Origin of the sequence: Paenibacillus sp. J14 (assembly GCF_000518465.1) — a bacterium.
Taxonomy (GTDB): Bacteria; Bacillota; Bacilli; order Paenibacillales; family Paenibacillaceae; genus Fontibacillus; species Fontibacillus barengoltzii.
The window spans coordinates 1-57,671 of the sequence record NZ_JADQ01000012.1; the positions used below are offsets into that span (position 1 = coordinate 1).

General features: G+C 53.0%; 54 protein-coding genes, 2 pseudogenes and 1 riboswitch (1 of these 57 running past the window's edge). Of the genes and pseudogenes, 47 read left to right on the forward strand and 9 right to left on the reverse strand.

The genetic code is table 11. The annotated features are described in order from the left end of the window. The 3 genes and pseudogenes from M891_RS23410 to M891_RS0105990 all read left to right on the forward strand — a co-directional run. A pseudogene (locus tag M891_RS23410) lies at nt 1-284 on the forward strand (Crp/Fnr family transcriptional regulator); the annotation flags it as partial. A gap of 109 nt (nt 285-393) precedes the next feature. Next, nucleotides 394-1,305 (forward strand): helix-turn-helix transcriptional regulator, encoded by a 912-nt coding sequence (locus M891_RS0105985; protein ID WP_028538181.1) that lies wholly within the window; start codon nt 394-396, stop codon nt 1,303-1,305. Nucleotides 1,306-1,372: 67 nt separating this feature from the next. Beyond that, nucleotides 1,373-2,002, forward strand: coding sequence for a GyrI-like domain-containing protein (locus M891_RS0105990; RefSeq protein WP_028538182.1), 630 nt, complete (start codon nt 1,373-1,375; stop codon nt 2,000-2,002). Between the two features lie 15 nt (nt 2,003-2,017). On the opposite strand, the gene M891_RS0105995 is transcribed toward M891_RS0105990, so the two are convergent. Continuing rightward, entirely contained in the window at nt 2,018-2,221 is a 204-nt protein-coding gene (locus tag M891_RS0105995; RefSeq protein WP_016312967.1) for a YwbE family protein, read from the reverse strand. Between the two features lie 116 nt (nt 2,222-2,337). Between M891_RS0105995 and M891_RS0106000 the strand changes: the two genes are divergently transcribed. The 4 genes from M891_RS0106000 (at nt 2,338) to M891_RS0106015 (ending at nt 7,859) form a co-directional block, all read left to right on the forward strand. After that, a complete protein-coding gene (locus M891_RS0106000) occupies nt 2,338-2,559 on the forward strand; it encodes a hypothetical protein (protein ID WP_157268768.1) in 222 nt (73 codons plus the stop codon). 131 nt (nt 2,560-2,690) lie between these two features. Further along, on the forward strand, nt 2,691-3,725 hold the full coding sequence (gene pheS / locus M891_RS0106005) for a phenylalanine--tRNA ligase subunit alpha (protein WP_028538184.1): 1,035 nt from the start codon (nt 2,691-2,693) through the stop codon (nt 3,723-3,725). 29 nt (nt 3,726-3,754) lie between these two features. Beyond that, entirely contained in the window at nt 3,755-6,196 is a 2,442-nt protein-coding gene (gene pheT / locus M891_RS0106010) for a phenylalanine--tRNA ligase subunit beta (protein WP_028538185.1), read from the forward strand. A 115-nt stretch (nt 6,197-6,311) separates the two neighbouring features. Further along, nucleotides 6,312-7,859 (forward strand): hypothetical protein, encoded by a 1,548-nt coding sequence (locus M891_RS0106015; protein WP_028538186.1) that lies wholly within the window; start codon nt 6,312-6,314, stop codon nt 7,857-7,859. Between the two features lie 82 nt (nt 7,860-7,941). On the opposite strand, the gene M891_RS0106020 is transcribed toward M891_RS0106015, so the two are convergent. Together M891_RS0106020 and M891_RS0106025 are read right to left on the reverse strand one after the other, a co-directional pair. Continuing rightward, a complete protein-coding gene (locus M891_RS0106020) occupies nt 7,942-8,319 on the reverse strand; it encodes a cytochrome c oxidase subunit II (RefSeq protein ID WP_028538187.1) in 378 nt (125 codons plus the stop codon). A 184-nt stretch (nt 8,320-8,503) separates the two neighbouring features. Continuing rightward, nucleotides 8,504-8,866, reverse strand: a complete 363-nt coding sequence (locus tag M891_RS0106025) for a phage holin family protein (protein ID WP_016312961.1) — start codon at nt 8,864-8,866, stop codon at nt 8,504-8,506. A gap of 154 nt (nt 8,867-9,020) precedes the next feature. On the opposite strand from M891_RS0106025, the gene M891_RS0106030 reads away from it, so the two are divergent. The 4 genes from M891_RS0106030 (at nt 9,021) to M891_RS0106045 (ending at nt 13,916) form a co-directional block, all read left to right on the forward strand. After that, complete coding sequence (locus tag M891_RS0106030; protein WP_028538188.1) at nt 9,021-11,387, forward strand: endonuclease MutS2; 2,367 nt, start codon at nt 9,021-9,023, stop codon at nt 11,385-11,387. A gap of 37 nt (nt 11,388-11,424) precedes the next feature. Then, entirely contained in the window at nt 11,425-11,841 is a 417-nt protein-coding gene (locus M891_RS0106035) for a DUF350 domain-containing protein (RefSeq protein WP_028538189.1), read from the forward strand. A gap of 135 nt (nt 11,842-11,976) precedes the next feature. Then, complete coding sequence (locus M891_RS0106040) at nt 11,977-12,561, forward strand: hypothetical protein (RefSeq protein WP_028538190.1); 585 nt, start codon at nt 11,977-11,979, stop codon at nt 12,559-12,561. 149 nt (nt 12,562-12,710) lie between these two features. Continuing rightward, the gene (locus M891_RS0106045) at nt 12,711-13,916 is read left to right on the forward strand and encodes an MFS transporter (protein ID WP_028538191.1); all 1,206 of its coding nucleotides are present in this window, start codon (nt 12,711-12,713) and stop codon (nt 13,914-13,916) included. A gap of 5 nt (nt 13,917-13,921) precedes the next feature. On the opposite strand, the gene M891_RS0106050 is transcribed toward M891_RS0106045, so the two are convergent. Then, nucleotides 13,922-15,157, reverse strand: coding sequence for an NAD(P)/FAD-dependent oxidoreductase (locus tag M891_RS0106050; protein ID WP_028538192.1), 1,236 nt, complete (start codon nt 15,155-15,157; stop codon nt 13,922-13,924). Between the two features lie 200 nt (nt 15,158-15,357). On the opposite strand from M891_RS0106050, the gene M891_RS0106055 reads away from it, so the two are divergent. From M891_RS0106055 to M891_RS0106095, 9 genes are all read left to right on the forward strand, one after another. Beyond that, nucleotides 15,358-15,600: a hypothetical protein gene (locus tag M891_RS0106055; protein WP_371859545.1), complete on the forward strand. Its 243-nt coding sequence runs from the start codon at nt 15,358-15,360 to the stop codon at nt 15,598-15,600. 25 nt (nt 15,601-15,625) lie between these two features. Then, nucleotides 15,626-16,012: a spore coat protein gene (locus tag M891_RS0106060; RefSeq protein ID WP_016312955.1), complete on the forward strand. Its 387-nt coding sequence runs from the start codon at nt 15,626-15,628 to the stop codon at nt 16,010-16,012. A 143-nt stretch (nt 16,013-16,155) separates the two neighbouring features. After that, nucleotides 16,156-16,656 (forward strand): Lrp/AsnC family transcriptional regulator, encoded by a 501-nt coding sequence (locus M891_RS0106065; RefSeq protein ID WP_009226690.1) that lies wholly within the window; start codon nt 16,156-16,158, stop codon nt 16,654-16,656. Between the two features lie 13 nt (nt 16,657-16,669). After that, nucleotides 16,670-17,878 (forward strand): aminotransferase class I/II-fold pyridoxal phosphate-dependent enzyme, encoded by a 1,209-nt coding sequence (locus M891_RS0106070; protein ID WP_028538194.1) that lies wholly within the window; start codon nt 16,670-16,672, stop codon nt 17,876-17,878. A gap of 207 nt (nt 17,879-18,085) precedes the next feature. Further along, complete coding sequence (locus tag M891_RS0106075; protein ID WP_051134975.1) at nt 18,086-18,304, forward strand: aspartyl-phosphate phosphatase Spo0E family protein; 219 nt, start codon at nt 18,086-18,088, stop codon at nt 18,302-18,304. A 136-nt stretch (nt 18,305-18,440) separates the two neighbouring features. Then, a complete protein-coding gene (locus M891_RS0106080) occupies nt 18,441-19,007 on the forward strand; it encodes a cob(I)yrinic acid a,c-diamide adenosyltransferase (protein WP_016312952.1) in 567 nt (188 codons plus the stop codon). Further along, on the forward strand, nt 19,004-19,990 hold the full coding sequence (locus M891_RS0106085; protein WP_028538195.1) for an RluA family pseudouridine synthase: 987 nt from the start codon (nt 19,004-19,006) through the stop codon (nt 19,988-19,990). Before M891_RS0106080 ends, M891_RS0106085 begins: the two co-directional genes overlap by 4 nt. A 5-nt stretch (nt 19,991-19,995) precedes the next feature. Beyond that, nucleotides 19,996-20,364, forward strand: coding sequence for an arsenate reductase family protein (locus M891_RS0106090; protein ID WP_028538196.1), 369 nt, complete (start codon nt 19,996-19,998; stop codon nt 20,362-20,364). A 72-nt stretch (nt 20,365-20,436) separates the two neighbouring features. Next, entirely contained in the window at nt 20,437-21,276 is an 840-nt protein-coding gene (locus M891_RS0106095) for a 5'-3' exonuclease (RefSeq protein WP_051416860.1), read from the forward strand. A gap of 20 nt (nt 21,277-21,296) precedes the next feature. Here the strand turns inward: M891_RS0106095 and M891_RS0106100 are convergent, their stop codons facing one another. Then, complete coding sequence (locus tag M891_RS0106100) at nt 21,297-21,599, reverse strand: DUF3055 domain-containing protein (RefSeq protein ID WP_028538198.1); 303 nt, start codon at nt 21,597-21,599, stop codon at nt 21,297-21,299. 241 nt (nt 21,600-21,840) lie between these two features. Here M891_RS0106100 and M891_RS0106105 point away from each other — a divergent pair, with 241 nt between their 5' ends. After that, nucleotides 21,841-22,851: an HRDC domain-containing protein gene (locus M891_RS0106105; RefSeq protein WP_028538199.1), complete on the forward strand. Its 1,011-nt coding sequence runs from the start codon at nt 21,841-21,843 to the stop codon at nt 22,849-22,851. A gap of 865 nt (nt 22,852-23,716) precedes the next feature. Here M891_RS0106105 and corA read toward each other — a convergent pair. Next, nucleotides 23,717-24,652, reverse strand: a complete 936-nt coding sequence (gene corA / locus M891_RS0106110) for a magnesium/cobalt transporter CorA (RefSeq protein WP_028538200.1) — start codon at nt 24,650-24,652, stop codon at nt 23,717-23,719. A 489-nt stretch (nt 24,653-25,141) separates the two neighbouring features. Beyond that, nucleotides 25,142-25,271, forward strand: a riboswitch (SAM riboswitch). Between the two features lie 120 nt (nt 25,272-25,391). Here corA and metA point away from each other — a divergent pair. The 24 genes from metA to M891_RS0106230 all read left to right on the forward strand — a co-directional run bounded on the left by metA (nt 25,392) and on the right by M891_RS0106230 (nt 53,492). Then, nucleotides 25,392-26,327 (forward strand): homoserine O-acetyltransferase MetA, encoded by a 936-nt coding sequence (gene metA, locus M891_RS0106115; protein WP_016312945.1) that lies wholly within the window; start codon nt 25,392-25,394, stop codon nt 26,325-26,327. A 17-nt stretch (nt 26,328-26,344) separates the two neighbouring features. Beyond that, nucleotides 26,345-27,535 carry an aminotransferase class I/II-fold pyridoxal phosphate-dependent enzyme gene (locus M891_RS0106120; RefSeq protein ID WP_028538201.1) on the forward strand — a complete coding sequence of 397 codons (1,191 nt, stop codon included), beginning with the start codon at nt 26,345-26,347 and terminating at the stop codon, nt 27,533-27,535. Beyond that, nucleotides 27,532-28,695 (forward strand): trans-sulfuration enzyme family protein, encoded by a 1,164-nt coding sequence (locus M891_RS0106125; protein WP_028538202.1) that lies wholly within the window; start codon nt 27,532-27,534, stop codon nt 28,693-28,695. Before M891_RS0106120 ends, M891_RS0106125 begins: the two co-directional genes overlap by 4 nt. 197 nt (nt 28,696-28,892) lie before the next feature. Then, nucleotides 28,893-30,029: a cyclic dehypoxanthinyl futalosine synthase gene (mqnC, locus tag M891_RS0106130; protein WP_028538203.1), complete on the forward strand. Its 1,137-nt coding sequence runs from the start codon at nt 28,893-28,895 to the stop codon at nt 30,027-30,029. A gap of 118 nt (nt 30,030-30,147) precedes the next feature. Continuing rightward, nucleotides 30,148-31,059, forward strand: coding sequence for a putative sporulation protein YtxC (locus tag M891_RS0106135; RefSeq protein ID WP_028538204.1), 912 nt, complete (start codon nt 30,148-30,150; stop codon nt 31,057-31,059). A 392-nt stretch (nt 31,060-31,451) separates the two neighbouring features. Beyond that, the gene (gene thrS / locus M891_RS0106140) at nt 31,452-33,389 is read left to right on the forward strand and encodes a threonine--tRNA ligase (protein WP_016312940.1); all 1,938 of its coding nucleotides are present in this window, start codon (nt 31,452-31,454) and stop codon (nt 33,387-33,389) included. Between the two features lie 392 nt (nt 33,390-33,781). Further along, the gene (locus M891_RS23415; RefSeq protein ID WP_028538205.1) at nt 33,782-34,483 is read left to right on the forward strand and encodes a 3D domain-containing protein; all 702 of its coding nucleotides are present in this window, start codon (nt 33,782-33,784) and stop codon (nt 34,481-34,483) included. A gap of 139 nt (nt 34,484-34,622) precedes the next feature. Further along, nucleotides 34,623-34,772 (forward strand): hypothetical protein, encoded by a 150-nt coding sequence (locus M891_RS25520; RefSeq protein WP_016312938.1) that lies wholly within the window; start codon nt 34,623-34,625, stop codon nt 34,770-34,772. Nucleotides 34,773-34,940: 168 nt separating this feature from the next. Then, nucleotides 34,941-35,888: a cell wall-active antibiotics response protein LiaF gene (gene liaF / locus M891_RS0106155; RefSeq protein WP_028538206.1), complete on the forward strand. Its 948-nt coding sequence runs from the start codon at nt 34,941-34,943 to the stop codon at nt 35,886-35,888. 4 nt (nt 35,889-35,892) lie between these two features. Continuing rightward, entirely contained in the window at nt 35,893-36,960 is a 1,068-nt protein-coding gene (locus M891_RS0106160) for a sensor histidine kinase (protein ID WP_028538207.1), read from the forward strand. Then, entirely contained in the window at nt 36,932-37,588 is a 657-nt protein-coding gene (locus M891_RS0106165; protein ID WP_028538208.1) for a response regulator, read from the forward strand. The genes M891_RS0106160 and M891_RS0106165 overlap by 29 nt, the downstream gene beginning before the upstream one ends. A 185-nt stretch (nt 37,589-37,773) precedes the next feature. Continuing rightward, the gene (locus M891_RS0106170) at nt 37,774-39,396 is read left to right on the forward strand and encodes a S1C family serine protease (protein ID WP_028538209.1); all 1,623 of its coding nucleotides are present in this window, start codon (nt 37,774-37,776) and stop codon (nt 39,394-39,396) included. Nucleotides 39,397-39,545: 149 nt separating this feature from the next. After that, complete coding sequence (locus tag M891_RS0106175) at nt 39,546-40,235, forward strand: response regulator transcription factor (RefSeq protein WP_016312933.1); 690 nt, start codon at nt 39,546-39,548, stop codon at nt 40,233-40,235. Nucleotides 40,236-40,237: 2 nt separating this feature from the next. After that, a complete protein-coding gene (locus M891_RS0106180) occupies nt 40,238-41,695 on the forward strand; it encodes a sensor histidine kinase (protein WP_028538210.1) in 1,458 nt (485 codons plus the stop codon). A gap of 61 nt (nt 41,696-41,756) precedes the next feature. After that, nucleotides 41,757-42,716: a 4-hydroxy-3-methylbut-2-enyl diphosphate reductase gene (locus M891_RS0106185; protein WP_016312931.1), complete on the forward strand. Its 960-nt coding sequence runs from the start codon at nt 41,757-41,759 to the stop codon at nt 42,714-42,716. A 158-nt stretch (nt 42,717-42,874) separates the two neighbouring features. Then, complete coding sequence (locus M891_RS0106190) at nt 42,875-43,603, forward strand: CAP domain-containing protein (protein WP_028538211.1); 729 nt, start codon at nt 42,875-42,877, stop codon at nt 43,601-43,603. 317 nt (nt 43,604-43,920) lie between these two features. Continuing rightward, nucleotides 43,921-44,964: a 3-deoxy-7-phosphoheptulonate synthase gene (gene aroF, locus M891_RS0106195; RefSeq protein ID WP_028538212.1), complete on the forward strand. Its 1,044-nt coding sequence runs from the start codon at nt 43,921-43,923 to the stop codon at nt 44,962-44,964. A 260-nt stretch (nt 44,965-45,224) separates the two neighbouring features. Beyond that, the gene (glnA, locus tag M891_RS0106200) at nt 45,225-46,649 is read left to right on the forward strand and encodes a type I glutamate--ammonia ligase (protein ID WP_016312928.1); all 1,425 of its coding nucleotides are present in this window, start codon (nt 45,225-45,227) and stop codon (nt 46,647-46,649) included. A gap of 219 nt (nt 46,650-46,868) precedes the next feature. Then, nucleotides 46,869-49,598, forward strand: coding sequence for a GH36-type glycosyl hydrolase domain-containing protein (locus M891_RS0106205; RefSeq protein ID WP_028538213.1), 2,730 nt, complete (start codon nt 46,869-46,871; stop codon nt 49,596-49,598). An 18-nt stretch (nt 49,599-49,616) separates the two neighbouring features. Continuing rightward, complete coding sequence (locus tag M891_RS0106210; protein WP_028538214.1) at nt 49,617-50,501, forward strand: hypothetical protein; 885 nt, start codon at nt 49,617-49,619, stop codon at nt 50,499-50,501. A gap of 213 nt (nt 50,502-50,714) precedes the next feature. Then, nucleotides 50,715-51,803 carry a 3-phosphoserine/phosphohydroxythreonine transaminase gene (gene serC / locus M891_RS0106215; RefSeq protein ID WP_028538215.1) on the forward strand — a complete coding sequence of 363 codons (1,089 nt, stop codon included), beginning with the start codon at nt 50,715-50,717 and terminating at the stop codon, nt 51,801-51,803. A 168-nt stretch (nt 51,804-51,971) separates the two neighbouring features. Beyond that, nucleotides 51,972-52,436 (forward strand): tRNA (uridine(34)/cytosine(34)/5-carboxymethylaminomethyluridine(34)-2'-O)-methyltransferase TrmL, encoded by a 465-nt coding sequence (gene trmL, locus M891_RS0106220; protein WP_009227014.1) that lies wholly within the window; start codon nt 51,972-51,974, stop codon nt 52,434-52,436. Nucleotides 52,437-52,846: 410 nt separating this feature from the next. Next, nucleotides 52,847-53,092: an AbrB/MazE/SpoVT family DNA-binding domain-containing protein gene (locus tag M891_RS0106225; protein WP_016312924.1), complete on the forward strand. Its 246-nt coding sequence runs from the start codon at nt 52,847-52,849 to the stop codon at nt 53,090-53,092. A 181-nt stretch (nt 53,093-53,273) separates the two neighbouring features. Further along, the gene (locus M891_RS0106230; RefSeq protein ID WP_028538216.1) at nt 53,274-53,492 is read left to right on the forward strand and encodes a hypothetical protein; all 219 of its coding nucleotides are present in this window, start codon (nt 53,274-53,276) and stop codon (nt 53,490-53,492) included. 714 nt (nt 53,493-54,206) lie between these two features. Here the strand turns inward: M891_RS0106230 and M891_RS0106240 are convergent. After that, entirely contained in the window at nt 54,207-55,274 is a 1,068-nt protein-coding gene (locus M891_RS0106240; RefSeq protein WP_016312922.1) for a phosphodiester glycosidase family protein, read from the reverse strand. Beyond that, nucleotides 55,271-55,681 carry a hypothetical protein gene (locus M891_RS0106245; protein WP_016312921.1) on the reverse strand — a complete coding sequence of 137 codons (411 nt, stop codon included), beginning with the start codon at nt 55,679-55,681 and terminating at the stop codon, nt 55,271-55,273. Before M891_RS0106245 ends, M891_RS0106240 begins: the two co-directional genes overlap by 4 nt. A gap of 217 nt (nt 55,682-55,898) precedes the next feature. Between M891_RS0106245 and M891_RS26130 the strand changes: the two are divergent. Both M891_RS26130 and M891_RS25260 read left to right on the forward strand, forming a co-directional pair. Next, a pseudogene (locus M891_RS26130) lies at nt 55,899-56,468 on the forward strand (aminotransferase class I/II-fold pyridoxal phosphate-dependent enzyme); the annotation flags it as partial. Between the two features lie 51 nt (nt 56,469-56,519). Beyond that, nucleotides 56,520-57,629, forward strand: a complete 1,110-nt coding sequence (locus M891_RS25260; RefSeq protein ID WP_157268770.1) for a hypothetical protein — start codon at nt 56,520-56,522, stop codon at nt 57,627-57,629. 26 nt (nt 57,630-57,655) lie between these two features. Here M891_RS25260 and M891_RS23420 read toward each other — a convergent pair whose 3' ends face one another. Continuing rightward, nucleotides 57,656-57,671: the 3' end of a DUF2161 family putative PD-(D/E)XK-type phosphodiesterase gene (locus M891_RS23420; RefSeq protein ID WP_036699519.1), read on the reverse strand. Its footprint extends 737 nt past the window's final position; only the last 16 of its 753 coding nucleotides appear in the window; its start codon lies off the right edge, out of view; it ends in the stop codon at nt 57,656-57,658.

Below are 57,671 nucleotides of genomic sequence, written 5' to 3' on the forward strand. Positions count from 1 at the left end.
AGTTCCTGGTTGGTCTGGGGCTGATCCTCGGTACCTTCACCACCTTCGCCGCACTGATGGGCTTCGTGATGAACGCCGCGTTCCTCTTCTCGGGTACGGTAAGCACCAACGCACAAATGTTAATCCTTGAAGTGCTGGTTCTCGTGGCAGCCGCAAACGCTGGTAAAATNGGTCTNGACTACTACGTAATGCCTTACCTCCGCAAGCTGTTCCACAAAAATGGCGATGCCGGAACGCAAGCCCCAACGCCTAAGCAACCGCTGAACATGAAACGCACGGCGTAACTAACAGCCATCAAGCAGAAGAGCTCTCATTGAGGGCTCTTCTTTTTTAATATGACATTGCGATGTCTTATTTGTAGGGTATACTTGTCTTCAGAAGGAGAGGGTGCGAATGCAGATGAACCGCCTGTTTGAAATTGTCTATCTGCTGCTGGAGCGTAAAACGATCACTGCCGCCGAGCTGGCGCAGCGATTTGAGGTGTCTACTCGCACGATCTACCGTGACATCGATACGTTAAGCAGCGCAGGGATCCCCGTATATGCCAGCAAGGGAAAGGGCGGCGGCATCGGCCTGTTGCCGGACTTCGTACTCAACAAATCACTGTTGTCTGAAGACGAGCAGAAGGAAATTTTGTTTGGGCTGCAAAGCCTGGAAGCGACAAATGCCCTGCAAACGAGACAAATTTTAGCGAAGCTGAGCACTCTTTTTCACAAAGAAGAGGTTCACTGGATTGATGTCGATTTCTCTGGCTGGAACAGCGGGGAAGCAGAGCGCAGCAAATTTGGACAGCTGAAAACGGCTATACTGGAGCAAAGGGTCGTAAAATTCGTTTACTATAGCTCGTATGGGCAAAGAACCGAGCGTCAAGTCGAGCCGATGAAGCTGCAGTTTAAGAACCGCTCTTGGTATTTGCAGTGTTTTTGCCTGAAGAGTCGGGAGTTGCGCATATTTAAAATCAGCCGGATCGAAGAGCTGGAAGTCACGGAGACCCGGTTCAATCGTCGGAAGCTGGAGATCGTGCCTCTGGATGCCCCAATGCCAGACGAGCGGCTCAACTATGTGGAGCTGGCGCTTTTATTTCCTCCGCATATGGCGTATCGGGTGTTCGATGAGTTCGAGCGGCCCCGCATTCACAAGCGGGAAGACGGCGATTACCTTGTGACGGCCAGCTACCCGGAAGATGATTGGGTGTATGGCTATCTGCTGTCGTTCGGCGAGAATGTCACCGTACTTTCACCACCGCATATTCGGAATATTTTGCGGAACAAAGCCAAGAAAATTGCCGAGTTGTACCCGTCTTAATATGACAGATAGGTGTCAAATTCACCTTGCTACAATGAGGGCAACCTAAGAGGAGGGTGAAATATACATGGTGACAAAAGTAGATTTTAAGAAGCGGGATAAGGAGCTGTATCTGCCAAAAACAGAGCCGGTACTTGTTGAAGTGCCGCCGATGCTGTTCCTCATGGTGGATGGCAAGGGGGACCCAAACGGAGAAGCTTACCAGTTAGCGGTCCAGAAGCTGTACGCATTGTCCTATGGCATTAAAATGAGCAAAATGGGTGACGATAAGCCGGACGGGTACTACGATTTTGTGGTACCTCCGCTTGAGGGGTTATGGGACTCCATAAACGTCGGATATGATCCCAACCGGAACAACTGGTTGTGGACGTCGATGATCCGGCAGCCGGAATTCGTCACAGAGGACTTCCTGAATCGGGTGAAGGAACGGACGGTCAAAAAGAATCCCGGGCTCGATTTGAGTGATGTGAGATTAGCCGTGTTTGAGGAAGGATTATGCGTCCAAATATTGCATATCGGCCCTTATCAGACGGAACCGGAATCGGTGGCCAAGATGAAGGCGTTCCTCAAGGCGAATGGATTAACCGAGAATTTCGATGATACGCGCAAGCATCATGAAATCTATTTGTCAGACCCGCGCAAAACCGGGCCAGAGAAGATGAAAACCGTGCTGCGGCATCCGGTGAGGCGGATCTAAGTCTTTGATATCAAGTTATGCGTTGTCCGGGTGAATCACTTTCACTCGGCCTACCTGTCCGTCCTGCAACCGCACCTTAATGCCGTGCGGATGGGTTGCGGAATTCGTCAGAATGTCCTTGACTACGCCGCGCGTGAGTTTGCCGGTGGGCTGATCTTTTTTTAAGACGATATCCACGGTGAGGCCAGGTCTGATGTTCTTGCGTTCGTTGCCGTTCATTGGGCGAGTCACTCCTTGACGTGTTTGCATGGCATTTGGTATAACCTCTTTAAGATACCATAATTCACCGCTGACTTGCCAACGGATGTCCGTTTAGCATATAATAGCAGGTAATTATGACAAGAAATGCGTGGATGGAGAAGAGTAAGCAGGAACCGACCAACAGGGAAGGGGCGCCGGAGATTGAGAGCGCCGCTAGGGAATCGGAACTGCCGAAGTTCGCTCCGGAGCAGTTCCTTGAACTGCCGCTGCTGTCATATCTAGCGTCGCAAGGCGATGGATTGCAGTCCGGCACATTAGGGGATACCGGTTACGAGCCGTTATTTTCGTTGGAGTGAGAGCAATGTGCACCTTCCAAGCCATGTGGCTGGCAGGTTTATGCCGTGCTCTAACAAGGGTGGTACCACGGTCTTTTCGTCCCTTACGGGAGAGAAGGCCTTTTTATTTTGCCTTTAGGAGGAAGCTATTCATGAAAGAACGTCTTGAAGCACTAAAAGCGGAGGCGCTCAAAGAGCTGGCAGAAACCGTTGATGCCGGGCATTTGAACGATCTTCGGGTCAAATATTTGGGTAAAAAGGGCGCTTTAACTGAGATTTTGCGCGGGATGGGTTCCTTAAGCGCTGAGGAGCGTCCGGTGATCGGTCAGATCGGCAATGAGGTCAGAGCCGCGATCGAAGCGGTGATCGAAGAGAAGCAAGCGATGTTCCAACGTCAAGAAACTGAAGCACGGCTGGCTGCGGAGAAAGTGGACGTTACGCTGCCGGGTCGTCCGCTGAAGCAAGGAAGCGTTCACCCGCTGAACCAGGTGATTCAGGAAATCGAAGAGATTTTCATCGGTATGGGGTACCGGATTGCGGAAGGACCTGAAGTGGAAACGGACTACCACAATTTCGAAGCGCTGAATCTGCCGAAGGACCATCCGGCCCGTGATATGCAGGATTCCTTCTACCTGACGGAAGATCTGCTTATGCGGACGCAAACGTCGCCGGTTCAGGTACGGACGATGGAAGCGATGCAGGGGGAAGTACCGGTTAAAATTATTTGCCCGGGACGCGTGTTCCGCCGGGATGACGACGATGCCACCCATTCGTTCCAGTTCCATCAAATTGAAGGGCTGGTTGTGGGCAAACGCATCCGGATGAGCGATCTGAAAGGCACTCTGCTGGAATTCACCCGCAAAATGTTTGGGCCCAACACGCAAATTCGTCTGCGCCCCAGCTTCTTCCCATTCACGGAGCCAAGCGTTGAGGTTGACGTAACGTGCATGAAGTGCGGCGGCCATGGTTGCCGGGTGTGCAAACAGTCCGGCTGGCTGGAAATTTTGGGCAGTGGCATGGTGCATCCACGCGTGCTGGAGATGAGTGGATACGATCCTGAGGAGTACAGCGGCTTCGCGTTTGGAATGGGCGTCGAACGGATTGCGATGCTGAAGTACGGCGTTGATGACATCCGCTACTTCTTCAACAACGATCTGCGTTTCCTGCAGCAGTTTGCCAGAGTTTAATTTCACGTAAAGAGGGAAGGGAAGTAACAATGAAAGTATCAACCGAATGGTTGTCTGACTATATTTCGCTGGATGGGGTTAACGTTGAAGAGTTAGCGGAGCAAATCACCCGGTCCGGGATCGAGATCGATTCGATTGAAAACCGCAATCAAGGCGTTTCGAACGTGGTGGTTGGCTTTGTCAAAAGCAAAGAGAAGCATCCTGACGCAGACAAGCTGAACATTTGTGTCGTGGACGCGGGGCAGGGAGAAGAACTGCAAATCGTATGCGGCGCGAAAAACGTGGCAGCGGGCCAGAAGGTACCGGTTGCGCTCGTCGGCGCCAAGCTGCCGGGCGGGCTGGAGATCAAAAAAGCCAAGCTGCGCGGCGTCTTGTCGCAAGGGATGATCTGTTCGGCCAAGGAGCTGGGTCTGAATGACAAGCTGCTGCCAAAAGAACAGCAGGAAGGCATTCTCGTGTTGCCGGAGGACGTGGAGATCGGCACGCCGATTACTGAACTGCTGGGGCTGAACGATCAAGTGCTGGACTTCGACCTTACGCCTAACCGGTCGGATTGCTTGAGCATGATCGGGGCTGCTTATGAAGTAGGCGCGATTTTGAGCCGCGAAGTGAAGCTGCCGCAGCCTGAGCTTGCTTCCACTGGGGTACTGGCGAAGGAGCGGATTCAAGTTAAGATCGATGCGCCTGACCTGTGCAGCCGGTACGCGGTACGCTACATCGCCGACGTCAAGATTGGCCCATCCCCGCTGTGGATGCAAAACCGGCTGATGGCGGCGGGAATTCGCCCGATCAGCAACATTGTCGACATCACGAACTACGTCATGCTGGAGTACGGCCAGCCGCTGCATGCGTTTGATGCTGACAAGATCGCCGGCGGTATGCTGGGCGTGCGTCAGGCCAAGGCTGGCGAGAAGCTGGTGACGCTGGATGGCCAAGAGCGTGAACTGGAAGCCGGTGCACTCTTGATCGTGGACGGTGAAGATCGTCCGGTGGCTCTGGCCGGCGTGATGGGCGGACTCGATACGGAAGTCACCGATCAAACGGTGAACATTGTCCTGGAGTCGGCGAAATTTGCCGGCAGTAGTGTCCGCCGCACGTCCCGGACGCTGGGGCTTCGTTCGGAAGCTTCGCAACGGTTCGAGAAAGAGGTGGATCCGGCCTCCGTCATCCCGGCGCTGAATCGCGCAGCTGCGCTGATGGCTGCGTATGCCGGAGGCCACGTTGCGGAAGGGATCGTGGAGATCGTTCATCAAGAGCCGGAAGAGAAGGTCGTCAGCCTGTCGCTTCAGAAACTGAACGATTACTTGGGCACGAACATTTCCTCGCTGGAGGCGAAAGCCATTCTGGGACGCCTCCGCTTCGAATGTGCCGGCTCTGAGGAAGTCATCGAAGTTCGCGTGCCGACGCGCCGCGGCGACATTACGCGCGACGTCGATTTGATCGAAGAGGTAGCGCGGCTGTACGGTTATGACAACATCGAGGCGACGATGATCGAAGGGGTAACGACAGTCGGCGGTTATACGAAACCGCAGGCGTTGCGCCGCACGATCCGCCAATTGCTCACCCATGGCGGATGGCAGGAAGTGATGGGCTATTCCTTCATCCGTGAAGGAGCAAGCGCCAAGTTCCCGCAGCTGGCCGAAGGCGATCGGGAGATTCGTCTGGCGATGCCGATGAGCGAGGACCGCAGCGTGCTGCGCGGCAGTTTGCTGCCAGGGATGATCGACATCGCTGTATACAACCGCAATCGCAAGCAAGACAATTTGGCATTGTTTGAAATCGGCAGCATCTTCCGTACCAACGAGGAGAAGCTGACCAAGCAGCCAAACGAGCTGCCGGTGCTGTCCTTGTTGCTGACGGGTGACCGGGCGGAGAAACGCTGGAATGCTCCGGCGGAGAAGGTGGATTTCTTCGATCTCAAAGGAGCGCTGGAGAGCCTGTTCGAATACCTGGGAGTTGCCGATAAGATGACATATGAAGCGGATGGGCCGCAGGGCTTCCATCCTGGACGTTCGGCCTCGATCTTCTTGAACGGAACTACCGGCAAAGAACGGATCGGTACGCTGGGTCAGCTTCATCCGGAGCTGCAGCGGGAGCTGGATCTGGATGATACGTATGTCGCTGAGCTGCTGCTTGAACCGTTGTACCGCAACGCTGGCGAAGCTTACGTGTACCAAGAACTGCCGCGTTATCCGGCGATGCAGCGCGATATCGCTGTTGTCGTAAACTCCGATGTGGAAGCGGGCGCGCTGATCGACGTAATCCGCGAAAAGGCGGGCGAGCTGCTGGAATCGGTGGAGGTATTCGACGTATTCACGGGCGCCAAGCTGGGTGAAGGCAAGAAGAGCGTCGCTTTATCGCTGGTATATCGCCATATGGAACGGACTCTGACGGACGAGGAAGTTGCTGCGGTCCACGACCAGGTGGTCGAAGGGTTGTCGCAAACTTTTGCTGCGGAGCTTAGAAAATAGCAGGAATTGGACGAAGTCACATCGAATCATTTGTAGAACGACCGATTCGATGTGACTTTCGTGCAATTATCCGCATCTAAGAGACGACTTACAGGACCGAAGGAGGCACATAACGTTGAGTAACCAAGGCCGAATTAGCGTAAACGTAGAAATTTACGGGACTTCTTATAAAATTGTTGGAAGCAGCGCGGAATATATGAAGCAGGTCGCGCGCCGCGTGGATGAACATATGCGCAGCATCGCCCAGGCCTATCCCCATCTGGACACGCCGCGGTTGGCCGTGCTGGCAGCCGTGCGCATGGCAGAGGAAGCGATCCGGGTAGATCAACTGCAGAATGAACTGCAGAACGCCAAGCAGGAGAAAACAGTCCTGCTGCAGGAGAACTCGGTGCTGCAGGATTTGCATGCCAAACAGGAGAGCATGTATAAGGCGCTGCAAGAGGAACAGCAGCAGCTGAAGAATGAGAAGCGTCAGCTAGCCGGACAAGCGGAGAAGCTGGAGGCCTCCCTGCTGGGGCAGGAGGAGGAGGCGCGCAAGCTTCGCAGCCGGGTACAGGAGCTGGAGCGTCAGCTTAGCGAACAGCGCGGCAGCAACACGCAGCTGCAATCCAAGCTTCGCCAAGTCGAACAGCAGACGGCGCGGGAGAAAGAGGAAGCCGCGAAGCTGCAGAAGCAGGTGAGCGAGCTGCAGCGGCGGGAGCAAGAAGCCAAAGCGGCCGAGCAACGGGCACAGCAGCATAGCGGGAAGCTGCAGGAGCAGACGAAGCAGCTCCAGAGCACGCTTCAAGCCGCGCAGGCAGAGGCCAAGCAGCTGCAACAGCAACTGCAGGAACGCAAGCAGCGGGAGGACAAGCTGCGAGCCGAAGTATCAGCGGCGCAGCAAAGCGAGAAGTCGTGGCAGAAGCTGGCCGAGAAGCGCAGCGAGGAAATCAGTCGCTTAGAGATCAGCTTGCTCGAAGCTTCGGACAAGAGCGAACAGCTGAACGAGCAGCTGGCCGCCGAAGTGAGCCGGCTGGAGCAAGCAAACAACGAGCTGCAGGCCGAGCGGGACAAGGCGTCGGCCCTGGCAGCCGAGCTGGATTCTCTTCGCTCCCGGTTGGAGCAGGCTGCCGAGGAGCGGGAGCAGGCACTTCTGGCGGCGCAGGCGGCCGGAGAAGAGAAGCGGCAGCTGGAGCAAGAGCGGGACGAGTTGGCTCGGCGGTTGCAGGAGCTTGAGGACAGTCGCAAGTTGGCAGCAGAGTTGGCAGCCGAGCTGGCGAGCTACCGTGAGGCTGCGGAGCAGCGGGAGCAGGAGTGGCGCAAGCAATGGGCTTCGGCAGAACGCGAGCTGAGCTCTTGGCGTGAGAAGGAAGCTGAGCTGCAGCGGCAACTGGAGGAATGGCAGCAGGAAAGCGCAGCTGGCAGCGAACGGGTCATCACCATGGCCAGCGACTTCGAGGCCTTGGAGGAAGAGAAGCGCAAGCTGGCGGAGCAGCTGCAGGAGGTTACGGACAGTTACGAGGTTATTTCCCATCAGTTCCGGCTGTTGCAGCTGGAGCGGGAGAAGGAGCAGGAGCGGCAGGCTGCGCGGGATGAAGAGTACCAGCGGCTGAAAGATGACTACGCCAAGCTTCAATCGGAATTTAACGAATGGATTGAATTGCTGGAGCAGGATCAAGGTTAGTGGCGAGAGGATCGCTTTGATGCAACAAGAGCAAGAGCCCGCGGCGGTGCGCTGCGGGCTCTTGCTGCATGGGATGACACGTTTATTCAACGATAATTTTGGAGATCATGGCGCTGTGGCCGGATCCGCACATAACCGAGCACGCCATTTCGAACTCGCCGGCTTCCGTTGGCACGATCACCGCGGAGTCGTTCTTGCGGTCCAATTGCAGTTTCAGACCGGGCACAAGAATGCCGTGATTACCAGAGGCGTTTTTGAAGACGATTTTGACTGGAACATCTTTCTTCAAATGGTACTCGGCTTGATCGAATTGATAGTTGCTGGCTTCGATCACCAGCTCGGCTTCCGGTTGGATATTACTCTCGGCGTTGCCGTTGGTTTCAGCCGCTTTGCTGCCGCTGCAAGCGGTAACAAGCAACAAGAGCACAGATGTTGCGACGATGGCTATGCTTTTCTTCACAATAATCCCTCGCGATACAGTAGATTTGTGACAATTTTAAGAATATCATACCGTATTTTGCAGAGGGTGGATGGCTAAAGGTTTGAAGAATTGTTGAACTTCTTTACCCATAAGTCAAGAGGCCGTTCCTTCCGCAGTGAACGGATCACTTGCGGAGGATGGCCTCTTAGCCCTGACACAGCCATTAACGATCGTTTTTGTCTTTGGCAGCGTCAAAGGGAGTTGCGACAGGGATGAACAGGTCGATAATCCCGATGACCAATGCTGCAAGTAATGCACCGATCACAGAGACGGAAACGCCGGAAATGATGAACTGGGCAAGCCAGATCACGAGCGCGCTCGTAAGAAAACCGACGATTCCTCGCCCGAACGGGGTAACCTTCGTTCCAAAAATGCCTTCAATGGCCCAGCCCAACAGGGCGATGACCAAGGCGAGCAGCAAGGCGCTGCCGAATCCCCCGATGCTGAATTGCGGTACCAGCCACCCCACAACCAGCAGAACTAGGGCGGAGACGATGAATCGCACGACGTGTCCCAGAAAATGCATGTTACATAGCCTCCTTTTGAGAGTAAGTACGTTTGGCTATACGCATTTATCATGTTCCGCAAATCGCATTCTTATGTGTGTAAGGGGGCAAATGGCGAAAAATGAACGGTTTCGTTATAATGGGATCATAGCCCGAGGGGAGTTGTGAACGTACTTGGACGAGAAAATTTTGAAAACCATGGAATATCAAAAAATTATAGATCAGCTGTCCTCTTTTTCCCAAACGGCACTTGGAAAAAGAACAGCCGAAGCGCTGCGGCCCGTCACCGATCTGGAGGACGTCAAGCGGTTGCTTCAAGCCACCGACGAAGCGTATAAGGTGGACCGGCTTAAGGGGGCGCCCGGATTCGGTGGAATCGTGGACATCACCCCGGCGGTCAAGCGGGCTCGGATCGGCGGAACGTTGAACCCGCATGAGCTGCTGGGCATTGCAACGACGCTGGAAGGCTCACGCCGGATTAAGCGGTATATTGCCACGATGCACGAAGATCACGAAGTTCCGCTGTTGCATCACTTAAGCGATACCTTAAGCGATCAGAAGCCACTGGAGGATGCGATTAAACGCTGCATCGACGAAAGTGCAGAGGTGCTCGACACGGCTAGTCCGGAGCTGGCCAGCATCCGACGCGAACTGCGGAGCGGGGAGGTGCGGATTCGGGAGAAGCTGGATGCGATGATCCGCTCTGCTTCAGTATCGAAGATGCTGCAGGATCAGCTGATCACGATCCGCGGCGACCGCTTCGTCATCCCGGTTAAAGCGGAATACCGCGCGCATTTTGGCGGGATCGTCCACGATCAGTCGGGATCCGGAGCTACGCTGTTCATTGAGCCGGAATCGATTGTGGCCATGAACAACAAGCTGCGCGAGACACGGCTGCGGGAGGAACGGGAAATCGAGGTCATTTTGCAGAAGCTGACCGCCCTGGTTGGAGAGCAAGCCGAGTTGCTGCTGTACGATGGAGATGTACTGGGGCAAATGGATTTCATCTTCGCTAAGGCCCGGTTGGCGCGGGAGTTAAAAGGGACGCTGCCTCGCATGAACGACCGCGGGTTCATCAAGCTGAAGAAGGGGCGCCATCCGCTTATTCCGGCTGACCAGGTCGTGCCGATTGATGTGGAGCTGGGGAACCAGTACACGACGATCATTGTTACGGGGCCGAACACCGGGGGGAAAACCGTCACGCTGAAGACGATTGGTCTGCTCAGCTTGATGGCGATGTCCGGGTTGTTCGTCCCAGCGGAAGACGGGAGCCAGCTTTGCGTATTTGATGCTATTTACGCCGATATCGGCGATGAACAGAGCATCGAGCAGAGCTTAAGTACCTTCTCCAGCCATATGACGAACATTATCTCGATTTTGCGCCAAATGACGCCGAAGAGTTTGGTCTTGCTGGATGAGTTGGGTGCGGGAACTGACCCGGCGGAAGGCTCGGCGCTGGCTATCGCGATTTTGGAGCATATTCATTCGTTGGGCTGCCGGATGGTGGCGACGACCCACTTCAGCGAGTTGAAAGCCTATGCTTATGAACGCAAAGGCGTCATTAACGCCAGCATGGAGTTCGACGTTGCGACGTTAAGCCCGACTTACCGTCTGTTGGTTGGTGTTCCGGGCCGAAGCAACGCGTTTGCCATCGCTGAACGGCTGGGGCTGCCGGAGCGAATTCTGGAGTATGCTCGCGGTGAAGTGACTGAAGAGGACATGCGTGTGGAAAACATGATCGCTTCGCTGGAGCAGAACCGCTTGGGGGCCGAGCAGGAGCGGGAAACGGCTGAGCAACTGCGGCGCGAGATGGAAGAGCTGCGCAGACGCCATGCCGCCGAGCTGGAGAAGCTGGAGCAGCAGCGGGATAAGCGCCTGGAGAAGGCGGAGGAAGAAGCGGCCGCGATCATTGCCAAGGCAAGACAGGAGGCCGAGCGGATTATCAGCGACCTGCGCCGCCTCGCGATGGAAGAAGGCGCGGCCGTGAAGGAGCATAAGCTGATTGCAGCCCGCAAGCAGCTGGATGAAGCCGAGCCGCAGCGCCGCAAGAAGAGTGCAGTGGCCCGCAAGGGAGCCAAACCGCCGCGGCAGATCGAACCGGGCGACGAAGTGATGGTTTACAGCTTGAACCAGAAGGGGCATGTCGTTGAGCTCTCCGGCAACAAGGAAGCAATCGTGCAGCTCGGCATCATGAAAATGAAGGTGAGCTTGGACGACATGGAGCTGATCGCGGCGCCTCCGGCCAGCAAGCCGGTTCAACGGACGACCGCGAATGTCAAGCGGACGCGCGATGAGAACGTCCGTACCGAGCTGGATTTGCGTGGAGCGAATTTGGAAGAGGCCTTAATCGAGGTTGATCGATTTATCGACGAAGCCTATTTAAGCAATTTAGGCCAGATCTATATTATTCACGGGAAAGGGACCGGGATATTGCGGTCCGGGATCTCAGAATATCTTCGCAAGCATAAGCATATCAAGAGCTTCCGCCTGGGGAACTACGGGGAAGGCGGAACTGGCGTAACAGTTGCTGAGCTGAAGTAAGAACGAATCGCCTCAAGGTATAAGGGGAGAGGGCGCTATGAAGGAAAGCATTGATCCGATCTTGGAGCAACCGCTGGGGCTGATGATCGGGTATTTTTCCGTGGCGGTATTAGAATTGATTGTGTTTCTTTCTTGCTTCGAACTGTTTGCAAGATATCGCTGCTGGCAGGAGATCAAGCGCGGCAACGTGGCCGCGTCTCTGGCGACCGGCGGCAAAATCTTCGGACTGGCGAACATTATCCGTTATGCAGCGGCACATCCCTCGATTTACGACTTCATGATATGGTCGTCGGTTGGAGCCTTGCTGCTGTTCGCTGCTTATTTGCTGTTTGAATTTTTAACGCCGGTGTTTCGCATCGACGACGAGATTGCAGCGGGCAACACCAGCGTTGGTTTTATCGCAATGGCCGTATCGGTGTCGGTGTCTTTTTTGATCGGCGCTTGTATCGGTTAGGGATCTCAGTTGAAGGAGTAGAACGACGTGAAAAACCTGGTCAGGGTGCTATTTATCGCCTCTATTCTGTTTTTGGCCGCGGGCATTATTTATTTGTGGAATGCTTAATTTGGTAACGAAAGGACGTAGTTGGGAATGGATACAACGATTTGCCCATGGTGCCAAACGGAGATCGTTTGGGATGAAGAGATAGGGCCGGAGGAGGTATGTCCTCACTGCCAAAATGAACTAAAGGGCTACCGGACGATCAATATAACGCTGGGCTCGGAGGAAGAGTTCGAAGACGAGGAGAACGATCATCCCTTCCATGATCGGAAGCATTCCCATGATGAGGAAGATGAGGATGCGGATGACGATCTTTACTGGGATGAGGATGAAGGCGACTCGCATCTCGGAGGCGTCCGCCGGGTTGAGGCGTTTACGGCATCGGGCGGCGATTTGCTGAAGTACGAGACTAGTGTGGAGAAACTGCTTGACGCGCAAGACGAAGTACCGGAATGTCCGCATTGCCGGGAATATATGGTGTATGCCGGGAAGCAGAAGCTGGTTCCGGATCACAGCGGATTTGTACCTGCCAATGGAGACCATCCGCTTCTGTCGGGGGATGCGGAGCTGAACGTGTATGTCTGCACCGCGTGCTTCCATGTCAGCCGGTTCTTGGGCGAAGACGCCCGGATCGCCATGATTCGGACGATTGCTGGTGAAGAAGACAATAAGTAAAAAATTTGGCAGCACTTAGCCCTGTCCTTGATGGACGGGGCTTTTTCGCGTTTGGGAGATTGCTGGCAAGCTTGCGGTTGTCTCATGCTTCGGTCATTTTTGGGTATCTTACAGGGGGAACTCGAAGTTTGGCCGGGAGGAGCGTATCTATGAAAAAACAGCTGAACAGCCAATCCATCCTGCTGCTGGCGGTGAACGGTCTGTTCGTGCTTGCCGGCGCCTTGTCGGGCACGTTCCTGAACGTCTATATCTGGAAAGTCAAAGCGGATTTTAACCTGATTGCCTGGTTTACGTTCAGCCAGCAGCTGGCCTTGGGACTTGTCTTTTGGATCGCCGGGAAATGGGTGAAGGAACGCGATAAAATGATCTTTTTACGGCTCGGCATTATCGTCTCGGGCATCTTCTATTTGCTGGTGCTGTGGACGGGCAAACATACGGTGGACTACATATGGCCGCTTGGGCTGTTGTTTGGAACCGGTTCGGGGTTGTTCTGGCTCGCCTTCAACGTCGTGTATTTCGAGGTGACGGATGTTGAGACGCGAGACCGATTTAACGGCTGGGTTGGGATCCTCGGTTCAGTGATCGGGATTTTTGGCCCGTGGATCTCCGGCTGGATCATCTCCATGAAACAAGGGGAGGCCGGATACCGGTTGATTTTTACCATCTCGTTAATTGTTTATGGGGTGGGGATCTTACTCAGCTTCTGGCTGAAAAAAAGAAAAACGGGAGGTCCTTATCACTGGCTGGCTCCCGTACACATGCTGAAGAAGGGAAGTCCGTGGCGCCAGGCGGCGCCCGCTTCGGCTGCGCATGGACTGCGTGAAGGCGTCTTTTCGTTCCTGATCAATCTGCTGATCTTCATCAGCACATCGGCGGAGTGGCGGATCGGACAGTTTTCGCTGATCACGTCCCTTGTCTCCCTCGTCAGCTTCTGGGCGGTGGGGAAATGGCTGAAAATCCCAGCACGCTACTACGGGATGCTGGTTGGAGCTTTGCTGATCACGGCGGTGATCCTTCCGTTGCTCTGGAAGGTCAATTACGTCACCCTGATGGTGATGGGGGTGGGGACGTCCTTGTTTTTGCCGCTTTACTTGATACCTGTCATCTCTTCGGTTTTCGACTTGATTGGCAACAGTCCGGAAAGCGTGGAGCAGCGGGTGGAGCTGATTGTCCTTCGCGAGCTTAGCATTACCGTAGGGCGATTGGGCGGAACGCTGTTGTTCATCGCGGTCTATTCCATCATTCCGCGCATGCCCACGATCACCTGGCTGATGTTCGCCTTGGGGGGGGCTCCGGTGCTGAGCTGGTTGGCCCTGCGCCGGCTGTTGAAGCGAGGGGCGGCCAAAGCCGCCTGATAGCTCTATTTCGGTGGTGTAGGCACGGGCTTGGTAGTCCGCGTGAGCGAAAAAATGGCCATGTCCTCCCGACGCGTACCGGTCAGGTGATCCACGATCATCTCCGCCCCGATCATGCTGCACACGGTCCCGTTTCCGCCGTACCCCTCCAGGAAATAAAACCCGGGAAAGTAGGGATGCGGCCCGATAAAGGGAAGGCCGTCCCGGGATTCTCCAAATACGGCTCCCCAAGCATAGCTGACGGACAGGTGGTCCTGATCCGGAAACCGTTTATGAATTTCTTCCAGCAACCGCTCGCTTTGCCGGATCTCTCGGCCCGCAGGCAGCTCTCCGCCGGAAAGCACCTCATCCAGCCCGCCGGCGATAATCCGTCCATCCGGCGTTGTTCTCATATATAGATAAGGCCTTGCTGTCTCCCAGATGAGGCTTTTTTCGTACCAGCTGTTCAAGGAGGCAACCGGCTCGGTGACGATGACGTAGGAGGCTCGGAAATGAGCACCGCTCTCCTTCTTGAACTGCTGTGCTTCGTAGCCGGTGGCCCAGATCACATGCTGGGCGGTTACTGTCCCGTCGCCGCAGCGACAGCGAATCCGTCCGCCTTCGTCGCGCTGGCTGCCATGCATCGGGCTATGCTCAAAGATGCGTACGCCTTGTCGCGCCGCCTCCCGCAATATACCGTGCACGAAGGTGTACGGGTTCATCTCCGCATCGCCCTTCGTGTAGATCGCCCCTGGGGCTTGGAAAGGAAAGCGGTCTGCGATATCGCCAGCGGACCACCAGACCGCAGGGAACCCCAAACGCTGAAGTCGTCCGCATTCCTCCTGCAGCGCGTCCACGTCTTGTTCGGAGCTGGCCAAGTATATCGTGCTGCGCTCCGTAAATCGTGCCGAACCGTCCAGTTTAGAGGCGATTTGCTTTAACCGTTCCAACGCATTGCGGCTAAGGCGATAGAAATGAACGGCAGGTTCCTCGCCGAAGGTATGGATCATCGAGGTGAGGGGTTTGTCGCTGGCATATTGCAGCAGCCCGGTGCTGGCCAGTGTGCTTCCGCCGGCGATTTGATCCCGTTCCACCAATACCGTATCGACTCCCCGCTCCGCCAGCAGGTAGGCGCATAGCACTCCGCCCAAGCCCCCGCCCACAACCAAGACTTCGCACTGAAGTTCCTGACTTAACGCAGGATAGGTGGGGGCATCCGGCAATGTTGAAGGCCAATAAAGCTTGCCGGTATGTAGTTTCATGAAGACCAGTTCATCCTTTCGAACATGGGAATTATATAGGATAAGGGGATTCCATCATTATATCCAACTGCGGAGAACTAAAAACGGCGAAAACCTGTACGGCGAACATATCGTACCTAGAGCGGGGCATACTACCGTAAGAAGGATCAAAAGAATAAGAAGGGATCAGCAGGATTTGAAGGATCATCCATCAGGAGGGAATGTTGATGTTTTACTCACAAATGCAGCCATTGTCGTTGAAAGAACTGGATTATATCGCCGACTCCATTTCCAACGAGGAGATGCTCACGAAGCTTTGCGCCGCGGCGGCCGCCGTCTCGCAAAACTTTGAAATCGAACAGGCGATGCTGGAGCACATCCGTGCCCATGAGCATCATCTGCATCTGTTAACGGATGCGTTGCGCCAACATCAAATGGCGGCTCCTTCTTCAGCCCCGAATTAATTTGCTTTCAAGGAGGAATATCCCGATGAATCATACGGACATCCAGGGTCTCTTACCCCAGAACGATTTGTTAAAATCGATTTTAGCTGATTTGCGCCGCACCGTACGAGAATATACGACCGCAACGACGGAGTCGTCCTGCCCAGCTGTTCGGCAGATGTTTACGGAGTTGACCAACAGCACCTTGCGATTGCAGGGAACACTGTATGAGCTGATGAAGCACCAAGGCATCTACTCCGCGCCGGCACCGGCACCGCGTCAATTGTTGGACAAGAAGCTGCAAGATGCGGAGAAAACCAAGCAGGAGCTGCGACAGTTCACAGAACAGCGGACTTCTCGGTGGACACCTCATGCCCATCAGGCGAACGTGGAAGCGCATCAACCGAATGTACTTCCGCCGTATTCGATCTAAAAGCCTAACCGTCCAATCCAAAACCTTACTTGGAGTGGACGGTTTTTCTATGCAGACGCCCAAAATTCATGTAATATAAGTATTAAATTTGTTCTGCAGACCGCTCAATTGAAGGGCTGCGGGGCATCGCTGGAGGATGAGGGATGAAACAACTAAGCGAATTGAAGCTCAAACTGCTGGACCTCCTCAAAGAGGACGCCCGCCGGGATGCAAACTTACTGGCGACGCTCGTCGGCTCAACGGCGGAGGAAGTGGCGCAAGCGATCCGTGAATTGGAAGAAGACCACGTCATCGTCAAATACGCAACCGTGGTAAATTCCAGTGCACTGGAAGACGAGAAGGTGACGGCGTTAATCGAAGTGCAAATTACACCTGAACGGGGACGCGGCTTCGATACCATCGCGGAGCGGGTATACCTGTTTCCCCAAGTCAAATCGGTATTTTTGATGTCCGGCGCATATGACCTGCTGGTGGAAGTTGAAGGCCGCAACTTGAAGGAAGTGGCGAGCTTTGTCTCTGACAAATTGTCCACCTTGGAGTCGGTGTTGTCGACGAAGACCCATTTTATTCTGAAAAAATACAAGCAAGACGGCATCATCTTCGAAGATCCCGAAGAAGACCGCCGTTTGTTGATATCTCCGTAAAGGAAGTAATGTTATGAGTATTCAATCACAGCGTGCTGAGCAATCGAGTAAAACGATGACATCGTATTTGGCTCCGCGGGTCCGCGAGATTCAACCCTCCGGTATTCGCCGCTTCTTCGATCTGGCCAGCGGGAGCAAGGATATTATCACGTTAGGCGTAGGCGAACCGGATTTTATCACCCCATGGCATGTCCGGGAAGCTTGTGTTTACTCTCTGGAGCGCGGGTATACGAGCTACACGTCCAATGCGGGAACGCCTGAGCTTCGGGAAGCGATCGCTGAGTATTTGTACACGGGTTATCAGGTGAAATACGACCCGAAAGACGAAATCCTCGTGACGGTGGGCGGCAGCGAGGCGATCGATTTGGCGCTGCGGGCCCTGGTGGAACCGGGTGATGAGATTCTTATTCCGGTGCCTTGCTATATCTCCTACTCGCCGATTACGATGATCGGGGGAGGGGTGCCGGTCGAAATTGAGACTTACGCCCAGTACGATTTTAAGCTCCAGGCTGAAGACTTGAAGGCGAAGATCACACCTAAATCCAAAGTTCTGATCTTAAATTATCCGAGCAATCCGACAGGCGGCATCATGACGTACGAAGATTGGCTGCCGATCGCAAAAATCGTTGAGGAGAACGATCTTATCGTTATTTCCGACGAGATTTATGCGGAGCTCACCTATGGGCAGAAGCACGTTAGCTTTGCTTCAATCCCGGGAATGAAGGACCGGACGATTCTGGTGAACGGGTTTTCTAAAGCATTTGCGATGACCGGCTGGCGGATGGGTTATGCATGCGGACACCCGGACTTGATCTATGCCATGCTGAAAATTCACCAATATACGGTGATGTGCGCTCCGGTGATGGGCCAAGTGGCTGCACTTGAGGCGCTGAAGAACGGGCTGGAGGAGAAAGACCAGATGGTCGAATCCTACAATCAGCGCCGCCGCCTGATCGTTCAGGGGTTGCGCGACATCGGGCTGGAATGTCACGAGCCGCAAGGGGCGTTCTATGCGTTCCCTAGCATCGCGTCCACTGGACTTAGCTCCGAGGAATTTGCTCAACGCCTTCTGCTCGAGGCGAAGGTGGCGGCAGTTCCGGGCAATGTTTTTGGCGCAGGCGGGGAAGGGTTCTTGCGTTGCTCCTATGCGACAGGAGTAAATCAACTCAACGAAGCGTTAAATCGAATGGAGCAGTTCGTCCGTAAATTGAAGCAAGGCTGATTTTACGAATCCCATCAGGCCCCTGCCTGAGAAGTTGGAGTTAATGGGGTTAATTAACAATTCTTTCATTTTCTAATTGCTTTAATTTTAATGGACATGGTATAATTCGATTTTGGAAGAAGGTTTTAATTTCTCAGGGAGGGATTTCTTTTGCGCGGTGAGTACAACATGCCTTACAATAATGCTTTATGTGCTGATGGCCGCGTCATGAGCCCGTGGATGGATCAAGAGGAACGGCCGCATTCACCGCAAGCCGTAACGCTGGAGGATGAAATTCACTTGCTTCGCAGCAAGATGGAACGGCTATTTCTGCAAGAAAAATCCTTTACTTCGGACATCGTGATTGAAATCAGCAGCTTATTGGACCTGAAAATTAATGAATTTATGAAAACAATGAGAACGACTCCGAAATCTATTCGACGTTAACGAACTTTGAACTTTTGAAGTGTGAAGGAGATCCGCTTTGCGGGTCTCCTTTTTGCGGTTCCAGCAGTTGCATGACCAGCCGAGCTGGGATTTATGGTAAGATGATACGAGAGTATGTCACGGGGAGGAAATGCAAATGTCGATCTATACGCGTTCCGGCGACCAAGGGCAAACCACGGTCATCGGCGGCAGAGTAACAAAAGATGATGCCCAGGTTGAAGCCTACGGTTCGATCGATGAACTGAACAGTTTTGTGGGACAAGCGGTCAGTTTATCGGATGAGGTGACGTTTAGCGATCTTCGTAAGCAACTGCTGGAGATTCAGCAGGAGCTGTTTGATTGCGGTTCCGATCTTGCTTACGTCAAGCTGTCGGAGAGCCGCTACAAGGTGACGCCAAAGCTCGCACAGCGGCTTGAAACCTGGATTGATCGTTATGAAGCGGACAATCCGCCGCTGGAGAAATTTATTTTGCCTGGGGGAACCCCGTTGGCTTCGGCCCTGCATGTCTGCCGGACCGTATGCCGGCGCGCCGAACGCCGCGTCGTTACGTTGAGCCAGGTTAAAGAGATTAATGCCGAAGTGCTGATCTATCTGAACCGATTGTCGGATTATTTCTTCGCAGCGGCTCGTATGGTAAATCATCGCCAGCAGGTGGCAGATATTGAATACGTGCGAAGTGGGAAGGTGTTTGGCAAGAAGTGAGTTCTGAATATTATGATCCGATTGAATATCAAGTACCGGCAACGGAGGACGGCTGGACGGTCAAAAGCGTGCTCCAGCGCCGAATGGGCATCTCCCGCAAGCTGCTGTCGCGGATTAAGCTGACCGAGCGCGGGGTGATGCTGAACGGGGAGCGGGTCTATATCAGCGTCCCGGTGAAGGCCGGAGATACGGTGAGCGTCTCGCTGGAGAAGGAAACCTCCACCGATATTCTGCCAGAGCCAATCCCGTTTGAGATCGTCTACGAGGATGAAGCGCTGCTGATTGTGAATAAGGCGGCGGGATTGATCGTGCATCCGACGCACGGTCACTACACAGGGACGCTGGCTAACGGCGTTGTGTATTATTGGCAGGAGAAGGGGGAGAAGTTCCGCTTCCGTCCTGTGCACCGGCTGGACCAGGAGACGAGCGGCCTCATCGCCATCGCTAAAAATGCCTACGTGCACCAGCATATTTCCGAGCAGCTGATTGCCGGTGAGGTGACCAAGAAGTATACGGCGCTGGTGCATGGTTGCCCGGCGGTGCCGGAAGGAACGATCACCGGTCCGATCGACCGTGACCCTGCCGAACCCCACCGCCGGATCATCACCCCGTCGGGCTATCCCGCGCTGACCGATTATAAGGTCACGGAAGCCTATGGCGACGGGGCTCGGGTTGAGCTGCGTCTCGGTACAGGACGAACGCATCAGATCCGCGTGCACATGACGTCGATCGGCCACCCGCTGATCGGCGACAAGTTCTACGGTATGCCGGGACTGGAACAGTTGCCGGCACCTGCGCGCGAACGAATCGCCCGCTTGGATGCGGCGATCGGGCGGCAGGCGCTCCATGCCTCCGAGCTGGGCTTCCGCCATCCGCTCACCGGCGAAGCACTGACTTTTAGATCAGAGCTTCCGGAGGATATGCGCAAGCTGGAGGAGTTGCTGCGTGGGGCGAGTTTTCGTGAAAGTGGTAAGGAGGAATAGAGAACATGAGCAAACTGAAGGTTTATCATTATCCGCAATGCGGGACATGCCGCAATGCAATTAAATCGTTGCAGGCCAAAGGGCATGAATTAGAGCTGCATCATATCAAGGAAACGCCGCCGAGTGCTGCTGAACTGGATAAGCTGGTAGAACTCAGCGGGCTGGAACTGAAGAAGTTTTTTAATACGAGCGGTGAGGTTTATAAATCAATGGGCTTAAAGGATAAGCTGGCAGAGATGTCCCGGGAGGAGCAGCTTCAATTGCTGTCCTCGAACGGTATGCTGATCAAGCGCCCGATCGTGACGGATGGCAAAACGGTAACTGTCGGTTACAAGGAAGAAGCCTACGAGCAGGCTTGGGGTAAATCAAATTAACGAGAAGGGTGGCTTGGGTGAATCGTGGATTTAGTGCAAAGGAGTGAAAAAACCATTCTGCTGGTGGACGGCATGGCGTTAATGTTCCGCGCCTATTACGCGTCAGCGGCAACCGGGTATATCCGGCGGACGAAAGCGGGTGTTCCGACCAATGCGGTGTACGGGTTTATGCGTTATTTTTGGGACGCGGTGCAGAAGTTTGGTCCGACGCATATCGCCTGTTGTTGGGATTTAGGCAGCAAGACGTTCCGGACGGAACAGTTTGCCGAGTACAAAGGCAATCGTGCGGACGCGCCGGAGGATCTGATCCCGCAATTCTCCATGATCCGCGAGGTGATGGACAGCTTAGGGATTCCGAACATCAGCTCACCAGGGTATGAGGCGGACGATTGCATCGGAACGTTGGCAGCGCGTTTTGGACAAGAGATGGATGTGCTGGTGCTGACGGGGGATCACGATATGCTGCAGCTGGTTAGCGAGCGAACGAGCGTGATCATTATGAAAAAAGGGCACGGTAACTACATGGTGTATACGCCGGAGACCTTGATGGAAGAGAAGCAACTAAAACCCGAACAGATCGTTGATCTGAAGGGATTGATGGGGGATACGAGCGATAACTATCCGGGCGTGCGCGGTATTGGCGAGAAAACGGCTCTGAAGCTCGTGCGAGAACACGGCTCCGTGGAGGGGATCCTGGCCAATCTGGACCAGTTGTCCAAATCGGTCCGTGCCAAAATTGAAGCGGACCTCGACATGCTGCATCTCTCGCGGCAACTGGCCAAGATCCGCTGTGACATTGAGCTGGAATGCGATGCGGAGACTTGTCGGTTCGAGCTGAACCCGGCGCAGGTAGTCTCCAAGTTTGAAGAGCTGGAGATGGCCAGCATCAGTGCCATGTTGGGTGTCGTTTGACGGTCCGCTAGCGAACCCTATTAATCCGTGAAGTACGGTTCACCTAATACCTGATAGAGAAAAGTGCGTAGTTCGATGCCCTCCTCCTCGCTCAGGTTATAAATATGTTCGAGGTACCCTTCCTCCTCCAGGTCGTCGGTGCCAAGAATGGCTGTGCGCCCGTTATGCAGGTCGGTGACCAGCTTCTTCCCATAGAAACGATTGGTTGTGGTGACCGCCAGGTCATAGCGCTTCAGCGATCCGCCGATGAACGTGACGAACCGGGTCGAAGTATTTTCGGTGCTGTCGGACAGGAAATCAAGCTCTTGATGCGGGTCGCTCATTCAGTAATGCCTCCCTTTTTTCGGATTGTCTCTAGTTATTATACTGGAAAACGGAAGACAATGGGAAAATGAATCCGATGCATTGACAGCTTGTCCTGTTATGGTATTATTAGGGATAACAGGTTACGTTTGGAGGAAGCACCTCTTTTGCGATATTCGCAGAAGAGGTGCTTTTTTGTTTTGCGTCCAAAATGAGGAATGGCCTCCTTCGTAGCTTAAAAATTATAGGAGGGACAGGTTGATGCGGATTGTATTTTTGAACAGTCTGGAGAAGAAGGACGGCGGGGCCATAATTCAAGGGGCCCAGGTGTGGATTGGAGAAGAGGACGGGATTTGGCGGATGGGCTGGAATGAGGTGACCGCGGATGACGAGCAGGAGGACCTTTGGTATGAAGGGGCTTCATGGTCGGAGATGCTACATGTTTACCGCCATCGATTGGCCGCCAAGCTCGGCGAAGGGTTTCGCCCCATCATGGAAGGCATCTGGGACGAGAAGGAAACGTTAACCGGACGGGGGATGGCGGCGCAGAAGCTGTTCTGTTATAGCGAGTTAAACAGCAATGAACCGGTATACAACGAGTTGACGGCTTGGCGTCGGAGAAAGGCTTCGTCTGAGCGCAAGGCGCCTTATTTAATCGCCAGCAATCGGTTGCTGCGTATGATCAGCGTATTCCTGCCGCAGACGGTGGAGGAACTGTTGCAACTGCCAGGTGTTGGGGAGAACAAGGCTGGCGAATACGGCGCTGAGTTGTTGGAAATCACCCGGACGGCCGAGCGGAAGCGCGGGTTCCCGCTGGATTGGGTCGACCAAGAAATCGATGACGAGGTGTTCCGTTCCTGGTTGTATAAGCAGAAGGAAGTAAAATATCGGGCGGAAATGGAGAAATTTAACGTCCGTCGCGCAGCGCTTGAAGCCTTGGCTGCAGGGGAGAAGGTCGAAGATATTTGCACCCGAGCGGGCATTGAGCGGCGAGATGCGGTGGAGCTGCTGGAGAGCTTGGAGAAGGAGGGCTACAACACCGATGACTTGGTGAGCGCTGAACTCGAGGCCATGCCCGAAGAAGAACAGCAGGCCGTATGGCAAGCTTACGAAGAACTGGGGGACACGCTCCTGAAGCCGGTGCTGCAAAAGGTGTACGGTCCCGAAGCCAGTGAAGGCGGCAATGGCAACCTGGATACGCTGTACGAGCGACTGCGCCTGATCCGCATCCGGTACCGCCGCCAGCGCGAGAGCGCCCGGCATGCGGGGTGAAGCGCAAAAGTTGCTTGACCTGCTAGAGTGGTAATGACGAATGATAGAGTGGTGTGGGGAGTATGAGTGATAAGTAGGCTTAGGGAGTATTAGACGAGTGGAAGTGTAATCAGTAGTTAGTGATAAGTGAATTAAGGCCAGTGTGGTAAAGTGTCGCAAGTGCGGTGACTGAGTTAGGTTAGCTAGTGAGATGTGATGGAAGTAAAGTTAGGCAAGTAAGAGTAAGTAAGTGTGAGTAAGTGTGAGTAAGTGTGAGTAAGTAGAGTATGTGAGATCAGTGAATCTAGTGAGGGTGATATGGTAAAGTGCCAAAGGTGTGGTGGTTGATGTGGTGACTGATATGGTTGAGTTAAGTTAGACTAACTATAGTAAGTGCAGCAGTTGAACTGCGGTTGGCGTTACTTGAATTGTGGACAGTCGAAGGACTATTCCCTACCGGCCGTGTGAACTGCAATAGTGCAGTTCATTTCGGGGAATTTTGGGAAAAGTAGCCCATTTATCGAAAATAGACTGCACTTTTGCAGTTAAGAGCTGAATTTTGGGCGTTTTACAGCAAAATAACTGCACTTTTGCAGTTCGCGCACAACACAACTCACTTAGCACTCGCTGAATTCGATCAGCTTCGCAGACTCGTACGCACGTCCATCGCATACTCTGGCGCAAGTCCGTCACAGACCCAGGCGCACCGCAAGACGAGAGTCATGCCCCCATCTCACCCCAGGCCGGACGGGCTTCCTAACATTCGTCCCGCGAATCTAATCCCCTTCCATGGCTGAAGATGATTTCGCCCGCTTCGCGAGATCAACTGGCTAACGTCCCAACCCAAAAGGCCAACGCGGACGCTAGCCCGTGTTGGCCTTACTGTTTATATCCAATCTCTCTTCCGGAAGATGAAGTACATCCCTAAACCAAGCACGCCCATAATGCCAAGGACGATAAAATAGCCGTATCGCGAATGCAGCTCCGGCATATTGTCGAAGTTCATCCCGTAGATCCCGGTGATCAGTGTCAGCGGGATGAAAATCGTCGTAATCGCGGTGAACACGCGCATGATTTCGTTGGCGCGGTTGGCGATGGCGGCCTGGTAGGCCTCGCGTAAGTTGCCGACGAGCTCGCGGAACGTGTCGAAGTTCTCGGAGATCTTCACGGCGTTTTCGTAGATGTCGCTGAAGTATTTTTGCAGCTGGTCGTCGATTAGACGAAGGTCTTTCTTGTTCAAAATATTGATGACTTCCTTCTGCGGCCCCAGCACTTTCTTCAGCCACAAAATTTCACTTCGCAGCCCGATGATTTCGTTCAGGTGCGAACGTTTGGTATGCATCAGAATGTCTTCTTCCAGCTTCTCGATCTTCACTTCGATCCGGTCGCCGACGGTGAAGTAGTTATCAACCACCAGGTCGACCAGCAGGTACAGGAATCGGTCGGGCTCGCTGACCTCCTGCTCCCACAGGATCGGCTTCACCGCACGAAGTTCGTTGATCTTCTGTTTAGTAACTGTAATGATATAATGCCGTCCCAAGAAAATGTTCAATGCACGCAGGAAAATTTCCTCGTCATCATACCGAATGCTATTTACAACGATGAAATAGTGGTTGTCGTAGGTTTCAATCTTTGGCCGTTGCTCTTCTTCGCTTAAGCAGTCCTCCACAGCCAGATCGTGCAGCGAAAATAAAGGCTGCAGCAGGGCAAGGTCATCCACCCCCGCGTCGATCCAATAGAAGCCTTCTTCCGGAGGGGTGGTTGTTAATTCCACGTCCTCAACGGGGGTAAATACGCCGGCTAGAACATGACGGATTTTCATAAGCTCTCACTCCCTTTCCCCGGGCCTGAAGGCCTGGGATGCTCTTGTTGCAGCATAGGAAAGGGACCAACCGCGGGTTCGCCCGGCAACGATCAAAAAGGCGTTTATGCAAACACCGGGAAACGAAAGTGCCCTCTACGTTCCGCAGGCACCCAGCGGGTCGGTATCCTATGCAATTGTTTGACCTGGGTATTCCTCTGCGGACTCGGGTCGCCTTCCATTCTCGGTTTCACCTCGCTATAATCAGGTTACATGTTGATGCGTCAAACCCTAGGCCCGTCTGGGCCCAAAGGCACTTGTCTAGTATAACGCCAGCGAATGAAATGTTTCAACCCAAAAGTATACTATGTGCACGGGAGCCAAGCGGTCCATGAATACCGTGTGATTTTTCTCGCAGAGTTCTTGACGGAATGCCATCCGATACTTTAAAGTGAATGTCAGGGAGTACGGGCAACGGCCCAGACCCCGATCCTAACTAAATACAGCGAAATCTTATCAAGAGCAGGTGGAGGGACTAGCCCGATGATACCCGGCAACCGGCGATGACAACCATCGCAGCGGTGCTAATTCTTGCAGAACCGTCCGTATCGAATACGGGGCGGCTTCTGAGAGATGAGAGAGGCGCATACCGAATACGTAATGACCTTTCTCCCCGTGAGAGAGGTCATTTTTGTATACACGGCCCCTCGAAACGGATGTTGAGTTGAGAATGACGCTACGATTAAAGGAGTGAAACCACATGCCGATTAAAGTCCCGGATCATTTACCGGCCAAGGACGTGTTGACCAACGAGAATATTTTTGTCATGGATGAAAGCCGTGCCTATCATCAGGACATCCGCCCGCTGCGGATCGCGATTCTGAACCTGATGCCTACCAAGGAAACGACGGAGACCCAAATCCTGCGTTTGCTGGGGAACACGCCGCTTCAGGTGGAGATCGTTCTGCTTCATCCGAGCACGCATACCTCAAAAAATACGTCCGCAGAGCATCTGGAGATGTTCTACAAAACGTTTGGCGATATTCGCAATCGCCGCTTTGACGGCATGATCGTGACAGGGGCACCGGTCGAGCAATTGGATTTTGAAGAAGTGAACTACTGGGAAGAGTTGAAGGAAATCTTCGAGTGGTCCAAAACCCATGTCACTTCGACCATGCACATCTGTTGGGCCTCTCAGGCCGGATTGTATTACCACTATGGCGTTCGTAAGGTTCCCCTGGCGAAAAAATGCTTTGGGGTCTTCTCCCACACAGTCAACGATCCGAAGGTGAAGCTGCTGCGCGGATTTGATGAAGTATTCCAAGTCCCGCACTCCCGTCATACGGACGTGGAACGTTCGGACATTGAGCGGGTGCCGGAGCTGCAGATTCTAGCGGAATCGGAGGAAGCCGGCATTTACTTGGTCGCCACCCGTGACGGGAAGCAGATCTTCGTAACCGGGCATTCCGAATACGATCCGGATTCGTTGAAATGGGAGTATGACCGGGATATCGCGAAAGGCATGGACATCGATCTGCCGGTGAACTATTTCCCGAATAACGATCCGACACGCGCCCCGCGTTCTTCGTGGCGGGCCCATGCAAACTTATTATTTTCCAATTGGTTAAACTACTATGTGTATCAAGAAACGCCGTACGATATCGATCAAACGGCCGACTTTGTATATGAGATCTAAAAGTGGAGGGATTGCAGGTGGGGGAGAGAAACAAGGAATGGCGCATCGAGAGTAGATTGGCACAAATCGGATCGGTCGAAGAGCCGGTCACAGGCGCGGTGAATTATCCGATATATCAAGCCACGGCGTTTCGGCATCCGCGCCTGGGGCAAAGCACGGGCTTCGATTATATCCGTACGAAAAGCCCTACCCGCAAAGTGCTGGAAGATGCAGCGGCGGCTCTGGAATCCGGCGATGCCGGGTTTGCCTGTAGCTCCGGGATGGCCGCGTTGCAGACGGTATTTACGTTATTTTCGCAAGGCGACCATCTCATCGTATCGCTGGACCTTTACGGAGGCACGTATCGCTTGCTAGAGCGGATTATGTCCAAATTTGGCGTAACCGCATCTTATGTGGATACCAACGATTTGGATGCCCTTGAACGTGTACGTCAAGAGAACACGAAGGCCGTTATTATTGAAACGCCAACCAATCCGCTGATGATGATTACTGATCTTGAAGCGGTATCGACATGGGCGCGGTCCCACGGCCTGCTCACGATCGTGGACAATACGCTCATGACGCCGTATTTCCAGCGGCCGATTGAGCTTGGTGCTGACATTGTAGTTCACAGTGCAACCAAATATTTAGGCGGCCATAACGATGTCTTGGCCGGCCTGATCATTACCAAAGGCGAAGAGCTGTCCCAGGAGATGGCGATTCTGCACAACTCGATAGGCGCGGTGCTCAGCCCGTCCGATTCGTATCAGCTGATGCGCGGCATGAAGACGCTGGCGCTGCGGATGGAGCGGCACGAGAGCAACGCGCTGGCAATCGCCAAATTCCTACAGACCCATCCTCAAGTAGCCGAGGTGTTCCACCCGGGCTTGGAGGATCACCCAGGGTATGCGACGCAACGGAAGCAGTCGAGCGGCAACACGGGGATCTTCTCCTTCAAAGTCACGGATGCTCGGTACGTTGAACCGGTGTTACGCAATCTCAATCTGATTGCATTTGCCGAAAGCCTTGGCGGCGTCGAATCGCTGATGACCTATCCTGCGGTGCAGACCCATGCCGACATTCCGGAGGAAATCCGCAATGCGGTAGGCGTGGATGATCGGTTGCTGCGGTTCTCCGTGGGCATCGAGCATGTCGAGGATTTGATTGCGGACCTGAGTCATGCACTGGAAGCGGCACGGCAGGAAGTTGAAGGGGGACAAGGCGTATGAGCGGGCAGGAGAAACGGGACAACAAATTTGAAACGAAACTGATTCACTTCGGCAGTGAGGTGGACGAGGCTACCGGCGCATCCAGCGTACCGATTTATCAGGCGTCCACGTTCCATCATCACGATATTTTTAATCCGCCGCAGCACGACTACAGTCGTTCCGGGAATCCGACTCGGCAGGCGCTGGAGGATTACATTGCCGTATTGGAAGGCGGGGTCCAGGGCTTCGCGTTTGCCAGCGGGATGGCCGCGATTTCCACCACGCTGATGCTGCTCTCGGCTGGCGATCATCTTATCGTGACCGAAGATGTGTACGGGGGGACATATCGGCTGCTGTCCAATATTTTGACCCGGATGAACATTGAAACGACCTTCGTAGATATGACCCAGCCGGAACTGGTGAAGGCGGCTCTGAAACCTAACACGAAAGCTGTCTATATGGAAACGCCGTCCAATCCTACGTTAAAAATCACCGATATCGCGAAAATCTCCGCGTGGGCGCGGGAACATGGGTTGCTTAGCATCGTGGATAATACGTTTATGACGCCGTACTACCAGCGTCCGATTGAGCTGGGGACCGATATCGTGCTGCACAGCGCAACGAAATTCCTCGGCGGACACAGTGACGTGTTGGCCGGTCTGGCGGTAGCTCGGACGGAAGAAATAGCCCGTCAGCTGAAATATGTGCAGAACGGGCTTGGTACCGTCCTCGGCGCGCAGGATTCCTGGCTGCTGATGCGTGGCATGAAGACGTTGGGAGCGCGGATGGCGCACAGCGAAGTGAGCGCGCGTAAGCTGGCCGACTGGCTGAGTCGGCGGAGCGACATCGAAGCCGTGTACTATCCAGGCCTGCCGAATCACCCCGGCCGCGAGGTTCAGGAGAAGCAATCCACCGGGTATGGTGCGGTGGTCTCCTTCGACGTTGGGTCGGGCGAGCGGGCCAAGAAGCTGCTGAATCAAGTGAAGCTGCCGCTCGTTGCGGTCAGCCTGGGTGCCGTCGAGAGTATTCTCTCCTACCCGGCGATGATGTCGCATGCTTCGATGCCGCCGGAGGTTCGCGCCGAGCGGGGCATTACCGACGGGCTGCTGCGTTTCTCCGTCGGACTGGAGGACATCGACGATTTGCTCGCCGATTTGGATCAGGCGCTTGCCAACAGCTGAATAGGCTCGTGAACGAATTAAAAGGCCGCATTATGCGGCCTTTCTCGCTTTTTTCTATGAAGTGCCCTTGCTCCTTTGGCGTCTGTGCCGTGATTGGGTGCTGTTTTTCCTGGGCGGACTGTGTTACGATTGAATTAACATTTTAAATTTTCAGGTATCGCCTGGGATTCATTTATTTGTTCTAAGGAGGCAGTGAAATGACTGCAATCGACGATATATTAAACAAAGCGCTGCAGGGCGGACGCCTGGATTTGGAGGATACGATCCAATTGTTCGAATCCGACGAAGTGGAGAAGATCGGACATACCGCCAACATTTTGATGGAGCGCAAGCATCCTGAACCGATCACCACGTTTGTGATTGGGCGGAACATTAACTATACGAACATTTGTGACGTATATTGCCGGTTCTGCGCTTTTTACCGTCGGCCGGGCTCTGAGGAAGGGTATGTGCTTCCGGACGAAGTGATTTTTCAGAAAATCCAGGAAACGGTAGACGTCGGCGGCACTGAGATTCTGATGCAGGGCGGAACTAACCCGAATTTACCTTTTAGCTATTATACAAACTTATTGAAGGCGATTAAGGAGCGGTTCCCGAACATCACCATGCACTCGTTCTCTCCTGCGGAAATCATGAAGATGAAGGAAGTTTCCGACGGGCTTTCGCTGGAAGAGGTTTTGCGCGAGATTCATGCAGCAGGTCTGGATTCCTTGCCGGGCGGCGGAGCTGAAATTTTGGACGACCGCACACGTCGTAAAATCAGCCGCTTGAAAGGCTCTTGGAGAGACTGGATGGACGTGATGCAAACGGCCCATAAAATCGGCATGAACACAACCGCCACGATGGTGATCGGGTTCGGCGAGTCGATGGAAGAACGGGCGCTGCATCTGCTGCGTGTGCGGGAAGCACAGGATGAGTGCATCCAGAACGGGTATCCGTCCGAAGGATTCCTGGCCTTTATCCCATGGACGTTCCAGCCGGACAACACGAACCTGAAAGCGGAACGGCAAACGCCGGAATCCTATCTGAAGACAGTCGCGATCAGCCGGATTGTGTTGGATAACATCAAAAACCTGCAGTCCTCTTGGGTAACGATGGGTCCGGAAGTCGGCAAATTGTCGCTGCAATACGGATGTAACGACTTCGGCAGCACGATGATTGAGGAGAACGTTGTATCGTCCGCCGGTGCGACCCATAAAGTAAATATCGAATCGATCCTGTCGATCATTCGTTCCGCAGGCAAAGTTCCGGCGCAACGGAATACAAAATATGAGATTTTGCGCGTGTTTGATGAAGAAACGACGGTCGAACGCGATTTCATTATGCAAAACTAACTTGATCCGATTCTAAAATATTGCTGGCAGAACTGCCTTTCATTCCATGAACGGTTCCCGTATATCCGCTACCTTCCCACCATATACTTGGAGAAGGAAGCGGAAGGGGGCCAGATTCATGGATTTTTTTACTGTACGCGTCAATTGCGGTTCCGCCGAATCGGAGGAACGGTTCAAAGCTTGGTTACAGGAGGCCGTCAGCAGCTTACATAACCGTGAGGTACGGCTTCGCTTTCAAGCGGCCGCAGGCGGGATGCTGGAGGCGGTGCTCATGGGATGCCCGGAAGCCAGCAGCGGGGAGCAAGCTGCTGGCGATCTACAACTGATTGACTGTTTGTCGCAAGGTATCGCAGAGTACATCCTCCGCGAGAAGGAAGCAGAGATCGCCGCCAGAGTCATGCGACGGGATTACAGCTTCGAATCCCGCGAGGAAGCGGAGCAGGTGCATGACATGGTGAACCGGCTTCTGGCCGAAGATGCGGTTACCGGCTGTGCCCGTGATCAACGCAAAACGTTGGTACAAGAAGCACTGCGTGAGTATTTGCAGTCTTCTTCCCAGCTCCATCTAGAAGGGTTCGTCTGGTTTCGCCTCAAGGCTTATGAGGACAAGCTGCGTGAAATTGTAGACTATGCCGTAGACGAGTTTTTGCTCGACAAGCAATATGAGGAATTTATTGGGCTGCTGCAGTATTTTGTGTATTTCCAGGAGCCTTTGACCCCTTTAGTCCATTTGATGCATAAGCAGGAATCTGAATTTGCGATTCTGAACGAGCAATTTACGCCGATTCGTGTGCCGGCATCCGGCGGGGTTATCGCGCGGATTGCCGATCAGGAGATGCAGATGGAGGACGTGATCGTCAGCACCTTGATCTCCCTCTCCCCGGACCGGATCTTGATTCATACTCAGGAACCTGATGCCCAGGTGATTACGACGATCTCGCGGATATTTGGCGAGCGGGTGGAGATCTGCTTGTTATGTCCGCATTGCCAGCTATTCCATCAGGAGACGCGGCGCCTAGATCAAGGATAATGATGAAGACGTTTCTTGACGAACGGGGAAGTTCGCATTATAATTACTTGCATTAAGTGAACTACCTTAAATAGCGTGGACAAAGACATGAGCCAGAAGGCTTGAACGGTGCAGAGAGAGGGAACTTGGCTGGAATTCCCTTCGGATTCGCTTTTGGTTTACCCCTTTGTAGCTGTATTCCCGAACCTTCGTGAAGTAAGGAATACCGGTTCATTCCCGTTAACGAATGCCGAATTAAGGGCCATATCCGAGTGTGATGCACGGGTGAGTGTTGTGGATTGGCCGAATGAGGGTGGAACCACGGGTATATAACGCTCGTCCCTTTCCGGGACGGGCGTTTTTTAATTTGTCCGCTTCCGGTAACCAATTCTATTTTTAGGGAGGAAATCAAGGTGGCAGTATCAGTTGTTTTGCCGGACGGTTCGGTTCGGGAGTATGCGGAAGGCAGCAGTTTGGAGGATGTGGCGGCTTCGATCAGCAGCGGGTTGCGTAAAAATGCGCTGGCCGGGAAGATCGATGGTAAAGCTGTCGATTTAAATACGAAGCTGGTTGACGGCGCGAAAGTGGAAATCATTACGGCGGATTCCCAGGACGGACTGGAAATAATGCGTCACAGCTGTGCGCACTTGATGGCGCAGGCGGTAAAACGCCTGTACGGCAACAAAGAAGTGAAGCTGGGCGTCGGTCCGGTGATCGAGGACGGATTCTACTATGACATGGATCTGGAGCATCCGCTCAATCCAGAAGATCTGCAGAAGATTGAAAAAGAAATGGAACGCATTATCGGTGAAAACCTGCCGATTACTCGTCGTGAGGTGAGCCGTGAAGAAGCGTTAGCGATTTACACCGAGCTCGGGGATCCGTATAAGCTAGAGCTCATTCGCGACTTGCCGGAAGACAGCGTCATTTCGATTTATGATCAAGGCGAATTTTTCGACTTGTGCCGTGGGCCGCACGTGCCTTCGACCGGGAAGATTAAAGTGTTTAAGCTGCTCAGCGTGGCCGGTGCTTACTGGCGCGGCGATAGCAAAAACAAAATGCTGCAGCGCGTATACGGCACTGCCTTTATGAAGAAAGCAGATTTGGATCATCATCTGCACATGTTGGAGGAAGCGAAGAAACGCGACCACCGCAAGCTGGGTAAGGAACTTAATATCTTCACGTTCAACAACCTGGTTGGTCAAGGCTTGCCGATCTGGCTGCCGAAGGGAGCGACAGTTCGCCGGACGCTGGAACGTTATATCGTTGATATTGAAGAAAGACTGGGTTACCAGCATGTATACACTCCGGTGCTGGGGAACGTCGATTTGTATAAAACATCGGGTCACTGGGAGCATTATCAAGAAGACATGTTCCCGAAAATGGCGATTGATACGGAGGAATTCGTACTTCGTCCGATGAACTGCCCGCACCACATGATGGTGTATAAGAGCGATATGCGCAGCTACCGCGACTTGCCGATCCGTATCGCCGAGCTGGGGATGCAGCATCGCTATGAAATGTCCGGTGCTTTAACCGGCTTGCACCGCGTACGTTCGATGACGCTGAACGATGCCCATATTTTCTGCCGTTTGGATCAAATCAAAGATGAGTTTAAGCGCGTTCTAGATCTGATCAAGCAGGTGTACAACGATTTTGGCATTCACGAGTACCGGTTCCGGCTGTCTTACCGTGATCCTCAAGATACGGAGAAATACTACCAAAACGATGAAATGTGGAATACGGCGCAGCGGATGCTTCGCGAAGTTGTAGAAGAAGCCGGCTTGCCGTTCTTCGAAGCGGAAGGCGAAGCCGCGTTCTACGGACCGAAGCTGGACGTACAGATCAAAACGGCGCTGGGCAAGGAAGAGACGCTGTCGACAGTGCAAATTGACTTCCTGCTGCCGGAACGTTTCGAGCTGGAATACGTGGGTGACGACGGTCAGAAGCATCGTCCGGTCGTGCTGCACCGTGGTATTCTCGGGACGATGGAACGCTTTACGGCCTTCCTGCTGGAGAACTTCGCAGGGAATCTGCCGCTCTGGCTGGCTCCGGTTCAAGCGAAAGTGCTTCCGGTATCCAGCAACTTTGACGCTTATGCTCGTCAGGTTGAAGATAAACTGCGGGCTGCCGGCATCCGCGCCGAAAGCGATCTGCGCAACGAGAAGCTCGGCTATAAGATCCGCGAAGCTCAGCTAGAGAAGCTGCCATACATGCTCGTCGTAGGCGAAAACGAGCAAAGCGCCGGCACCGTCTCTGTCCGCAAACGCGGCCAAGGCGACCTGGGCGCTAAAGCGGTGGAAGAAGTGATTGCTCAGCTGCAAGAAGAAATCCGGAACCACGTGATTTAATTCGTCTGTAAGCTGATAGAGGCTAAAATGTTGTACGAAATACAATATTTTAGCCTTTTTTATTGCGGTAAGGAAGGAGAGTTCAACGAACGAAGTCTACTCCACTTATAAACGCTCCAACTGCAAAAGTGCAGTTCGCGATGTGCAAAATTCCGATCTTAATAGAGCTTTAATGTAAAAGTGCATTCCGTTATAGGGGGGTTAACAGAACCGGAGGTTTTGAGCGGGAACAAACTGTATTTTTACATCAAAAGGGCCCCAGGTGCGGGATTTGAGCAAAAATAACTGCACTTTTGCAGTTGAGAGCGGATCGTGAGCATCGTGCTGGAAAGCCAGGATGTATAGAATTGGGCGTATGTGGAAAACCTTTCGAATAAGGGGGAGGTTTTCTCATGCGCCAATTTCATTTCTGGCACAAGTTTAGTACACGCTGTTTGCTTGCAGGATTGCTTGTATTTACGATGGCAGCGGATCTGCCGGCTGGGGGCTTCCAGCCGCAAAGCATATACGCCAACCAGCAATATCGGAATTACGCAGAATGGCTGGAGCTGAAGCAATCGCAGCAACTGCAAGCGGTAAGAACAACACGACAATACCAATATCAACGGGGGATCATAATGAACCCGGAACATAAACAGGCTCAACAAGCTCAGCCTGAACGCAAGAAAAAAGCGGTGGAAACCGTCAAAGTACTGGCAACCGGTTATACCGCCGGCTATGAATCCACCGGCAAGAAGCCCAACCATCCGCAATACGGCATTACGTATTCGGGTGTTCGGGTGCGGCGTGACAAAGATACCGTCTCGACGATTGCTGCCGACTTAAAGATTTTTCCGATTGGTACGATCCTTTATATTCCGGGGTATGGCTACGGGGTCGTTGCTGATAAAGGCTCAGCAATCCGCGGGCACAAAATCGACCTTTATTTTGACACCATCAAGCAGGTTTATAAGGAATGGGGCAAAAAAGAGGTTGAGGTCCAGGTGGTCCGTAAAGGAGACGGCAAGTTAACCGAAGAGATGCTGAAGGAGCTTGGCAAAGCGATGGAAGTGAACAAGGAAATTCCCGAAAACCTTTGGGATAAGGCGATTTAAGCTTCGCCCACCTTCGCTTTTCGCTCGCATAATTCATCTTCCCAGTTCGCATAATAAGGTTCGTGGCCCACGACTAGGGGGCTGCGAAAACGCCGACGAATCCACAAAATTGGCGTATGCGAGAGGGAGGTGAAGAATCATGGCAAATCAAAAGAAAGCCGCTTCTCCAGGTTACAAAACACCGAACGAGAAGTTTAATGAGGAATTTGCTGAAGAAAGTACAGCAACCGTTGCTCAGAAAGCGAAAGCTTCTCGCAATGCAACGACTCCAGTGAACAAACAACAATAATGATCGCATAGAGCGAAAAGAGCGTCCCAATAAGGGGCGCTTTTTACATATATTCCCTTTCCCCTCGGTCTCGAGACCGATCAAGCTTTCCATCCCGCGCCGCTGTTCATCACCTTATCCTTCAGGTAAACTGGCATTAGTAAGAGGCAGTCCATTGGAGGTTACGATATGAGAAATGGGTTATTTGGAAGATTAATTGGAGGGATGGTGCTGGTCGGGATCGGGGGCGTGTTTCTTCTGAATCAGCTCGGAGTGACCGATTTCAGCATCGGTGAAATGTTCGCGACTTACTGGCCCTTGTTTCTGATATTAGGAGGGTTGGCGAACTTAACTAACGGCGGCTGGCGGGGCGGTAACTTTATCGGCAGTGTCGTATTACTGCTCATCGGCGGGTATTTTCTGGCTCGCAATCTGAATTTTATCGACTTAAGTCCGGGCGACTTTTTCCGCTTCTTCTTCCCGGTGATATTGATCATCGGCGGGCTGTTCGTCATATTCAGACCGCGTGATCCGGATCGGCACAAACGGCGCGACGATTCTCCGCCGCCTCCGATGCCGCCGCTTGATCCACCGCCGCCAACATTCCATCCGGAGATGGAGTCTCCGCTGGATTCAATTTTTGGCTCGATGGAGAAGGAGAAAGAGAAGGAAGAAGCAGCGAAGCAGGAAAAATCGCGTTTTTCCTCTCCAAATTTTGGGCATCACCAGCAGGATAGCGGTTTAGGAGGTCATGGACCGGTCATCCAGAAGAGTGGTTTTATCGGTGATGTTCACTTGGGTCAGGATTATTTCCAACTGAAACCGATGAATATCTCCCATTTTATCGGCGATACGATTATTGACCTGACGAAGGCGCAAATTCCTTACGGGGAAACCAAAATTAACGTTTCGTCTTTCATCGGCGATGTAAAAGTGTTCATCCCTGACGATATGGATATCGGGATTGTGGCCACTTCCAGCGCGTTCATCGGCGATTTGAAAGTGCTGACGCAGAAGCAAGGCGGCTTCATGAGCAGCGTCACCGCGGAATCTCCGTATTATGGCGAAGCCAGCAAGCGGATTAAGCTGATTGTCAGCGTATTTGTCGGCGACGTTAAAGTGAACATGGTAGGGTAACCTGATGATTGTGCGGCGGATCTTGATGAATACGAAGTGGGAGCTGTTGTGTTATTTCTTGCTCACCGGCAGCCTGACGGCGGTTGCCTTCTATATCGGAACGACGACCGGGGTCATCGTAGTTAGCGATTCCTCGGTGTGGATTTACGATATGGCAGGCATCGTCGTTTTAGCGCTGATTATTGGCTATATTGCCGGTCGGCGCATCCAGGGGAAGATCGATCACTTACACCTGAACATGCTGCAGGTCGCCAAGGGGAACTTATCGGTGCGGATGCCGGAAACGGCAGATCAGACCTTTAACGGAGTGTATCAGGAATTTAACAACATGATAGAAGCCATGGAGAAAAAAATGCAGCTGCTTCAACAGCTCGGCGAGCAAGAGGTTGTTGAGAAGGAGCAGGCTGCAGAAAAAGCGGTGCTGGAGGAACGCAGACGGCTGGCCCGCGATTTGCACGATACCGTCAGCCAGCAGCTCTTTGCCATTCATATGGCGGCTTCCTCTTTGCCGAAGGTGCTGGAAAACAACGCAGCCCAGGCAGAAACGGTGCTGAATCAACTGATCCAGATGTCGAATACGGCGCAAAAGCAGATGCGTGCCCTCATCGCCCAGTTACGTCCAATGGAGCTGGTTGGCAAATCATTGGCTGAGGCGTTGGATCAGTGGTTTCCTGACTATTGCCGGCAGAACGGACTCAAAGGGATTAAGGATATGGACATCCAGGGAGACATGTCGGAAGCGAAAGAACATCAGCTGTTCCTTATCATCCAGGAAGCGATGGCGAATATTGTGAAGCATGCCGGAGCCAGCATGGTCAGCCTGTCGTTGCGAGAAGGTCCGCGTCAAGTGGTGCTTAGTATCAGTGATGACGGACAAGGCTTTAGCAACACGCATCAGAAGCAGGGCTCCTACGGGTTAACGACAATGAAGGAGCGGGCGGAGAAGCTTGGCGGCCATGTGGAAATCATTAGTAAGCCTGGAGCAGGAACGACAATTCGGGTGCATATTCCGAAGTTTGAGGAAGGAAAAGGGGGAGCCGCGGATGAGCAAGATCAAGGTGATGATCGTTGATGACCATGACATGGTACGAATGGGGTTAAAGACGTATTTGATGCAAGACCCGGGGTTTGAGGTGATCGCCGAGGCCGGAGACGGGCGTGAGGCGGTAGAGATGTTGGAACGAGGATTGCCGGAGGGGCTGCCCGACATCATACTGATGGATTTGATGATGCCGGAAATGAACGGAGCCGAAGCAACCAAGGAAGTGCGGAATCGGTTTCCGGATATGAAAATCGTGATTCTCACCAGCTTCCTGGAGGATGATCTCGTTGTGCAGGCGGTTGAGGCCGGCGCGGTCAGTTATGTGCTGAAGACCGTCTCCGCCGAGGAGTTGATTTATGCGCTGCAAGGGGCCTTCCGCGGGATGCCAGTGATGACAGGTGAAGTGGCCCAAGCGCTCACCCGCGGCCTCCGTCAGCGTACCGTACAAGGGGATGACTCGGGGATGACCGAGCGGGAGAAGGAAGTGCTGCTGTTAATCGCCGAGGGAAAAAGCAACAAGGACATCGCTGAAGAGCTGCATATCAGCATCAAGACAGTCAAAACCCACGTCAGCAACCTGCTGATGAAATGCGAGCTGGAGGACCGCACGCAGTTGGCCATCTATGCCCACCGGCAAGGTTGGGTAGGGCGTTCATAGATTGATTAGACGGAAATAGCGCCTGATGGGGCGCTATTTTTTAATCTGTAATGCACCATTCTAGCTTTTATCTCCTTTTTAATTGTTTTTAATGTATGTTTAAGGTTTCTGGTACAGAATAAAAATCAAGAAAGCAAGAAAAACAAGTTACCCCTGAACCACTCGGGGGAAGGAGGTCAATCAAGATGGATGATCAAAAAAATAAATCGAGCCAACCTTTTGAAGAGGACGCGAACAATACCAATGAACCGAAGCGTCAAGAATCTTCGGAGTCGAGCTCTTCCTATTATTATTCTTACGGACCTTTTCAATCCTATGGAAAAAACAACGAGGAGTCTGGACAAACAACAGGATACTCACAGAGTCAACCTGAAGAAGTAGAAGTGACGAAACCGCAGCCGCTGAAACCTTATCCTTCTTCCTATGAAATGATTCGCAGCGCGGCTGAATCCACAAGCGGATCAAATGGAGATGGACGCAGCAGCTTGCCGGCTGCCAAGAGTGCGAACTGGCAATACAACACTAAACCGCAGCGTAAATCCTCCGTTCGTTCGGTGATCGCCGGTGTCTTAGCCGGCATGCTGATCATGACCGGCGCGATGTTTTATGCGGACCGTGCGAACTTGTTTACCCCGGATCAGGCGGCATCCTCTTCGGTACCGGCATCAAGCAATACATCCAATAGCAGTGGTTCCGATTCGTCCGGCAAAGCAACGGCTGCACTGTATCCGGTAACGGATTCCGGTGAGGTGACGAAAGTCGTGAATCAAGCAGGTCCGGCCGTTGTTAAAATTGAAACGTTAACGGATGCCAGCAAGCAAAGAAGCAGCAACCCGTACAGTAACGATCCCTTCTACCGTTACTTCTTTGGCGATGACTTCTTTGGCTCTGGCGGCAATGGCAGCAACAACGGCGGCTCCTCGGGTTCGAGTCAACTCGTGCCGACAGGGATTGGATCGGGATTTATTTTCGATAAAACGGGTTACATCTTAACGAATGAACACGTGGTGCATAACGCCGATGTGGTGCAGGTTACCGTCCAAGGGACAGATAAGCCTTATGAGGCTAAAGTGCTGGGTACCAGCTATGAGCTGGACTTGGCTGTATTGAAAATCGACGGTGACAATAACTTCCCTTCGATTCCGTTGGGCAACTCGGACAACACGCAGGTTGGGGAGTGGCTGGTCGCGATTGGGAACCCGCAGGGCTTTGACCACACGGTGACGGCCGGGGTGCTGAGCGCGAAGGAGCGCGACATTAAGATCGCCGGGGAAAACGGCGAGAAAGACCGCGAGTACGAGCACTTGCTGCAAACCGACGCTTCGATCAACCCGGGGAACTCCGGTGGTCCGCTCTTGAACCTGAACGGTGAAGTCATTGGGATTAACGTCGCTGTCAGCTCGGATGCACAGGGGATTGGTTTTGCAATTCCAACCAGCACGGTGACCGAAGTGTTGGAAAAACTGAAAAACAACGAGAAAATTCCGCAAAAGCCGGTACCATTCATCGGAGCAACTTTGATGACGATGACTGAGGAAGTTGCGAAGCAAATGCAAACCGACGTGAAGGAAGGCTCCATTGTGACGGATGTGGTATTCAAATCGCCGGCTTATAACGCCGACCTGCGTCCGTACGATATCATTACCGGAGCGAACGGAACGAAATTTGCGACCAAAGAGAAATTGATTGAGTTTATTCAAAAACAACAAGTTGGTGCGAAAGTTACGCTCAACGTTGTACGTAACGGCAAGAACATTGATCTTGAGGTTACGATTGGCGATAAGAACGAGTTTACCAACGTAAACTAATTCGCACAGGAAGCAGCCAAGGCGGTAGAGGCGGCAGGAGCAGCCTGCCGCCTTTTTGGCTTCCAGATGCGGGTTAGCCGTTCGATTTGGTACAATGGAGAGAGTAGAGCTTGCTGCAGGGCAAGCGGAAGGCAAAGGAGAGATAGCTCGTGAGATCGGCGATTTTGGTCATAGATGATGATGAGAAAATTACGTCGATGCTGCGGCGCGGCCTCGCATTTGAAGGCTATGACGTGTATACAGCTCAGAACGGAGCGGAAGGACTGTCCATGATGCTGAGCGCCGACCCGGATTTGATTATTTTGGACGTGATGATGCCCAAGGTAGATGGATTCGAGGTCTGCCGTCGGCTGCGCGAGGGCGGAAGTACTGTGCCGGTGCTGATGTTAACCGCCAAGGATGAGGTCGAGAACCGGGTAAAAGGCCTGGATATCGGGGCCGACGATTATCTCGTCAAACCGTTTGCGCTGGAGGAGCTGCTGGCTCGGGTTCGGGCATTGCTACGACGGAAGGACACGGGCGTCGGGTCCGGCAGCCAGCGTTTGATCTTTGAGGACATCATCATGGACCTGGATTCCCGGGAGGTGACACGGGCTGGTCAACGGCTAGAGCTGACGGCGAAGGAATTCGAGCTGCTCCATCTGTTCATGCAAAATCCGAAACGTTTGCTCACCCGAGATTTAATTATGGATAAAATTTGGGGGTACGACTACAGCGGGGAGTCGAATGTGCTGGAGGTCTATATTGCCATGCTCCGTCAGAAGACGGAGGAGCACGGCGGCAAGCGCGTCATTCAAACGATCCGCGGGGCCGGTTACATCCTGAGAGGAGAGGCTTAAGTATGTCGATCCGGCTGCGGCTAACTGCATGGTATACCGGAATTTTGGCCGTCACGTTGATCCTGTTCAGCGCTTCGATCTATGGACTGGTTAGATACAATACGTATCAGGAAGTGAGAAACCGGTTGGAGGATCAGGCCAATCGGATTAAGAACTCCCAAAGCTACAGCATCACCCAGGGGCTTGACTTGTATTTGGATCCGATGCAGGCGAATCGGTTGGAGGACGCCCAACTGTTTGTGCAGATCCACAATTATACGGACGGTCACACGCGATATTCGCAAAACTTGCTGAATTGGAACATGAAGTTTCCGGTTCCCGCCGGGGATTCGGTGAGCAAAATTGCGGGCTTTAAACGAGTGCAGTTGTACAATCATTCCTTCTTGCTGTATCAGCTCCCGATCACCTTGGATAACCAGTTGATTGGCTTAATTCAGTTAGCCGCTTATACGGGCGCTGAAGACAAGCTGATGGGCCGGATGAGTACCGTGCTGGTATTTGGTTCCATCGTTACGATTCTCGCGGCCAGTTCGCTGGGGTATTTTCTGGCGCGCAAATCGATGGCACCTATTGGTAAGGTCATTGAGGCGGCCAACGGTATTCAGACCGGGAATGACTTGAGCGTCAGAATTGACTACGAGGGGCCAAATGATGAAATTGGCCAACTGATCGGCACCGTGAACAACATGCTGGCCCGAACCGAAGGCTTCTATAGGGAGTTGGATGAAGCTTATTCGGCTCAGCGCCGATTCGTCTCAGATGCTTCCCACGAACTGCGGACGCCGCTGACGACGATACGCGGCAATGTGGATTTATTAAAACGGATGTGGTCCCAGGATATGGAGCAGCGTGGCCCAAGTGAAGAAGAGCGGGTACGCAGCTTCTCATTGGAGGCGGTGGACGACATCGCCGCAGAGTCCGAGCGGATGAGCCGTTTGGTGAACGACTTGTTGTCACTGGCCCGGGCCGATGCAGGGCAGACGTTAACGAAGGAACACATCCAGCTGGCTCCGGTCGTGGAGGAAGTGGTCCGCCGGGCACAATTTTTGCCAAGGAAAGCGGAGTGGGTCCAGGGAGATCTGCAAGCGCTGGACGGCGTGACGGTAAATGGCAGCAAGGATTATTTGCAGCAGATGCTGTTTATTTTTATTGAAAATGCATTTAAATATACCGAGCAGGGCAGCGTCACGATCGATGCGATTCGATCTGGGGGACAGATTGGCATCCGCATTGCGGATACGGGCATCGGAATGGATCGCAGCGAGGTACCGCATATTTTTGAACGCTTTTATCGGGCGGATCCGTCTCGCGGGATGATACAAGGGACTGGATTGGGCTTGTCGATTGCCAAGTGGATCATCGACGAGCATGAAGGCTCGGTGGAAGTGTTGACCAAACGAGGTGAAGGGACGACCTTTATCATCTGGCTCCCTATTGTCTTTAATGCTCTGCCGGAATAGTTTATAATAGAGTGGCTCCCCTCCGTCAGGAATCTGGGGGATTAGAAAGTAGGGATAAAGGATGGAAGTCATTAAAATTACACCGCGCGGTTATTGCTACGGCGTTGTCGATGCGATGGTTCTGGCTCGTCAGGCAGCGCAGAACCTGGATCTGCCGCGACCGATTTATATACTTGGCATGATTGTGCACAACAGCCATGTCACGAACTCCTTCGAGGACGAGGGAATTATTACGTTGGACGGTCCGAACCGTCTGGAGATTTTGAATAAGGTTGAGAGCGGGACGGTGATTTTTACTGCCCATGGGGTGTCTCCAGAGGTTCGCAAGCTGGCCCGGGAGAAAGGGCTCACCACAGTGGATGCCACTTGCCCTGACGTCACGAAGACCCATGTATTAATTGAGGAGAAGGTTGCCGACGGATATGAAGTCATCTACATCGGCAAGAAAGGACATCCTGAACCGGAAGGTGCGATAGGAGTAGCTCCAGGCAAGGTCCACCTGATCGAGAAGGAAGAAGAGATCGATCAGCTTCATCTCACCGCTGACAAAATCGTCATCACCAACCAAACGACGATGAGCCAGTGGGATATTAAGCATATTATGAAAAAATTGCTGGAGAAATATCCGAGCGCTGAGGTGCACAATGAAATCTGTCTTGCGACCCAATTGCGACAGCAGGCAGTTGCGGAACAGGCGGGTCAGGCTGACCTCGTGATCGTGGTCGGCGATCCGCGGAGCAACAACTCCAACCGCCTCGCTCAAGTGGCTGAAGAGATTGCCGGAGTGAAGGCGTACCGCATCGCGGACATTACAGAGCTGAAGCGTGAATGGCTGGAAGGGGTCCGCAAAGTAGCGGTCACCTCGGGGGCATCGACGCCAACGCCAATTACGAAGGAAGTCATTCAGTATCTGGAGCAATATGATCCGGAAGACCCGTCAACTTGGGAGATCGTTCGTACGGTAAATCTAGCGAAATTGTTACCTCCTGTGAAGGTCGGAGCACGAAACAAAGGTGAATAAACAATAGATTCATAGAGCTGAAAACCGCGTCCCATCGCGGTTTTCATGCATTTACCAACATTTATGGGGTTCAATAGAAGTCGATTCATGTTATACTCGTTGTAGAAAGGTTACAAAAATGTAACTAAGAGATTCACTACAACGAAGGAGATGACCGAATGAAATCGAATCGACTGAAGCGTTTGGTAACAGGTGGACTTACTGCAATGTTGGCAGCAGCAATCTTTGTACCAGCATCGGCCTCGGCGGCCTCGAATACAATTACGACGAAAACCTATACGACCTATAAGGTATATACTACGTACGGCACGAATGCAAATACTTGGACGAACTACTTCACCATTCCTTGGTATCAATATTATCCAACGAAGCCGGTCCAAAGCGGTAACCAAGGCACTACAGGCGGCCAGACGCCAACTGGAACGAAGCAAGGTGCGACTCAAGGTACAACACAAGGTACAACACAAGGTACTACGCAGGGCACTACCGGTAATACGCAAGGTGCGGTAACTGACAAGTCGCAATTTGCAACGGAAGTGATCCAACTGGTAAACCAAGAGCGTGCAAAGCAAGGCCTGAAACCGCTCACCGGTGATGCCGAGCTGAACAAGATGGCATTGGCGAAAGCGAAGGATATGAGCGATAACAACTACTTTAGTCATACGTCTCCAACGTACGGCTCCCCGTTTGACATGATGAAGAAGTTTGGCATTCCATTCGGCTATGCAGGCGAGAACATTGCCATGGGGCAAAAAACGCCGGCTGAAGTCGTCAACGCTTGGATGAACAGTGAAGGACACCGTGCAAATATTCTGAACGCGAACTACAACCTGATTGGGGTTGGCTATTACAACGGGTATTGGGCACAGGAGTTCGTTGGAAGATAAGCAATCTCACGTAAGACCGGAGAAGGGTTCTCCGGTCTTTTTGTTTTTGTCCGTGGGAGGGGCTAGGCGCCCTCTTTTTCAGCATTATCCCTTTTGATAAGGGGCAGGGATGAATTTGTGTAAGAAGAAAGGTCGGCTTATTCCGCATTTACCTACAGCGATTAGGGTTGACGGGAGAGATGAATTCGGCTATAGTTACTTTAGCGGTTAAAAGCTTAAAAGCACACAAGCGTTCAAGCAAAACAGTGATTGTGCATTCGTATATTTGTTTTTAGCTCGTACACGCATCGCCTAATAGAAGAAAGGATGGGATCGAATTGATCGTTATTACTTCAAACCAAACCCCTGAGGAGCGCGTTCAGGAGATTATCGCTGTTATCGAGAAGGAAGGCCTGCAGACCCATGTATCACGTGGGAAAGATCGGACTGTTATCGGATTGATCGGTACGATTGAACCAAAGCTGGCTGAGCATCTTCGCCAAATGAAGGACGTTGAGAATGTCATCAAAATTTCGAAATCTTACAAGCTGGCCAGCCGGGACTTCCATCCTGAAGATACGGTCATTTCGATCGGTGACGTTAAGATTGGCGGTGACGAGCTGGTTGTGATGGGCGGTCCTTGTGCCGTAGAATCGCCGGAACAAATCGATGAGATCGCGCGTCTCGTGAAAGCAGCCGGCGGTCAGGTGCTGCGGGGCGGTGCATTTAAGCCGCGTACAGGTCCTTACAGCTTCCAGGGCATCGGTGTGGAAGGCCTCATAATGATGGCGGAGGCAGGCAAGAAGCATGGTCTGTTGACCATTACGGAAGTCATGACGCCGGAATATGTGGACGTGTGCGCGGAGTATGCTGATATTCTGCAGGTCGGTACGCGCAACATGCAGAACTTCGATCTGCTGCGCAAGCTGGGGACGATCAACAAGCCGGTGTTATTGAAACGCGGCTTCAGTGCGACTTATGATGAGTTCCTGAACGCAGCCGAGTACATTTTGGCGGGCGGGAATCCGAACGTTATGTTATGCGAACGCGGGATCCGTACGTTTGAAACGTACACTCGTAATACGCTGGATCTGTCGGCAATTCCAGTGCTGCAGAACCTGAGCCATTTACCGGTGATCTCTGACCCAAGCCATGGTACGGGCCGCCGTGAGCTGGTGGAACCGATGACGAAAGCCTCCGTAGCTGCCGGCGCAGACGGTCTGATTATCGAAATGCACACCGATCCGGACAACTCGATGACCGGTGACGGCGTACAGTCTTTGTTCCCGGACCAGTTCGCTGCGTTACTTCAAGATTTGGAGAAATTGGCGCCATTGGTAGGTAAACGTTTTGATACCCCAAAAGCTGCACTTCGCGTGTAAGGTAGGCCAACATGTGCAACGCTTTCACAGATTTCATAAAATCCGAAAGCCCATTCCCCATGCGGTGAGTGGGCTTTTATACTATTTGTCTATTATTTTGTACTATGCGTAATAATACCTTATTTTGCGTGTAAAAATACCTTACATAACTATTGACGACTTCACCCCCATAGTCCTATAATGACGACATAATCATAATAAAGGATGAACGTTAAACGCAAAAATAAGATTTAATGTTCGTGATTTGGGGAGGAAAGATTATGTCAGCAGAGATCGTTTTAAAAACAATCAAGGAAAAGCAAATCGAGTGGGTAGATTTCCGATTTGTTGATCTGTCGGGACGTCAACATCACATTACACTTCCTGCGAGCCAAGTAACTGAGGAAACCTTCGTAAACGGCGTTGCATTCGACGGCTCCTCGATCCCTGGCTTCCGCGGTATCGAAGAATCCGATATGGTTATGATGCCAGACCATGGTTCTGTATTTGTTGATCCTTTTACCGCACATCCGACGTTGAACGTATTTTGCGATATCTATACGCCGGACGGCGACCGTTATGAGCGTGACCCGCGCAGCGTAGCAGTTCGCGCAGAAGAGTACCTGAAGCAAAGCGGCGTTGGTACCGCAGCATTTTTTGCTCCAGAATCCGAGTTCTTTATCTTTGACGATGTTCGCTATGAGAGCAGCATGAACAAAACGTTCTACTCGGTAGATTCCGAGGAAGCGATTTGGAACACGGGCCGTACGGAAGAAGGCGGCAACCTGGGTTATAAAGTGCCGGTTAAAGGCGGCTATGTACCGGTTGCACCAACCGACAAGCAACAAGACATCCGCAGCGAAATGTGCCGTCTGCTTGAAGAAGCGGGCATTCAAGTAGAACGTCACCACCACGAAGTAGCAACTTCCGGTCAAGCGGAAATTAACTTCCGTTTCGACACGCTGTTGAAAACGGCAGATAACCTGATGGTCTACAAATATATCGTGCATAACACGGCTGCTCAATTTGGTAAAACGGCAACGTTTATGCCGAAGCCGCTCTTTGGCGATAACGGCAGCGGGATGCACGTTCACCAATCGATCTTTAATGGCGATACTCCTCTGTTCTATGAAAAAGGCGCTTATGCCAACCTGAGTGAAACTGCTCTGCACTACATCGGCGGGATCCTCTACCATGCACCGGCGATCATCGCCTTCACGAACCCAAGCACGAACTCGTTTAAACGCTTGGTACCTGGCTTCGAAGCTCCAGTAAACCTGGTATTTTCGAAAGGGAACCGTTCGGCTGCGATCCGGATTCCGGTTGCTGCCGTAACGCCAAAAGGCTGCCGTATCGAATTCCGTACGCCAGACTCCACGGCGAACCCATACCTGGCCTTCTCTGCTATGCTGATGGCTGGTCTCGACGGGATCAAGAACAAAATCGATCCGGTGAAACTGGGCTATGGACCGTTCGACAAGAACATTTACGAGCTGTCGGATGAAGAGAAAGCAACGATCCGCAGCGTTCCAGGCTCCCTGGACGAAGCGCTCAACGCTTTGGAAAACGACTATGAGTTCTTGACTCAAGGCGGGGTCTTCACGAAAGCGTTCATCGACAACTTTGTGGAAATGAAACGCGCTGAAGCGAGAGCTGTTGCAGTGCGTGTACATCCTTACGAATTTGGTCTTTATTACGATCTGTAAGCCGAATAAAGCTATCATACGATCAACCTCCCCATTCAAACGGATGGGGAGGTTTCATTTTTTGCGACCTGAAACCCTTTACAAACCGAGAGATAGATCAGATAATGAAGATATTCGAAACCGGTTTCGACCCTTTTTGAAATTGGTTTTTTTGATTTTTAATAATTAAGGTTCGGAATCATTACGAAACTTCTGATTTTAACGAAAGGGATGAGGGAAATGGCGACAAGCGGCTGGAGATTTGAGGGGAACGAGGGGGTGTTTCGGCTTGAGCAGCCTGAGTTAAGCAGTTATTTGTATTTTCCTTTGGTGAATGAAGCGGGGATGATGTCCTCGGTATCTCCCAATCTGCATGGGCAAGCGACAACGGGACATAATTCATTCCTGATGGAACCGATCTCGGTGGAGAGCTTACATAACTCCAAAGCGGCACGGAACTTTTGGATCTATGTTGATGGTTATGGGGCTTGGTCTGTGACGGGAAATTCCGCACGGCAAAATGCGGCGTTATTTTCAGAGGAGAAAGAGAAAACGTCGCTGGAAGCCGGGTTCCTATGGCATAAAATCACCCGGGAAAGCACCCGTCTAAAAATAAGAGCTGAAATCACCAGCTTCGTTCCTGTGACGGACGATAAAATCGAACTTATGAAAGTTCGGCTGACCAATACCGGGGATCAGGAGCTCGCCATCACCCCAACTGCTGCGATTCCGCTGTATGCGCGTTCTGCTGACGATCTGCGGGATCACCGGCATGTGACCTCATTGCTCCACCGGATCTATACCTCCGCTTACGGCGTAGAAGTTCAACCGGCGCTGTCGTTCGATGAGCGCGGGCATCGTGTGAACAAAATGGCCTACGGCGTCTTTGGAGCTACGCAGGACAGTATAGCTCCGATTGGATTCTTCCCGGTGACCGAGGACTTCATCGGTGAGGGCGGGGCTTTCGACTGGCCGCAGGCGGTGGTTGACCATCGCCAGCCGGATGTTGAAGCAGGCGCAGAGATCGAGGGATATGAGGCGGTTGGCGCGCTCAGGTTCGCCACGACCCAGCTAGCACCGGGGGAATCGGTGGCCTATGTCGTAGCCATGATGATCGCTGATGACCGAATTGATACGAAACGCATGGCAGCTGCCTATTTGTCTGAGGCGCGATTTGATGAACTGCTTGAGCAAAACGAAGCTTATTGGCGGAGCAAGCTCGATACGCTTGCTTTTCATTCCGGGGATGAACAACATGACCTCTGGTTGAAATGGGTGACATTACAGCCGATTTTGCGCCGTTTATATGGAAACTCATTTCTCCCATATCATGATTATGGACGCGGCGGACGCGGCTGGCGTGATCTATGGCAGGACTGTCTGGCTTTGCTGGTGATGGAGCCGGATGAGGTGGGGCATTTATTGTATAACAACTACGCCGGCGTGCGGATCGACGGCAGTAACGCAACGATTATCGGCGCGAAGCCGGGCGAATTTATCGCTGACCGTAACAATATTCCGCGGGTATGGATGGACCATGGGGCTTGGCCGCTGTTAACGACGCTCTTGTATATTCATCAGAGCGGGGACCTCGGCTTTTTGCTGAAGCCGCAGACGTACTTCCGCGATATTTTCACTAAACGCTGTAAGGAACGGGATCTGTCCTGGACGCCGGAGCAGGGGAACAAGCTGTTGACTCAGGATGGGCGGACTTATGAAGGAAGCATTTTGGAGCATATCCTGCTGCAAAACATCGTGCCGTTCTTTAACGTAGGCGAAAATGGGAATATGAAGCTGGAAGGTGCAGACTGGAACGACGGATTAGATATGGCGCCGGAATGTGGGGAAAGCGTCGCATTTACGGCGTTTTATGCCAGCAATTTGCGGGAGCTCTCCGAGCTGCTTCCTCGATTAGCGCAAGCGCCGGGAGGAACGGACACGATTGAGATTGCCGAAGAAATCGCTGTGCTGCTGGATAGCCTTGGAACGCCGGTGAACTATGACAGCATTTCGGCGAAGCAGAAGCTGTTGGAACGTTATTTTGATTCCGTTGTGCCTGCCGTTAGCGGGCGGAAGCGGAAGTTTAGCCTACAGCAAGTGGCAGAGGATCTTCGGCGGAAAGCGGATTGGGCGTTTGAACATTTACGGAAGCAGGAATGGATCCGCAGTGCGGAAGGGTTTGAGTGGTTTAACGGATATTACAACAACGATGCTGTACGGGTGGAAGGAGACCATCCCAATGGGGTGCGTATGACCTTAACTGGACAGGTGTTTACGATCATGGGCGGTATTGCGACCGAGGAGCAAGTTGGCAAAATTACAGCAGCGGTGGATCGTTATCTCAAGGATGAACGCATCGGTTACCGGCTAAATTCGCGGTTTGGTGAAATTCAGCAGAATCTGGGGCGGGCGTTTGGGTTTGCTTTTGGCCATAAAGAAAACGGGGCGATGTTCAGCCACATGACGGTGATGTACGCTAATGCGCTATATAAGCGCGGGTTTGTCCAGGCTGGCAAGCAAGTACTGGATTCCGTTTACCACTTGTCCGCGGATTTTGATCGCAGCCGGATGTATCCCGGGATTCCGGAATATATTAACGAACGAGGCCGGGGCATGTATACTTATTTAACGGGATCGGCCAGCTGGCTGCTGTTGACGCTGCTGACGGAAGTATACGGGGTCAAAGGCAATTACGGCGATCTGCGTCTGGAACCGAAGCTGACGGCAGAGCAATTTGATGCAGCGGGAGAAGCGTCCGTGATCACCGGCTTCGCCGGACGTCAGTTGCAGATCGTTTACCGTAACCTGCAGCGTGCCGAATACGGGAATTATCGAATCGGTCAGGTTACCCTCAATGGCGTAACACTGGATTCCAGTTCTCGTGAAGGGGGCTGCCTTATTCCGCGTCAAGCGATCGAAGCGCTGCCGGAAGGAGCCGTTCACCGGATGGAAATAACGCTAACCGCGTAATAGATAGGAAGGGAATCCATGGCTTATTATTTAAAAAACGACCGATTGCTCGTTGAAATTGCCGAGCTCGGAGAAGCGTACCAAGGCACCCGGTTCGATGGGACCGGAATCATCACAGGCGTTAAGCTGGATGGACAACATCAATTCTGTGTGCCGGAAAGCTTGACGCCTGGAACCGGTACGGGAGGCATTGGAATTTGCAGCGAATTTGGCATTAAGGAAGCGATCGGATATGAAGACACCCGGGTGGGGGAGCAGTTCCCCAAGCTGGGTGTAGGCTTGCTCACACGGCCGGATGAAGCGGAGTACCTGTTTTATAGGGATTACGCCTGCCAACGGTTTGAGACTCAGGTGGAGCAAGAGGGCGAGCAGCAGATTTGTTTTACGACCGAGCCTGCGGAATGCCGGGGATACGCAGTACGTATGCAAAAAAACATCGAGATTTCCGATAATCTCCTGTCTGTGACCTACACACTGGAGAATACCGGAAGCCGGGTAATTACGACCGATGAATACAGCCATAACTTCCTTGGTATGGATGGGTATGCGGTAGGTCCGGATTACGTGCTGAAACTGCCGTTTGCTCCGGAGATCTGGAGCGATGATCCATCGACGCTGGAGGGCTTAGTGTTTGAGGGGGATCAAGTGACCTGGGAACGTCGTCCAGAGAAGGACTTCTATTTCCGGATGACTCCCTTCGACGGACGTGAAACCCCTTGGCTATGGGAGCTCAAGCATCGGCCCAGCGGACTGACTGTGTGTGAGCGAAGCAAGCCTCCATTAAGCTCAGCCGCCGTTTGGGGGCATGGCCATGTCATTTCCCCGGAAATGTTCGTTGCGGTCCATGTGCCACCGGGAGAACGACAAAGCTGGACGCGGAGTTACGAGTTTAGCAGTATTTGATAAATGATTGATCTTCGTATAGTTCACATGACCCATGAGCAAAGATTCAAAAAACGTTCATTCCTTTCCCTTGATGAAGCGTTAATGTGTCAATTCTGCAAAATAGTGAATTTTTGCGAAATAACGGGTTGCTGGGAGATCGAATAGTTGCTATGATAATCGATAATTATATTCGAAACCAGACATCGATTGTAAAGGGGAAGGATGGGAGAAATGAGTAACAGAGCTTATAACTTTAATGCGGGCCCAGCCGCATTGCCGCTGGAGGTCTTGGAACGGGCCCAGGCCGAGTTCGTTGATTTCCGCGGGACAGGCATGTCGATTATGGAGATGTCCCACCGGGGAGCCGTCTATGAGTCGGTTCATAATGAGGCAGCTGAACGGTTGCTGAAGTTGTTCGGCCAACCGTCTGGTTACCAGGTGCTGTTCCTGCAAGGCGGGGCTTCCACCCAATTCGCCATGCTCCCGATGAACCTGCTTACAGAAGGCAAGAAGGCCGGCTATGTAAAATCGGGCAGCTGGGCGAACAAAGCGATTAAGGAAGCCAAGCTCATCGGCGAAACGTTTGTTGCAGCATCCTCGGAGGAAGATAAGTACATGTCCCTTCCGGACCTCAGCAACCTGAATCTGCCGGAGAACACCGCGTATTTGCATGTCACCTCTAACGAAACGATTGAAGGTACGCAATACCGCGAGTTCCCGGACACCGGCAGCGTTCCGTTGATTGCCGATATGTCCAGCGATATTTTGTGCCGTCCTTTTGATTTAACTCAATTTGGCATGGTGTATGCCGGAGCGCAGAAGAACCTGGGACCATCTGGCGTAACGGTGGTGATCGCTCGCGAAGAACTGCTGCGGGAGTCTCCAAAGCATCTGCCAACGATGTTCCGTTACGATACGCATGCTCAGAATAACTCGCTGTACAACACTCCTCCATCCTTCTCGATTTATATGGTGAACGAAGTGCTGAAGTGGATTGAAGAGCAAGGTTCGCTTGAGGGAATCGAGAAGAAGAACCGGGACAAGGCTGATTCTCTGTATCAAGCGATTGATGCCAGCGGCGGTTTCTACCGTGGTTGTGTCCGGCCGGAGAGCCGTTCGATCATGAACGTGACCTTCCGCCTGGCGAACGATGAGCTGGAGAAGCTGTTCGTGAAGGAATCGGAGAAGGAAGGCTTCGTGGGGTTGAAAGGCCATCGCAGTGTCGGCGGCCTGCGCGCTTCGATTTATAACGCCGTTCCAAAAGCCAGCATTCAAGCTCTTGTCGAATTCATGGAACACTTCCAAAAAACGCACGGATAAAGTTCGCAGCAGGGTTTCCGTCAGATGCCCTCTGCTGATCCTAAGTACCCCCGACTTGTCTGCATGCAGGCGAGTTGGGGTTTTTTAGAGTCAAAATTTGATATAATGATCAAGTCCGGTTTATGACGCGGCCGGGTTTATTTTTTAATGACGAGGAGTTCGATCATCATGGCGTTACATATTGTGCTGGTGGAGCCGGAAATTCCGGCCAATACAGGAAATATCGCGAGAACGTGTGCGGCTACGGGCATACATCTGCATCTGGTACGTCCGCTTGGATTCCGCACAGACGATGCGACGCTGAAGCGGGCAGGCTTGGACTATTGGTATGCGGTGCATATTGAATACCACGATTCGTTTCAGGAAGTGGAGGAGAAATATGCGGGAAGCCGCTTTTTCTTCGCTACGACCAAAGCTAAGAAGCGTTATACGGATTTCAAGTTCCAGGATGGGGATTTCTTTGTGTTCGGTAAAGAGACGAAGGGCTTGCCGCCGGAGATTTTGGAAGCCCATCCCGACACGACGATGCGTATGCCCATGACCGACAAGGTCCGTTCGTTGAACTTGTCTAACTCGGCGGCAATTATTGTGTATGAAGCGCTACGCCAGCTGGATTTCCCCGGGATGCAGTAATTCCGATTCGGGGATGGAGCCTTTGATGAGGGCGTGGAGCCGGCGGTTGCTTGGCTCCTGAACCCTTGGGGTGATGGGGAAGAAGGCTGATGCGGGAAGAATCAACCTTCGCTGACATGCAAATCGGTGTAGGATAGAAAATAGGGGATGAATCTAGGCAAAGTTGCAGGGAGGACGGCTGAACGTCGATCGATCTCCCTCAGCTTAACTGCCATCGACTACACGGGGAATGGGGCGGTGCAGCCAGTCATCGGTGAAGTACTATAGAAAAGATCGTTGCAGGCAAGCCGGAAAAAAATTAAAAACATGGAACTTTAGCAGGAATCCCGAAAAAAATAGCGAAATATAATAGATTAGGTATTTGGTTCTATTTTTACATAACTAATTTTTCAGGAGAGGTGTACAATTTTATGAAACCTGCTGGTGTGGTCCGTAAAGTGGATCAACTCGGGAGAATCGTGTTGCCTAAGTCACTTCGCAAGAGATATCAAATGAACGAGGGAGATCCCGTCGAGATTTTGGTTCAAGGGGATCACATCATTTTGGAGCGTTACCGGCCGAAATGTGTATTTTGCGGATCGATGGAACACGTTAGTGACTTCAAAGAGCGGTCCATCTGCAATCAATGCCTGGTCGAAATGAGCCAACTGTCCTAGTCTCGATCCAGGACATTTGATGGGTTTATCGGCCTTAGAGCGTAAGCCTAAATGAGCTTCCCGTGCGGGAAGCTTATTTATTTTGTCGAAGTTGCTCGTATGGGGGCGGTTTTGATATTCAATTGGCTCCTAGGCTCCTAACGGAATAGTGATGTTGTTGGCACTCTTTGGGAGGACTAACGTGGATCTTCGTGCGGATCCTGGCGAGGATTCTGACGTGGACACTAGCACGTTGGGTCCTGCCGTGGGTTCTAACGTAGATCCTGACGTGGAACTGAACTTGGACTCTAATGTGGACTGTAACGTGGATCCTGGCGAGGATCCTAACGTGGATACTAACACGTTGGATCCTGCCGTGGTTCCTGACGTGGACCCTAACGTGGATCCTAACGGACCGTAGAGACCTTATTTGGCGATTTCCCGGTTATTTCCCGTTGTAACGGACCCTAATGCCCTTATTCGCCTGTCTGAGCAGGGATGGCGGGATTTTTCTGCAAAATAAGGTCTCCTCAGTCCGTTAGAAATCGGAATGTTCGCAGAAGGGAGTAATAACGTCTCTGAGGTCCGTTAGCATAGGGACGTCGGAGCAAGATGAGACGATTTGAAAACAACGGAAGGCCCGGCTGAATCCAAGATTCGAAGCCGAGCCTTCTGCATTTGAAAAAACTTCGTGATGAGAAGTCGCCCTTTTGAGTGACCGGTAAAATGAAGAGTCAAAAGGGCGGGTTATCAGCACCGAGAAGGTTGGAAGAAGCTTAGGGACTGAGTAGCGGAGCGTAGCAAGGGGCTACGAGAGCAACGGAAGGCCCGGCTGAATCCAAGATTCGAAGCCGAGCCTTCTGCATTTGAAAAAACTTCGTGATGGGAAGTCGCCCTTTTGAGTTACATCTTAAAGGCCTTTGGTTTTATCGTCGTTATAGGCTGCAGTCAAAATCCCGCACAAAAACATCGCCAAAACGAGTGCAATAATCCAGAACGTTAAAGAGAATGACAAGCCGAACACCTCCACGTTGTACTCCTTCCCCTATTATACCCGGCAATCGTCCAAAAATAAATCAAAATGTGATGGATTTCATAGACAAGTTGCTCGTGGAAGAAGACGTTGAGAAGCGGCTCATTTAAAAAACAAGAAATGCGTGGGCACAGGCCGAAGTGCCCCGTCGGACGGGTGGTTGATCACCCGGCCATTGACAACCAGGGAGGAGGAGCCTCCGCCGTCCAGGTTGTAGGCGTCTTGTACGCCCAGGTTCGCCAGTTTGTTTTGCAATTCTTCCAGCGTTGCGCCGGAACGGCCCTTTTCGTTATCGCCGTCGACGACCAGCACCAGCAGTTGATCATCCTTGTAATTTCCGATCACCGTACGCGGCGCCCGCAGCGGGGAGGTCTTCCACTTATCCGGGATGGGGAGCTTAACTCCATTTTGCAGCAGGATGGGGACAAAGGAAGCGCCGAACTTTGGTTGCAGCTTGTCCAGGCTCTCCTTGTTCTTAAATTTGCCGCCGATCAATTGCCCCGACTGATTTAGTCCAACGAAAAATAAATCCTTATAAGAAGGCTCAAAGCCGTTCACGTATTGCCCGTTGAGGACCGTAGTGCTCAAGGGGTAGCGTTGCCCGCGGGAATCGGCAAATCCGCCGGCGTTAATGCCGGCAACCGCTCCGTAGCGCTGCACTGCTTGCTTCGTCGTTTCCGCCCCGCCCAGTCGATCTTTGCCCAGCGTCATTTTCATGGCATCCGGTGACTTGAGTCGAATCTTCATCGCATACCCGCGGTACGTGCCGGGGTTCACTTTGTAGAGCTCGATGCGAATCCGGTCGCTTTGGATCGTCTCAAATGGTACCCCTAACTTGGAGGTGATCCGCCGATCGTAGATGGATTCGGGTTTGGCGGATACCGTCTTGGCATTTTTGACGATGTCGCTCATGGTTTGGGTAGTCTTCTGGTAGAGCTCGGCCGTCTTTCGGATGGAGGAAATGGTCGTCTTGGCGTCTTTCTCCGCTTTCGTTAATCCTTCCGCGATGGAGGCGGTGGTTTGGAAGACGTCCGCTTCGGGCGTGATGGGGTGCGGTGACCGGTTCCATTGAATCGCGGCCCCGCTGACGAAGAGAGCAATCAAGAGTCCGATCAAAGGTCCAGTAGCCAGCAGAAAAAAACGGTTGATTTGTTTAACTGGTGTGATCATTTCAGCAGATCCATCTTTTTCTGTAGTGCGGCCAACTGTTCCTTGACCTCGCTTAATTGCGAGAACAATTTGTTGCTGTTATCCGTTTTTTCGCTGGTGTTGTCCTTGGTGAATTCAAGCAATTCGTTGAACGCTTGCACTTTGTTTTGCAATTCCTGAACTTCCTCGGACAAAGCGGTGAGCTGGGCAGTATAATCGGCTTTCATGAGCTCGGCTTCGCTTTGCCATTTGGCGTCCAGCTGGTCAATCATCGATTGCTTCAAATGGTTGCTATACATATAGGCCGCAGTGACACCGGCACCGATCAGCAGGATCCAGATCAGAATAATCAGGGCTACGGAAGGCCGCCGTGTTCTCCTGCTGCGACTCGTTTCGGTGACGGTTGCAGATTCCGTAGAGTAAGGCATGGAGATTCACCTCTAGACATAGTTTCGTACGTTTTGTGCAGCTTTCATTCTATCATGTCGACACGAGGTTCGCAAAAATGATAGATTTGCCAATTCTTCGCCAAAATCAAGCACGACGCAGGGGTTGGCTCCTGTTGTCTGGGAAATTTGTCCTGCAGTACAATTGCAGATACAAGTGAAATGGAAACGGGGTGTTCTTGTGGACACGGGCTTGGAAATGCTAAAACGTCGGCTGCCGCCGGTCTTTGCCCAGGAAATCGAGGATGGGGTGCGGGGGGGCCGCCTCATTTCATTAGCAGGGCTGCATGGGAACGGGGGCGGCGTGCGGCTGGAAGGGATCTCCGCTGCGGACGACCAAGGACAAAGCGGATCGAAGGCGGGGCGCCGCGATGCTGGCGCCTTGCTGGAATGGTTGGCTGAGGCCTATGAAGAGGCCGAAGGCATCCGCACGCACCCGCAGCAATGGTTGCTGGCTGAAAGCGCCGATGGGGCGCTTGACCTGCTGCTGCGGGTGTTGGTGCCGGGCGGCGGCACGGTGCTCGTCGAGACGCCGGCCGCCCCGGAGGCGCTGGAGCTGATGCGCCGCCGCGGAATCCGCGCGGTCCCGGTAGCCTGTGACCGGGACGGCATGCTGCCGGACGATCTGCGGCAGAAATGCAAGCCGTCGGGAGGGCGGCCCGCTTTCATCTATGTGACGCCGCATTTTGCCAACCCGTCCGGCCGGGTGTGGAGCCGGCAGCGCAAGCTGGCGCTGCTGGAGCTCAGCGAGCGACTGGGGGTGCCGATCGTCGAGGACGATACGGCGTGCTTGGTGCCGCTCGCGGAGGGGGCTTTCGCCTTGGGAGGGGGCGACGGAATGAAGCGGGTGGAGGTATCCGTTGCAAAGGCAAGCACGAAACCCGAAGGAGGGAAGGAGGGGATCCATAAGGACGGAGAGGCAAAGCAAGATCGGATTCGAGTAGATGCGGGAAGTCATCCCATTTCGGGTGCGGCGGAGACCAAGGACGAGGTGGGGAAGCGGCGTGAAACGGAAAATAAGCCTGAGGCGGACAATCTTAGAGGGGTGGGCTATCAAGAAAACCGAGTTGAACCTGAGGCAGAAGATACGGGGATGGATCGCAGTGAAAGTCCAGGCAAGGGGGGGGCCAAGAGCAGCGGCCTACGTGGGGAACCGGGCGTGGAACCGAGGGAGGAAGTGAGGGGCGAGCCGGACGTAGACCTGAAGTCGGAATTGCTGGCAGAACAAAGCGGTGTAAATGAAGGAGTGGCTGAGGGTAAGAGCCTGGCCGTCAGGCAGGTTGAGAGGGAAGCCGAGGGACACTGCCGAGCCGAGAATTTGGCCGAAGCTGGGGGCGCTGTGGATACCACGTCGCTGTATGCGCTGCGCCAGCAGGCGGGACTATGGGGAGCCGAGATCATCAGCCTCGGCTCCCTGGAGCGGACGCTGACGCCGCAGCTGCCGCTGGCCTGGCTGCGCGGCGAAGTGAAAACGATGGAACGGCTGCGCCAAGTTCCATCGCTCGGCAGCTCCAGCGCCGCGGGTGCGGCCGTGGCCGAGCGAGCCCGGCGGCTCCACGCCTGGCTCGCCCAGCCGCCGGGGCGCGGGCGCGCCGCCGCCGCAGCTGCTGCGGCGGCGTATGCCGCGCGGCGCGCGCTCGCGCTGGAGCTGCTGCAGGCGCCCGCTTGGCGCGGCGCCTGTGTGGAAGACCCCGGCGGCGGGCTGTTCCTCTGGCTGCGCCTGCCCGCCGGGGTCTCCAGCGAAGCGCTGCTGCGCGCTTCGCTGCTGGAAGGCACAGCGTTCCTGCCAGGGACGCTGTGCTACGCCAAAGAGCCGGATGATCGTTTCATCCGGCTGACTGTTGCCGCGCATGAACCGGCGCGGCTGCGCGAAGGGCTGGCGCGTCTCACCGCCGCCCTCGCCGAGTTCACGGTGCGTTCTGTGGACTAATCCAGAGCCAGACCACTGCATCGCTCTTATTCCTGTTCCTGC

Bases quoted from the DNA above. Each gene is read 5' to 3' on its own strand.
- M891_RS0105985 (WP_028538181.1), top strand. From the start codon at position 394: ATGCAGATGAACCGCCTGTTTGAAATTGTCTATCTGCTGCTGGAGCGT.
- M891_RS0105990 (WP_028538182.1), top strand. From the start codon at position 1,373: ATGGTGACAAAAGTAGATTTTAAGAAGCGGGATAAGGAGCTGTATCTG.
- M891_RS0105995 (WP_016312967.1), bottom strand. From the start codon at position 2,221: ATGAACGGCAACGAACGCAAGAACATCAGACCTGGCCTCACCGTGGAT.
- M891_RS0106000 (WP_157268768.1), top strand. From the start codon at position 2,338: ATGACAAGAAATGCGTGGATGGAGAAGAGTAAGCAGGAACCGACCAAC.
- pheS (WP_028538184.1), top strand. From the start codon at position 2,691: ATGAAAGAACGTCTTGAAGCACTAAAAGCGGAGGCGCTCAAAGAGCTG.
- pheT (WP_028538185.1), top strand. From the start codon at position 3,755: ATGAAAGTATCAACCGAATGGTTGTCTGACTATATTTCGCTGGATGGG.
- M891_RS0106025 (WP_016312961.1), bottom strand. From the start codon at position 8,866: ATGCATTTTCTGGGACACGTCGTGCGATTCATCGTCTCCGCCCTAGTT.
- M891_RS0106035 (WP_028538189.1), top strand. From the start codon at position 11,425: ATGAAGGAAAGCATTGATCCGATCTTGGAGCAACCGCTGGGGCTGATG.
- M891_RS0106040 (WP_028538190.1), top strand. From the start codon at position 11,977: ATGGATACAACGATTTGCCCATGGTGCCAAACGGAGATCGTTTGGGAT.
- M891_RS0106045 (WP_028538191.1), top strand. From the start codon at position 12,711: ATGAAAAAACAGCTGAACAGCCAATCCATCCTGCTGCTGGCGGTGAAC.
- M891_RS0106050 (WP_028538192.1), bottom strand. From the start codon at position 15,157: ATGAAACTACATACCGGCAAGCTTTATTGGCCTTCAACATTGCCGGAT.
- M891_RS0106055 (WP_371859545.1), top strand. From the start codon at position 15,358: ATGTTGATGTTTTACTCACAAATGCAGCCATTGTCGTTGAAAGAACTG.
- M891_RS0106060 (WP_016312955.1), top strand. From the start codon at position 15,626: ATGAATCATACGGACATCCAGGGTCTCTTACCCCAGAACGATTTGTTA.
- M891_RS0106065 (WP_009226690.1), top strand. From the start codon at position 16,156: ATGAAACAACTAAGCGAATTGAAGCTCAAACTGCTGGACCTCCTCAAA.
- M891_RS0106070 (WP_028538194.1), top strand. From the start codon at position 16,670: ATGAGTATTCAATCACAGCGTGCTGAGCAATCGAGTAAAACGATGACA.
- M891_RS0106075 (WP_051134975.1), top strand. From the start codon at position 18,086: ATGAGCCCGTGGATGGATCAAGAGGAACGGCCGCATTCACCGCAAGCC.
- M891_RS0106080 (WP_016312952.1), top strand. From the start codon at position 18,441: ATGTCGATCTATACGCGTTCCGGCGACCAAGGGCAAACCACGGTCATC.
- M891_RS0106090 (WP_028538196.1), top strand. From the start codon at position 19,996: ATGAGCAAACTGAAGGTTTATCATTATCCGCAATGCGGGACATGCCGC.
- M891_RS0106095 (WP_051416860.1), top strand. From the start codon at position 20,437: ATGGCGTTAATGTTCCGCGCCTATTACGCGTCAGCGGCAACCGGGTAT.
- M891_RS0106100 (WP_028538198.1), bottom strand. From the start codon at position 21,599: ATGAGCGACCCGCATCAAGAGCTTGATTTCCTGTCCGACAGCACCGAA.
- M891_RS0106105 (WP_028538199.1), top strand. From the start codon at position 21,841: ATGCGGATTGTATTTTTGAACAGTCTGGAGAAGAAGGACGGCGGGGCC.
- corA (WP_028538200.1), bottom strand. From the start codon at position 24,652: ATGAAAATCCGTCATGTTCTAGCCGGCGTATTTACCCCCGTTGAGGAC.
- metA (WP_016312945.1), top strand. From the start codon at position 25,392: ATGCCGATTAAAGTCCCGGATCATTTACCGGCCAAGGACGTGTTGACC.
- M891_RS0106125 (WP_028538202.1), top strand. From the start codon at position 27,532: ATGAGCGGGCAGGAGAAACGGGACAACAAATTTGAAACGAAACTGATT.
- mqnC (WP_028538203.1), top strand. From the start codon at position 28,893: ATGACTGCAATCGACGATATATTAAACAAAGCGCTGCAGGGCGGACGC.
- M891_RS0106135 (WP_028538204.1), top strand. From the start codon at position 30,148: ATGGATTTTTTTACTGTACGCGTCAATTGCGGTTCCGCCGAATCGGAG.
- M891_RS23415 (WP_028538205.1), top strand. From the start codon at position 33,782: ATGCGCCAATTTCATTTCTGGCACAAGTTTAGTACACGCTGTTTGCTT.
- M891_RS25520 (WP_016312938.1), top strand. From the start codon at position 34,623: ATGGCAAATCAAAAGAAAGCCGCTTCTCCAGGTTACAAAACACCGAAC.
- liaF (WP_028538206.1), top strand. From the start codon at position 34,941: ATGAGAAATGGGTTATTTGGAAGATTAATTGGAGGGATGGTGCTGGTC.
- M891_RS0106160 (WP_028538207.1), top strand. From the start codon at position 35,893: ATGATTGTGCGGCGGATCTTGATGAATACGAAGTGGGAGCTGTTGTGT.
- M891_RS0106165 (WP_028538208.1), top strand. From the start codon at position 36,932: ATGAGCAAGATCAAGGTGATGATCGTTGATGACCATGACATGGTACGA.
- M891_RS0106170 (WP_028538209.1), top strand. From the start codon at position 37,774: ATGGATGATCAAAAAAATAAATCGAGCCAACCTTTTGAAGAGGACGCG.
- M891_RS0106180 (WP_028538210.1), top strand. From the start codon at position 40,238: ATGTCGATCCGGCTGCGGCTAACTGCATGGTATACCGGAATTTTGGCC.
- M891_RS0106185 (WP_016312931.1), top strand. From the start codon at position 41,757: ATGGAAGTCATTAAAATTACACCGCGCGGTTATTGCTACGGCGTTGTC.
- M891_RS0106190 (WP_028538211.1), top strand. From the start codon at position 42,875: ATGAAATCGAATCGACTGAAGCGTTTGGTAACAGGTGGACTTACTGCA.
- glnA (WP_016312928.1), top strand. From the start codon at position 45,225: ATGTCAGCAGAGATCGTTTTAAAAACAATCAAGGAAAAGCAAATCGAG.
- M891_RS0106205 (WP_028538213.1), top strand. From the start codon at position 46,869: ATGGCGACAAGCGGCTGGAGATTTGAGGGGAACGAGGGGGTGTTTCGG.
- M891_RS0106210 (WP_028538214.1), top strand. From the start codon at position 49,617: ATGGCTTATTATTTAAAAAACGACCGATTGCTCGTTGAAATTGCCGAG.
- serC (WP_028538215.1), top strand. From the start codon at position 50,715: ATGAGTAACAGAGCTTATAACTTTAATGCGGGCCCAGCCGCATTGCCG.
- trmL (WP_009227014.1), top strand. From the start codon at position 51,972: ATGGCGTTACATATTGTGCTGGTGGAGCCGGAAATTCCGGCCAATACA.
- M891_RS0106225 (WP_016312924.1), top strand. From the start codon at position 52,847: ATGAAACCTGCTGGTGTGGTCCGTAAAGTGGATCAACTCGGGAGAATC.
- M891_RS0106240 (WP_016312922.1), bottom strand. From the start codon at position 55,274: ATGATCACACCAGTTAAACAAATCAACCGTTTTTTTCTGCTGGCTACT.
- M891_RS0106245 (WP_016312921.1), bottom strand. From the start codon at position 55,681: ATGCCTTACTCTACGGAATCTGCAACCGTCACCGAAACGAGTCGCAGC.